Genomic DNA, 57,671 nt, shown 5'->3' on the forward strand with positions numbered 1-57,671 from the left:
AGTTCTTTATTTGCCTCTACAAGAGCCATTTCTGCCTGCTTTTTTTCGGTAATATCTTCACCGGAACTGATGGTACCCATGATTCCCCCCTGATCGTCTTTGAGTACAACATCATGCCAGAACACCAATCGTTCCTCGCCTGTACGTGTAAGAATAGGTTTTTCAGAGAATTCGGGAGGTTCAATTTCCCCTTCCAGGACCATATTATAACCGGTCTTTATCATATCCCTTATCCTTTCCGGCAAAAAGACATCGAACCATTTCTGTCCTATTATTTCTTCCTGTGGATATCCCAGAACTTCAGAAGATTTTTTATTGGCAAGTACGACTTTCAGGTCCCTGTCAACTACGCCTATCAGTGTTTGGGCAACATCGATGTAGGTCTGTGCCTGGTCTCTTTCTTTTGCAAGTTTATCATAAAGGGTCTTTATCTGTAGCAGGGAATTGATTCGTGTGAGAATTTCCAGGTCGTCAGATTTGTCGGTTATAAAATCATCTGCATCCTCTTTCAGAGCTGCTCTTATACATTCCCTGTCTGTTTTGGTGAACATAATTATGGGAAGATATCGATCACCTGTATTTTGCTTGATCTCCCTACAAATGCGGTAGTTGACCTCTTCAGTCTCAGTATTGTCAATTATAACTATGCTCGGTGCATTATTTTCGATAAAAGAAATAGTATCTTCTTTGGGTTCTGCTTGTAGCACCCTGTATGATGCAAGATATTCCAGCAAATGTTCATTATTTTTGCTGCTTAAAAGGACAATTGAAGGGATTTTTTCATCAAGCATGTCACCGCATCCATATGTCAGTTAAATATTAAATATTCATACTTATATATTAATTCATCCTTTAAAAATCCCTATATTATCCTTGTTTAAGACATTATCATAATTTTTATATCCCAGGATATCTGCTATCATATTCGTATGTTTTCCCTTTATTTTCTGTAATTCATCTGAGGTATAATCCGTAATTCCTTTCCCGAATACCTGCCCGTTGCACTCGAGTTTTACTATATCTCCACGATCAAAATCACCATTTACACCAATCACACCTGAAGGCAGGAGACTCATCCGGTTTCTTACTGCATCCCTGGCTCCTTCATCTACCATGATTGTTCCCGAGGAATGGGCAAGTAAAATCCATCGAATCCGGTTCTTATGGACTTCTCCTTCAGCTAAAAACAGGGTGCCTATTTCTTCTCCTTCCATTATTTTCAGGATTGCATTTTGGATAGAGCTGTTTGCAATTACCATATGACAGCCTGCTATGTTGCATATCTTGGCAGCATCGATCTTTGTTCTCATGCCCCCGGTACCTTTTGTACTTGAAGGGCTCCCGCCATAACTTTCGATAGTTGGTGTAATCTCAGACACAGTTTTCAGTAATACAGCATCCTTGTGCCTTTTAGGATTTTTATCGTATAAACCATCAATATCCGATAGGAGTATCAGCAGGTCTGCTTCCATTTTGCTGGCAACCATGGCCGAAAGCCTGTCATTATCTCCGAGCGTGGCTTCTATCTCGTGAACACATGTACTGTCATTCTCATTGATAATCGGGATAACCCCATATGCCAGCAAGGTGGATATACTGTTTCTCAGGTTGAGATAGGTTAACCTGCTGGTAAAGGAGTCATAGGTCAAAAGAATCTGGGCTACATTCAGGTCGTAAGTACTAAAAGCCTCCATCCATTTTTGCATCAAAACATTTTGACCAACAGCTGCTGCTGCCTGTCGAACAGGAATTTCCCGCGGCTTACAGCCAAGTTGCATCAGATCAATTCCCACTCCAATAGAACCAGAGCTGACAAGAATGACTTCTTTTTCCAGGCTGTGGAGGTATGCGATCTGTGAGGCCACATGTTTCATGAATTCCTCATTCAATCCTCCACAATCATTACTTATGGAAGTTGTTCCTATTTTGATGACAACTTTTTTAGCGTTGTCAAGGATGACTTTTCTCTTGCTCAAAATCATGATCCCCGGATGTTATTTCAAATGATGTCACTAATCTGTTTATCCAGTTTCCTGTGGGTAAATTGTTTTGCATTATTCCCTGCATAATCAGATACCCTGTCTCCATTACCAAGAAGAATATACTTGTATATCAAAAGGCCTTCCATTCCTACGGGTCCACGTGCATGTATTTTGTTTGTGCTGATGCCAACCTCTGCACCTTTGCCATACCTGAAACCATCGGCAAATCTTGTAGAGGCATTGACCATGACGCTTGAGGAATCCACAAGCTCGGTAAATATGCGGCGCTTTTCCTTGTTTTCAGTAACAATACAATCTGTATGATGGGAACCGTACCTGTTAATATGATACATTGCTTCATTTATTGAATCAACCATTTTCACAGAAAGTATCAAATCATTATATTCGGTGCTCCAGTCTTCCTCGGATGCTTTTTTCAAGCCCTGGATGCCGGTATTTTCTGCAATAGTGTATGTTTTCTCATCCAGTCGGACCTCGACACCTGCTTTGACGAATTTTTCTATCATGCCGGGCAGGAACCTGTTTGCAATATCACTGTTTACAAGCAATGTTTCCATCGCGTTGCATACTGCCGGATACTGTACTTTTGAATCATAGCAGACACCAATCGCTTTTTCTATGTCTGCTTCACTGTCCACATAGACATGGCATATCCCGTCTGCATGACCGAGTACGGGTATCCTGGTATTATCCTGTATGAACTTCACGAAAGCGTTCGAACCACGGGGTATGAGCAGGTCTATATAGGAATCAAGTGCCAGGATATCCATTACCTCTTCCCGGGTTTCCATCAGTTGAAAGGCCTTTGCAGGAATATCCCCGGTTTCTTCCAGGGCGTTTTTAAGTATGTTGAAAATAGTACGATTTGAATTTAAGGCTTCACTTCCGCCCTTAAAGATCGTTGCATTTCCGCTTTTCAGGCAGAGGGACATGATCTGTGGAACAACATCAGGACGTGACTCGAAAATAACCCCTATAAGGCCGATCGGACAACTTACCTGATACAGTTCCAGTCCTTCATCAAGCTCTAAGCAGCTGAGGGTTTTGCCTGTTGGGTCTTCAAGTTCCATGACGTCTCTTATACCTGCAATCATTCCATCGATTTTGTTATCAGTTACTTTCAGCCTGTCCACAAGAGCCTGTGAGATTTTCCCTTGCTCTTTTAACTTCTCAGCAGATTCGAGGTCTTTGCGGTTTGCCTTAATTATTGAATTTTTATTTTTTTCAAGGGCCTGTGCCATTGCTTCAAGCCCTCTATTTTTCAGGAGTGTATTTATGCTGGCAAGTTTGATGGAGGCATCTTTTGCTGGTATGACTTTTTTCTCTGTATTATTGGTCATGGGAACACCTGATTATATGGTTGTAACTATGGCAAGAGCAAATAAGATCATCATATAAAAAAGCTTTAGCTATTTAACTGGGTCTAAAAAAATAGTAGGTGAAGTAGGCAATAAGCCTACTTCGTATTGTGCTTATTTGGCCGGGATGATGAGGGATCTCTCACCAGCAGGCTCGAACTCACGAAGCGCACCGCGTCCGAACTCCTTCCTTGGCTGAGAGAAGTCGAATGGGAGCATTTCGTCGGCGAAACAGACCTTGATCAGTGGGTTGAGTGCGTATGCATCTCCACGACCGGCGTGTGCTCCTGCTGCGATTGCAGCGTAGCCACCCTGGTGACCGACGTTCATTGCGTAGTTCGGGTAGTTTGGACCACGGAGTTCGTGGGGCAGACCTTCGTCGGATTGGTAGGAGAAGGTGTTGGTTGCACCACACTGGTCCTGCAAGTCGAATCCGAAGAATCCCAGACGTCCGTGACCTTCCTTGTGCAGGTACATACAGAGATACCATGCGGAGAGACCAGCGTTTGCGTTACCGGTTGCAAGGGATCCTGCGCTACCAGCAGCTGCAGACAGGACGGTTGCTCTCTGAGATCCACCAAAGTGGTCTTCAAGGGCAACTGGGTATTTCTCGTAGTTCTCGAGACCGTAGAGTGTGGACTCTGTTGCGATGTCCTTGATAACATCCATGCTTGGGGCGACCTTGTTGTCGATACCCTTCTCAGCTGCACCATCGTACTTGTCGTTGATGTATTCAACGTCATAGTACAGGTTGTCATCCAGAATATTGTTGGTGTATGCAGCAGTGGAGTACTGGGTAAAACCGACACCACCGGACATGTAGGATCCGAGCCAGATCTGGTCGTAGAGCATACATCCTGCACCGACTACCTCAAGGGTTACGTTTGCAGGATCATCTGGGTTTACACGGCTGGTCTGGACAATATCTGAGAGGTTACCAAAGGTGACACCACCAGGTTCGTTTGGTGCACGTGCACGTCTTGCAGGGAGCATGTCACCCATGTTGACAACACCTGCGTGCTTTGCTGCATAGGAAAGGTCTGCTACAGCTGCTTCACCGGCACACATTCCGTAGGCTGCAATGTAGGACATACCGATCTGCATTGCAGTCCACCTTGTGGTCTGACCACCGTCTGTTGTTCTGGATACGATGGTTGGGATGTGGGCAGCCTGCCAGGTAGTATTGCCGATTGAGGCTTTGAGCTGTTCTGCCTGTTCTGCAGGGAACTGTTTGTCGATGTCGATGAGGAACTGGTCATCGATCTCGTCTGCAAGTTCATCGTCACCTGTGAATATTTTCACATAACAGTCATCGACGAGTGCAGGGTGGCTCTCTACCATGTGTTCCTGAACAACTGCACCGCCAGGGAGTGCGTGGTTGAGCACTTCGAGGTAGTGGTTGATTGTTTCAGGGGTTACCTCGATACTCAGTCTTTTTTCGAGGGTTTCGTGGGCCATATCCATACCGACAATACATGTTCTGCGTATGTCGTCCCACATCTGCTGCATTGCAGCGTTGTTGACATAGTGAAGGTCATCATTTTCGACCATCATGTCATCATTACCGGATATGAAGGATGGTGTCAGAGCTCTCTGACCGAGAGGGATACCACCGCAGTGCATCATTGGGTTGTATCCTGCAAGACCCCTCTTTTCTGCAATATCCTTACCGACTTTCTTCATTTCCAGTTTCCTGGGGTTCTGGTCGACACCGAGGCGGTAATATGGAATTCTCATATCTGTAATATCGCCGCCTTCCATCTTGTTGGTGCCGTGCTCCTTTGTGAATTTAACTTCTAAATCTTTCTGGAACATTCTCTTTCTGTCGTCTGCCATTTTACTCACTCCTGTACAGCTGGCTTGTATCCATACATAGTTCTCTGTTCAAAGACCCTGTGTACCCATTCGAGGACTTCCTTGTCCTCCCTGTATGGGACATTGTCTACACGGTAGATTGTGGTCCTTTTTGCAGCTTCCTCATCGGACATTGGTTTTCCGAGGTCGACCTTCTTGTCGATTGGTCTTCCTACCTGGTCCTTCTGGACAATGATGGTTCCGTTTTCCAGACGTACCCTTTCGAGCATGTCAAACATTACGCCATCTTCCTGAAGACGGAGGGAGTGACCGTGTACACTGGCACCACGCAGGCATGCAAGTGCAGGGCAGGTCATTTCGGTTTCAAGCTGGAATTTTGCAAGTTCTTCCATGTCCCTCTCACGCGCTTCAACGACCTGACGGCCGGAAAGTGTACCTGGGTCTACGCCTCTGAAGTTAATTGCAGTGTTGTAGGACCTGAAGTATGGGGTGGAAGGTGCATTGTACATTGAGTCTACAAACTGTACGTACCTGATTCTGTCACCTGCTTTTGCACCATCTGTAGGTTCGACCATTTCACGGATGGAACATTCTGGTTCGCCCATTTCCGCCAGTGGTGGGTGGGTGCTTGGGTAATCTGTACCGGGAACACGGTGTCCGAGAATAATGGTTAAGTCATCATCAGAGATTTCCCTGAGTTTTTCGACTTTACCGGACATGTGTTTCCTTCTATTTTCCGCAACACTTGTTGCTCCGGGATAAAACTGTGCTTCATATGTCATATGATTACACTCCTTTGTTATCAATTGATTTCATTGTGAATTTCACTGCTTTGACGAGTTCGTTTAACTTGTCTCTAGAACAAGTTTCTCCTCGCGTCACTCCAGTCACAATCTCCATTACTTTTCCCTTTGTCTGGATATTTTTATCTTGAGGTTTTACCAATCTAGTATGGATACCGGCCTTTGCAAAATCTTCAAAGTCCACGATTGTCTGACAGACAACCACTGCCGGCACTTCTGCATAGACCAATATTTCCCTTACTTTCCTGACAACATGATCACGAATGTTTCCTGTATGAATGACTGCCATCTTGTGTCGATTTATCTGTCTGATCTCCTCCGGGTTTATACCGAAGGAACCGGATTTCATCTGTTCATCGGGAACTCCTGATCCCGAATTGAGCACAAGCACACTCACCTGTATGTCTTCTTTGCGCATTCCGTAAGTAAGTTCACAAACAGGCTTGGTGATATGGCGTCTTCCGGGACTCATAGCGACTGCGACTACGTCGGTCCTGCCGGCTTCGGAAAGCGTGCCTCTCTGGGCCAGTCCGCCTCCTTTGCCAAGGCCCATTCCGTGTCTGCAATCTACAACCTGTGTTTCCCGGTCAAACATCTGGAATCATTCCTTTTCATTTGTTCTCAGGAGGTTTACCTGTGATTCGACCTTGCTTTTCGGGTCATAAAGACCGTATAGTGCAGGATCGGCTGTAGGGCCTCTTTTTGCATAATCTGAAACAGTTTGCCTTGTCTGGATGAAACGCCCTTCCCTAATGTCATAACCGCAGGGAAGTGTGTCTTCACAAATTGCATTTATTTCTTCCATGATTTCCTTTCCGGCAAGTTCCAGTGTAATCCTTCCCACAAGTACTTCCAGACCCATTTCGGTCTTACCAAAATGTACATTTGTCCTTGATGGATGATGTACGGGTGTTCCGACAGCAGGTCCGAAGGGTACTTTTGTAGGCAGGCGCGGCCCCTGTATGAATGCCCTTTGTATACCTTCAAGACTGCAAAGTTTATTGAGCAGCCCCTCTACGGTATCGGGTTTAATCATACGTTTTGGGAATATCTCGATCTGTATGGGCTTTTTTGTGTCTGAAGCAGAAGTTTCCATTATTGGTACCTTCAATCTTTGTGACTCATTTAGAGTGATTCAGCGACTGCTTTTATTGGTTCTCTGAATTCTTTGATTGAACCGAATACATCACCTATGAGGCCGGATGTTTTCTCGATGGAGAACATCTGGGTACCTGCATCAAGTGATACACCAGCGGATACACATGGAATTGCGAATCCTCTTGAGTGTCTGGTTACAATGTGGTTACCGTTGAATACACCGGGACCACCGCCACCATAGATAGAGTGGCTAAAGAATGAGAATCCTACAGCAGTACCCTGTGCCCTACCCATGTCACAGCCAGGCAGGCCAGTTTCTTTCTCAATGATATCGTTGTAATACAGAATTGTGGATGACACATTCTGGGCAGCCCTGCCTGCAGCACAGTTGACCATTGTAGCGGCAAGCTGGCCTGCTGCAGCATAAGCATTCCACATGGATACATCCTGTGCCTTGTAGAAGTTGTAACCTGAAGGAGCTGTCTTGTCAACTTCGATTACATTGTCCTCAATTGCTCTTTCAACAACAGACTGTACTACGGTACCGACAGTTCCGTCTTTACCATTGTCTTTTACGAGATCGTATACTACGTTGTTGGCGTTAAGGCCCTGGCATGCAAATCCAAGAAGCTGATGTCTCTCGAATTCTCCGACTGCATTACCCATTTCGAACATACCTGCCTGTTCGAAGATGGAAGACAGTGCGGCTGCATTCATTGCTTTTTTCTCTGTAATTGCAGCAATGTGGTTGGTCATGATGTTTCTCAGGGAGTAACCCAGACCTTCATTCTTCTGTGGAATGTTCAGGATTGAAGCGATGTTTCCGCCGGCCATATCCATTGTCTGTGGGTAGTTACCCCATACTGCTCCTTTGACCACAGGTGCGTTGAACATGTCAATGTTGAACATATCAACAATGGTCTGGACGGTTGCTGCTGCACTTACTGTGAGTGCGGAAGAGTAGTCAGCACCGGCAGTGAGCCTTGCGGTTGGAAGCTGAACAAGAAGTTGTTTGCCGCCACCAAGAGTCTCGATGTTGGTGTCATCGTCACTGTCTACCTGTACAAATTCTTTTACGGAGTCTGCAATTGCACCAGCGTTTTCCACAATATCGAGTTCCATTTCACGTCCCGGCATGTGACGAGCCTTTCCGCCCATCTTACCGGTTGCGAGAGATTTTTGAATACCTCCCAGGTTGACTGCTACAGTCCTCTTTGTGTCTCCGATGATACGCTGAATTGCCGCGTTCCTTGTAGGAGCGAGCTCTTCAATTGCAACGCCGCTTTCTAAGAGTTTTCCTCTATCGTCGTAGATGTCTATTTTGTCAGACACGTATTTTCCTCCTTTAATTTTTTTGTAATGGAAAGAAAATCCCCATTTGGAAAGCAACCACGCTTGAGCGAGGATATGCTGTAAGCACTTTCAGGGTGAGAATGCCTTCCAGTCGGTTTTCTTTAATTTATTCATGTCAGCAATGGAGTTTTTGCCTTTAAAACTTTTGCATTCGTTTTTTTGGTCTGAACGATATACAATGATTATTCATGATGTATAATTAATTGCATTTGATTTTTTATGTAATTAACCACAAAGATTTAGTAATATCTTTTTCTACCACTTGGTCACATGGAGATAGTCGCTGATATCGGAGGCAGTCCTGGAATTGATTGCCGCGGGTTTTGTTCATATTGTTATTTTAAGAAGGTACAGGAAGTACCACCTTTTGGTTGCAAGAACTGTTTTCCTTTTGCAAAGGGTTGTGATTACTGTACACGTAGTATAAGGGAGTCCTATCCCGGCTTTAAACCTCTGCAGATAGTAATGAGGGATGTATCCCAGAATTTACGTTTTTCATCTTCTGAACCGGATAAATTTACCATCAGTGGGGGTGGCGATATCAGTTGCTATCCCGAGATTAAGGAACTTGTCAGCTCGCTTTCTCGTTTTAAAAAGCCCATCCATCTGGGATACACAAGCGGGAAAGGATTTGATGATGCTTCTGACGCTTCCTTTTATATTGAACACGGTGTCAGTGAGGTTTCGTTTACGGTTTTTGCCACCGACCCTCAACTCAGGGCCAAATACATGAATGATCCTGAGCCGGAAGCTTCAATTGAAATTCTTCGCCGCTTTTGTGATAAATGTGAAGTATATGCCGCTATTGTCCTTATTCCCGGTGTAAATGATGGTAATATCCTGGAAAGAACTCTTTCAGATCTTCAGGAAATGGGTGCAAAGGGAGCAATATTGATGCGTTTTGCCAACAGTCGCGAAGAAGGTTTGATCCTGCGCAATTCCCCTGTTCTGGAAAATATCACTACACATTCGATAGAGGAATTTAAGGCCATAGTAATAAATGCGGCAGATAAATTTGATCTGCGTATCACCGGCACACCTCTTGAAGACCCTCTTATTGGCTGTCCTTTTGCCATAAGAAAGGACAAAGCAGCACTATCCAAACTCCCGGAAGTTACAAAGACTGCGACTATTGTTACCAGTAAAGCTGCCCGGCCGAGATTACAGGAAGTTTTCGAGGCTCTGGATGCACCTGTAAATGTTGTGGCGGCAGACAAAGATATTGGATGTCTGATCACAATTGAGGATTTCCAGGCACTTGACCTTTCGCAGATAAAGGAAACTGTAATGATTCCGGGGCGCACGCTTGCTCATGACCCTGAGATAAAATCAATCCTATCAAATGACGGTGTGGAGAGACTTATCAGACGAGGTCCGGACCAGCTCACCTATGACGGCGAAATGTCCATTGGTCTGGGTAGGGATGAAGTGCTTTCTTTTGAAATCGAGAATCTCAGCGAGCTTATCCAGCACATAAACGTCGTTGGACTTCCTGTGGAATAATTACATATAATCCGCAAGTCCCATCTGTTTTGATTTATCATTCTTGAACAACGATTCGATATCGTATCCGATAAGTTCGATGCGTTGCTGAGTATAACTTGAAACATTATACTTTTTTGCGACCTTCAGTGACACTTCTAGATATTTCTTGACCGCCCCTTCATGAACAGTCAGTATGACTCTCCCACCACAATGTGGGCATGTGCCTGTAAGTGGTGCTCTCCTGAACTTCCCACCACATTTGACACACCGGGTTCCCTGCCTGGAAAATGCCCTGAGATTGCCAAAAAGGTCTGGGAGAAAGTGTGATATGAGGACTCTTTCAGCCACATCTGCCACATCAACTGCACGTATTTTTTCTGCCAGGGATAGTTGGGCATCCATTTTTTCCACCATAGAACCAAGTGTCTTGTATGCACTTTTGACTGGTCCGCCGGCAATATCCGAAGTGTCGTGTGTAAACATGAATCCGTCAAACTGTGCCCGGGTTCCTAACCTGCCGCTGACCAGATCAATAATGTCTTCCAGTTCCTTGGGATTTGTATAATTCAATGTATTTTCATAAAATTCCAGAGGATAAGAGGAACAAACGTCAATGTTGTGTGCTTCCTTATCAACTTCACTGGGATCAATCCTGGTTGTGAGTACAAGGGGTGCATCCATCTTTCCTCCTCTTTTGTCAGGGAGGTATTCATGTGAAAAATTAATCAGGCCATCCATAAGCAACATGACGCAATCCTCATCACCATCGCAATTACGCCTTTTTGCTGCATGGAAGAAAGGATGTGCATATCCCACGGATGCTTTTGTGAATCCTACCAACCTGCCCAGGACTCCTGCGGATGTGTGTGGTGCCAGGCCGATTAGCATCACTCCGATAATGTCCTCTATAGTTTCTGCTTTGTAATAGGGTTCAAGTCCATAATACTTCACCAGCAGGTCATCGATGTATTTTGTAGTTTGAAGTATGTACTCTGCCGCACCCAGGGACACCACCAGGTCCTGTACGTTAAGGGTTACGACCTGATCATTACTCTCCAGTTTATTGCCGTGAATATCTGTCTCATATCCCAGCTCACGAAGTTTTTCAGCCGTGGTTCCAAGTTCATCGGCCCGGATGTGTGTCAGGGGAAGATCCGACATGTCGTACCTTACAGTTCCATCCTTGAATGTGAAAAGGTCATGTTTTGCTCGAAGTATTCCTTTTTCGAGAGGCTCAGGGGTCATGTGCTTTGACATCATCCTTTTTACCCCTTTGAAGGATTCCAGTTTATTTCGTTCTCCCAGCCTCTCAAATGCCCTGTCGTATATCGTTTTAAAATTTATATTGTGGGCGGTTACACAGGATGTGGTGGCCTTACATTTTGGACAGATATCCTTATTGACAGCCCTGCCACAACGGGGGCAGAAAAGTTTTGGGATTGTATGGGTGCCACATTCACATCTGAATTCATGGGTTTCCATTCCACAGGAGGGGCAAATCCGGTTTCCTATCTCTATATTTATTTCACCCACTTTGCTGTTGTTGTTGGCCTTATAGGATGCGGCACTTGAGAGCATGCGGGTATTTCCTCCGCTTTCACCTATCGGAAACAATACATGAGGAGCGGGGGACATCTTACGCCTGTTTGCTTTTTCCGGCCTTCCCATCCTTGCTCCGATGCGCATTGGTGCTTTCTCTCTGACAGTCCACCCTGAGAGTTTGTTGACACATTCAAGGACATCTTCACAGGGCAATTCTTCCCACTGTTTTTTTAGGTTCTCCTCAAATCCCAGGCACTGTATAAAAGGTAAAGGATTCTCTATTGTTATTTTTTCGTCGTAAATCCGGTGTAATACGAGAAGTTTTTCCAGAATCGTTTTTATTCCCTGCTCCTTTGCTTTTTCTTCAGGTAGCAACAGTTTATTTCCCCGCTCTTTTGTTATGCCATTTTGAGCAATGAATTCTGCAAGTTTTACGAATTCATCTCTGTCAATGTCATGCCAGGTACAGATGTAATCAGGGTGGAGGGGCAGATTGTAAGTGTTACAAATATCCATTACTTCATGCTGGTTTGGATTTTCAGGGGCATTCTGGCCAGTTTTATTTGCATATTCCTGCGCCCACCATTCCACACAGTAGGATGCAGGTATAAGTGGATGGTTGTTTTCCAGGAAATCCCCGTAATTGATAAGTATTTCACCAATGTCAATAATGGTTTCTACCTGTGAATGTAGCTCGATTGCAGTTTTTTCATCATCTATTCGAAGCACATCTCCGTTGTAGAGGCGCACGGTCGGTCCTTCGATAGAGTCCACAGGTGCCATTCCAGCAGCTTTTCCGGGTCTTTCTATTTTCAGCTGGGTCCCTGCAACGATGAAATTATCCATTATGACCATGCCTGCGGGATTTATGCCGGATGCCGCAAACGATGTATTGCGTGACCTGCCATAGCGGAGCCTGAATCCACCAGGCCTGGATGGGTGAGAAAATACAGGTCTGCCTGCAATAAGATCCCGCATATATTTATCCTTGGGCTTGACCTTGTTTTTCTCATCTTTGTCTTCCTCATCAGAACTCCCTCCTGAAATGAACGTGTCCAGCCATTCCCATCCGTCGATTTTGAGTTTGTTCACATGTTTTTGTACCTTTGGGGCTTTAAGGGCCAGTCCTTCGGCAAGTACGAGTGCCATTCCCCCGCGAACCCGGTTAGTTTCAATCCTTTCGAGGTTTCTGTAGCCTTCGACCTCTTCCTGTTCAGTGGGCTCTCCGTCTATGCAGATGGGACAATTTTCAACGATCAGGCGTATTTCATCTTCAGAGGGCATGTACTGGAGAGTGGCAATTCGTCTGTATAGCAATATTTCTTCTACATATCTTTCCACTTCCTCCTTACGGGGTTTGTACCTGTCAACACCTATTCCTCTTCTGACATAATCTCCCACAAGTACAGAAAGAGCCTGTGCCGTACCACCGGCACTGCGTATGGGTCCTGCGTAGTATATCTTGATATATTCCGTACCATCATCATTTTTGCCCAGGCCTACACTGTCGATTCCCTCTATTGGGGCGGCAACTACGCCTTCGGTAAGCATTGCAACCGCCACCCGTATGGCGCTCTCAATTGCCTCACGTTTTGTATCAAAGTTTCCCACATTGCCGGCAGCGATGTCTTTTCCAAGGGCCAGGGCTGCTTCTTCCCGCGACAGATCGGTTTCCAGTTCCCGGATTCGCCCGGCTACCCCTTCAACCCCGATAAGATTTTCTACCCGGTCTGCAAGGTCTTTTGCCAGGGGAATTTCTGTTTCGGGTTTTGGATCCTTTCCCTGTGAACGTGCACGGTTTGCTATTTCAATTTCATTATGCAGAACCTCTTCCATCAGGTCGAAGTATTTCTGCATGGTTTCGCTTACTTCAATGTCTCCCATTATGATCTGCCTTTCACAAACAATATGTGGTATAGTAAAAAAAGTCTGTCATAGGATAATTCAGGCATACATCCCTGCCGACTCAGGAGACATGACAAGTGTATTTATCTCCTTTTTGTATTTTTCAATGCTTTTGAGGACCTCGTCGGTTGTCAGGGTTTCGGTTTCTATATCATTTAAGTCCGAGCGGGTTATGACATCAGGCATCTGTTTGCGCAATTTGACGATTTTGTTAAATACGCAGGCATTGACTATCCCTTTAACGTCAGCACCGGTTAGTCCTTTGCTGGCCTTTGCCAGTTTTTCATAATCCATTCCTTCCTCAAGGTTGCGTCCCTTTAAGTGTATATGGTAGATATCCTGCAGGGCTTTTTCATCGGGGAGAGGCACTTCCATTTTCAAATCAAATCTCCCCGGGCGCAGGAATGCCGGATCTATATGGTTTGGCCGGTTTGTAGCACCCATTATAATCACTCCTTTTGTACTTTCGATTCCATCCATTTCCTGCAAAAGAAGGGATACTATCCTTACTGTAACCTCATGTGAAGTGTCTCTCTGGGGCATTAATGCATCAATCTCGTCAATAAAAATCACCGATGGACTGCTAGCCTTTGCTTTTTCGAAAAGGGTATTCAAGTTTTTCTCTGATTCCCCATACCATTTGGAAAGTATGTCTGAACCATTTATGGAATAGAAGTTTGCATCCAGCTCTTTTGCAGCAGCTTTTGAAAGCATGGTCTTCCCGGTACCCGGCGGGCCGTATAACAGAATTCCACGAGGTAACTCTGCCTTGTAAACCTCATATATTTTAGGAAAACGTATTCCCAGATCGATTAGCATGAGTTGCTCTTTTGCTTCATCGCATCCTCCTACATCTTCAAAATCAATATCCAAAAATTCACGGGGTATGACTTCGAATTTTCCCTTTTCTCCTGTTTTATCTCCTTCTTTTTCTTCAAAAGAATGGGGTTTATACTCGGGTTCTCTCAGGGGCATTGGCACAAGGGATAGATCACTTTCTCCCTCGCCGGCTTCATATCCACAGTTTACAAGTATCTCGAGTATTTTCAGGAAAACAGGAATATTTTCTTTTAATTCGGCAGGGTCCAGAATAGAGGTTGAGGACATTTTGAATGTCTTTTTGGTATAACTGAGTATGTAGAGATTTTTGTTTTCCGTGTTGAATATGCGTAAACTTTTTTTAGTGCCTTCTATTGAATATTTATCTCCTGAAAGTTGTCTTTTTAATAATTCGATGGTTTTTTCAGTACTAACTTCGTCGCCGAGAACCATTCTTCCGTATATATCATAAAGTTCATCGTTGAAGGAATGTGGAGACACAAGGACAGCTGAGATTTCATAAATCTCGTCCCTTGTATGCAGGGGTGAAAGTAATGAAACAACATTTTCTTCGTTGATTGAGAAGAATATGTTATTATAATCCTTCATGCTCAGAACATCACTGTTTATCTTAAAAGGCATATTTCAAAGTTTGATTCCCGTCTTTTAAAAAGATTGCGGCATTCAGATAATGGTTTTTCTGATGGTGGTTTATGATTGAGGGCAGGCCCTTGGCCCATTTAGCAGGAATAAATATAACTATCATTAAACTCAAATTTATATTAATTAATGTTTATTGAGAGGTGACTACTATGAAGAAACTTATAACCATTCTAATGGCCCTATTTATCTTTTCCATGTCTGCAGGTGCTACCATTGTTGATGATATGAAAAGTGAGGTGGATGAATACAATGCCAATTCGGATGCCATCCCCTCTTCCCTGAAAGACATGCTGGGCAACGAACGCATCCATGTTATTATAGATATGAATAACGGATCTGCCTTAAATCTCACAGTCGTGACAGTCGATGGTAAGATTGTTGAGTTTGCCGAAATGGAAGAAAGTGAAGAATTTGAACCCACTCTTGTGGTAAGCACTGATGAGGGTACTGCAAGGTCTATAATGGATTCTGCTTCTCCAGCTCAGGTTTTTCTGGATGCTTATGACAGAGGGGATATTGAGATAACTTCTCCAAGTTTTACAAAAAAAGTATCTCTCACAGTAGGTAAATTTGTATTGAAAGTATCCCAGTGGCTGGGGTTCTACTGATATAATTCCCTGTCTATTTTTCTTTTTTATTTTTACTGTCTGGTTTTTCTACCAGAAACTACATAAAAGTTCATGCATAATTAGTTACAATTCTACTTATTGCATGTATGCTATTACTGGCATATTTTTGACCCGTATGGCCAATCAGACTTATCAATAAGAGGACATGAAGAGGTATTCTATGAAAGTTAAAATAACGGAAACAATTCTGAGGGATGCGCATCAGTCGCTTCTTGCAACCAGGATGCGTACGAGGAGTATGTTACCTATTATTGAAGAACTGGATGAGGTTGGGTATTATTCCCTTGAGATGTGGGGAGGAGCAACCTTTGATTCCTGTATCAGGTACCTCAATGAAGACCCCTGGGAAAGGCTGCATGAACTTAAAAAACATATGAACAACACATATGCCCAGATGCTTCTGAGAGGACAGAATCTTGTCGGATACAGGCATTATTCCGATGATGTGGTTGAAAAGTTCGTGACCAAGGCCTATGAAAACGGTATTGATATCTTCCGTATATTCGATGCTGTCAATGATATACGTAACATGGAAAAGTCAATTACCGTTGCAAAAGGATTGGGAGCCCATGTACAGGGTACAATCTGTTACACCACAAGCCCTGTTCACACTGTTGAAAAATATGTGGATTTTGCCAGTGAACTGGCTGCAATGGAATGTGATTCTATTTGTATCAAGGATATGGCAGGGCTTCTGGCACCAAATGAGGCCAAAGAACTGGTAAGTTCTCTAAAAAAGGAAGTTGGTCTGCCTATAGATCTGCACTGTCACTGTACATCAGGCATGGCTCCTATGACATACATGGCTGCCTGTGATGCAGGTGTAGATATATTGGACACTGCCCTGTCTCCCTTTGCCTGGGGTACATCCCAGCCACCCACCGAATCCGTGGTAGCTGCACTTAAAGGAACACCTTATGATACAGGTCTGGATCTTGGAAAACTTGCCGAAGTAAGCCGTTATTTCAAGGATATCAAATCCAAATACAGCGGAGTACTCAATCCGATATCCGAGCAGATTGATACCAATGTGCTTTTGTATCAGATCCCAGGAGGTATGCTTTCCAACCTTGTATCCCAGTTAAAGGAACAGAATGCTCTTGACAGGTATGATGAAGTACTGGAAGAGATGCCAAAAGTCAGGGCTGAACTTGGATATCCGCCTCTTGTAACACCTACAAGTCAGATAGTGGGTTCCCAGGCTGTCCTTAACGTTCTCATGGGTGAGCGGTACAAAGTCATTCCCAAGGAAGTCAAGGACTACGTGCGAGGCCTCTATGGTCGCCCACCATCACCAATCAGTGATGATATCATTGCTAGGATCATTGGTGAAGAAAGTCCAATCGATGTAAGACCGGCTGACCTGCTTGAACCGGAGTACGATAAAAGGAAAAAAGAAGCCGAAGAAATGGGTCTTGTCAAAAAGGAAGAAGACATATTGACCTATATCCTGTATCCGTCCATCGCTCCGAAATTCCTGCTTGGTGAGTCCAAGGAAGAAAAACTTGCACCTGCCAAACAAACCGCATCACCACCCCTGCCTCAGGTTTCCATACCTACCAGGTTCAAAGTGGAAGTGGATAATGAGGTGTTTGATGTACAGGTAGAGCCAATGGATGGTAGTGTTGTTGCAGTCGAGGAAAGCAGTTCAAAGACTCCTTCTGCCTCAGCATCTTCTCCTGGTGCTGTAACCTGTCATATGCAGGGTATGGTTCTCTCCGTTGACGTCAACATTGGAGATAATGTTGAAGAAGGAGATAAGATTGGTGTCATTGAAGCAATGAAAATGGAAAATGCCATTAATTCATCACATGGTGGTGTGGTCAAGGAAATCCTTGTTGCGGAAGGTGATTCCGTGTCAACGGATGATGTGATTATGATCATTGAGTGATTTAGCCGGAGGTTTTTCGATGTTTAAGAAAATACTGATTGCAAACCGAGGTGAGATCGCAATCAGGGTAATGAGGGCCTGCAAAGAGCTTGGTGTGTCCACGGTTGCGGTGTATTCCGAGGCCGACAGCAATGCCCTTTTTGCCAAATATGCGGACGAGGCATACTGTATAGGTCCACCTCCTTCATCCAGAAGTTATCTGAATATAGATTCAATTATCGATGTGGCCAGAAAGACAGGGGCAGAAGCAATTCATCCGGGATATGGTTTCCTTTCGGAGAATGCAAAATTCGCCAGCGCCTGTGAAAAAGCAGGTATTATTTTTATAGGCCCCTCGAGTGAAGTTATTGAAAAGATGGGTAGCAAGATTACTGCCCGCTCGGCAATGATCGAGGCCGGTGTACCGGTGGTTCCGGGTGATGGCAGGGCTATTGAGGACGATGCCACGGCAATTGAAATAGGTGAATCCATCGGATATCCTTTGATGGTGAAAGCTTCTGCCGGTGGTGGTGGTATAGGCATGAAAGTTGTTTATACTCCAGAAGAGCTGACCAGGGCACTTTCATCCATACGTAATGTTGCAGCTTCAACATTTGGTGACTCTACCGTCTTCATCGAAAAATATCTTGAAGAACCACGCCACATAGAGATACAGATATTGGCTGACTCTCAGGGCAATTGTCTCTATCTAGGTGACCGTGAATGTTCCATTCAGAGAAGACACCAGAAATTGATTGAAGAGGCTCCCTCTCCTATAATGACTCCTGAACTTCGCAGGGACATGGGTGAGGCTGCTGTCAAAGCTGCCAAAAAAATAGGATATGTAAATGCCGGTACTGTTGAATTCCTGTATTCAAAGGGTGATTATTATTTCCTTGAAGTAAACACACGTTTGCAGGTAGAACATGGAGTTACCGAACTTGTTACAGGCATCGATATAGTAAAACAGCAGTTGCGTGTTGCCTGTGGTGAAAAATTACCATTTACCCAGGATGATATTGAAATCAGAGGCTCGGCTATCGAATGTCGTATCAATGCCGAAGATCCGCTGAATGATTTCGCCCCGTCACCCGGTAAGATACGCAGGTATCGTTCAGCAGGTGGCCCCGGCGTGAGGGTTGACAGTGGTGTCCATATGGGTTATGTAATTCCTCCTTTTTATGATTCAATGATCTCCAAACTCTGTGTATGGGGGAGTGATCGTGAGGAAGCCATTGCGCGTATGAAAAGAGCCCTCTACGAATATGTGGTTGTAGGTGTTAAAACCAACATTCCTTTCCACAGAACGGTTTTGTCCATTGATGCATTCGCCAAAGGGGATCTGACAACACATTTTATTGATGACCACGATGTGCTTTCAGCTTTAGAGAAGGTCGCTGTATCTGATAGTGAAAGATGTGCAACTCTTTCTTCTGCTCTTGAGGATCGCAACAAGAAGATTGCTGCGATCAGCACTGCAGTTGGCTCATATATGAATGCTGCAAAAAGGCATGATATGAAAGGCTCAGATGAATGACGACAGATAACTTTTTTTATCTGTCCCTCTTTCTTTATTGCGGGGAGTTTTGTGGAGAATAAAAAGATTGAATTGATACGTCTTCTTTCTCAGGCAGATGGCAAGCCTATTTCCGGGGAACAGATTGGCAGGAAACTGGAAATTTCCAGGACCATGGTCTGGAAATACATTCAGTCGCTTCAAAGCCAGGGTTATTCGATTATCTCATCCCCTGGTAAAGGTTATATCTTAAACTCAGTTCCGGATTTTCTTTTGCCAGAACTTGTGCAAGCAGGCCTTGAAACAGATATTTTGGGCAAGGACATCCGGCATTTTATGGAACTTGAGTCCACCAACGATTATGCAAAAACAATTGCAAAAGATACAACCGAAGGCACGGTTGTAGTTGCGGAAGTCCAGAAAAAGGGACGTGGGAGAAGGGGGTTTGATTGGGTATCTCCTCACGGCGGGGTATGGATATCCATTGTCCTTAAGCCATCGATAGTTTCTGCGGATGCTTCAAGATTGACTCTTGTGGGTGGACTTGCTGTAGTTGATTCTCTGAAATCAATTGGTCTTACCCCGTCTCTGAAATGGCCAAACGATGTGCTTGTCAACGGCAAAAAGATTTGTGGGATTCTTACAGAAATGGAAGCTGAAATAGATCGGGTTGAATATATTGTTCTGGGTATGGGAATTAATTTAAACTTTAATACCGAGATGTTGCCGGAGGAAATCCGGGATGGTTCCACAACTATAAGTGATGAGCTTGGTACCTATGTGGATAGGCTTGAATTTGTCCGCTCATTACTTTATAATCTGGAACAGTATTATGTACATTTCAAGACACAACCCTTTGAGGAATTAATGGAAAGATGGATAGATTCTTCGGATACTATTGGTAGAAAAGTACGCATTGTTACTCCTTCTAAAATGGTGGATGGCAGGGCAATCGGGATATCCCCTTCCGGAGGTTTACTTTTGCAGAAAAACAATGGGTCAACCGAAGAAATTTTGTCTGGCCGCTGCATCTACATCTGACGGGGATTGTGATGAAGGATATTTCATCGTTTAAACTTTTTTATTATTTTATACTGCTTAATATTTTTTTATGCATTGTGGTAGCTGCCGAGGATCCGCAAGTAATCCTCAATGGGACTTCAGTTTATGTTAAAGCCGGAGAGACCTTCGATTTTGAGCAGGATTACTCTCTGCATGTCAAGTATGTCAACCCCGAAAGTGAAAGGGTATGGGTATCCCTTTCATTGAATGGTGAAAGTGTGGCGGATTCCATTCTGGGTCGGGGTGAGGTATTTACCTATTCCAGTAATTCATCACCTGTATTCAATATTACAATGGATAGGATATATTATGGTTCCAGTGGTGAGCTGGTAACTTTTGATCCAGTTTATCAATATGTAGATCAAAGGTACCCCTATAATCCGGATGATGAAAAGATGCAGAATAAAGTGCAAAATACATCTGATAATGAATCTCAAAATCAGAGAGTGCCTTTTTTAAATCCGACACTCCTGGTTTTGTTTGCCCTTCTGTTGCCCTATGTCTATGAACACAGGTAACTTTAGAGTTTGATATCTCCTTTATCCATAAGGACTCTCAGTTCATCTAGGCTGAGTTTGCCGGTCTTTTCAAATTTTTCTTTTGCGGCGACGTGCTGATCACTCTTTTTTTGTTCGTCCTTATGGGTCTGTATATCATTCAACCTATCAAGATAGATACTCAGTTCATCTCTCAAATTAGATATTTTTGTTTTGAGAGGATCTATCTTTTCACGGGTAGGAGCAATTACCTGGTAGGTTTCTTTGATCTGTGAATGGAATTTATCCGCTTCTTTACGGATCTCATCGACCTGTTTATATAGCTCTATCATATTCAAATGATGTTGCTGGGATTTTTCTGCAAGTTGCTTTATTTCCTTTGAAACATCTCTTTCCTCGTCACCAATATCCCTGGTATTTTCATAAATATTGATGACCTGGTTGTGGAAATGATTGGCAGCTTTTGCTGCTTCAAGACGCTTTTCCAGTTCGTTGAGTTTTTCAAAAAGGTCCTGCTCGTGTTTCAGGGGAATATCAGCGTTGAGGAATTTATCAAGGTCTTCTGCATAGGCTTTAGAAAGGGTTTCCAGACTCCCTTTTGATTGTTCGTTATACTGATCACGCTTTTTCTTGAGATCATTTATGTCTTTTACGACTTTATTCCTTTCACCAGCAACTTCATTCCTTCTGGATTTCAAATCAGCTATCTTCTTGTTGATATCATCACGTTGCGTTTTCTCTTCCCGTGCCTCTTTTGCAAGTTCCCTGACTTTTGCATTGAGCTCATTCCTTTTCTCTTTGAGTTCATCGATATTAGTTTTATGAAGTTTGAGCTCTTTGAAAACTCCTTTTAAACTCTTTTCATGCTGGGATATCTCTTTCCTGTAATTATTTACAGTATCTTTAAGTTCACGTTCTGTCATTGAAGATACATCTTTCATGCAACATCCCCCGCAATTGCTTCTTTTTGGTTTTTCCAGTACTCAAGTGCTTCTTTGTGGCTTTTGATCCTTCTTTCCAACCAATTATGCCTGGGTTTTTTTTCACCAAGTTCTTTATGGATTTGGTCCAGGTTTTCTTCGTTTTCCATAGATCTTTTCAGGGATTCTATTTCGGAGGAAGCGTTTGAGGCTTCTTGTATGCGAGCTTTTATCTGGCTGGTGTATTCACGGGTGTTATCGTTTTCAAGTTCGTCTATTTTTTCCAGGACATCTTGAATAGTTTTTTCTTCATTTTCCAGCTGCCTTGTCCTTTTTAACTCCTCTATGTCATCATTTGTGGAGTGCATAATCCGATTATCAAGTTTTTCGGGACAGGCCGTGAACATTTCTCCCAGCAGATTATTTGCCTGGTGATACAATTGCTGTTTTTTTTCTTTGAGCACTTCTAAGCGGTTTTTCTCTTCTTCTCTTTTCTTTTTAGAGTTGCTTATTGTATCCTCGAGTTTTTTTACTTCATTCTCAAGTTTACTGTACTCAGCATTGTACTCATTCAGAAACTTCTGGTGTTTTTCAATTACACCTTTCACCAATCCTTCTTTTCCAGGGAAGGGTGAATTTTCTTCAACTGCACTCTCATTCATCTTTAAAACCTTTCGTAGTCTTATATCCTGTATAATTGCGCATGTGGCACGCCATTAATAGTAATTATTGATTCAGGATCAATCATCCTGCATTCAAGGGCACATTCAATTGTTCTCTTGCCAAACAGATTAGCACTGGTTGCCCTTCCAAGTGCAGATTGCAATTGTTTTTCAGATACTATTTCCCCTTTATAGAAACTTTCTGTTATTTCGACAACAACATCCCCCTGATTCAATTTTTGCCCGATTAATTCCTGGTCACAGGCAGCAACGATCAGTCTGTCTCCGGTTCGGTGTTCTTTGAGGTACATATATATTTCCTCATACAAATCTTATATGTTTTTTATCAGGTGCCAGCAAATCACCTGTTCTTTTCATTTTTTGAATAAGTTCCTCTGCATGTTCCCTATCTATATTTTCAGCTGAGGCTTCTTCATAGACTTCATCTAAAGGTGCTTTACTGCCGGCATGTTTCTGACTTACATGCTTTATAATGTCCTGAAGAATGTGTATTCTGTCACGTTGGCTTTTACTCGTACCGGATGCTATAACATCCACATCAAGAGCTCCAGTGTCAGGGTCAACTCCAACCTGTTTCATACAGGCAAGGGCAATTTTTGTGGTCTGTTTTGCATCTTCGAGAGTCACAGTGTTGCTAAGCCTTATTCGGGCGCTGGATTCAGCAAGTCTGACCAGTGCTTCCAGCTGCCTTGCAGTGACAGGTACAGGAGAATCTTTGTTTTCCCCCATCTTACGTAGATCGAGATAGAAATTGACCAGATGTTGCCTAGCATCTTCTTCCATAATGGGGTAGACCATTCTGCGTGCATAGGCAACGTATTTGCGTAATAATTCCGTCTCGATTTCAGGTAGGATAACTTTTTGGTGAGAATTAACCTTTTCCTGCGTTATTGTAGAGGTGGATAATTTGTCCCATTGTTCATAAAGTTCTCCGGCATAATGGGATTTTAGAATATGGTTGGCTATATTTGTATCCATTTTTGTATCAGGTACATCAAGCAGGATGAAAATCAGATCAAATCTGGATATTAGAGCAGGGGGCATATTGATCTGTTCTGCAAGTCCTTCGTATCTGTCAAAACGCCCGTATTTGGGGTTTGCCGCTCCTAACAAGGCACAACGGGATTTCAGTGTTGCTAGGATTCCAGCTTTTGCTACTGAGATTGTCTGTTGTTCCATTGCCTCATGGAGCGCACTTTTGTCTTCCCTGCTCATCTTATCCATTTCGTCCACTGCGGCAATTCCCATATCTGCCATAACCAGGGCACCGGCTTCAAGTGTCCAGCGGCCGTCTCCCAGATCATCCTTAACCGCTGCTGCGGTCAACCCACTTGATGAGGCACTTTTACCCGAGGCAAACACGCCTCTTGGGGATAATTTCACCATGTATCTGAGTAACTGACTTTTCGCAATACCGGGGTCTCCTACAAGCAACAGATGAATATCTCCTCTAACACGTCCACCGTCAGGCAGGGACTTTGGGACTCCTGAGAATAACTGTAAAGTGAGTGCTTCTTTGATATTCTCATAACCATAGATTGAAGGAGCTATGGATTTTATAATTTTATTATATATCTGTGGATCATTGCTAAGTTCTATTATTTCGTCTTCTTCTTCTGGAGATATATCCAGTTCATCATATTCCTGATCCAGATATTCTATTGAATTGCAGTGTAAGACAAGATCGTAAAATGTGGATTTACCTTCACGTGTGGTTCGCTGATGGGATCTGAGGATACCGTTTACTACTACACGATCACCTGGTTTTACAATGCCAGCCAGTTCATCTTCAGCATCGCCATCAATACTCTGGGGCTGGCTCCCTCCTTTGAGACTTTCGGGTGATTCCTGTATCTGGAGCTTCTGGGCATCGATGAAATTGGATTTATCAATGAGAAGTTTGAATGGCCCTCTTTTGCCGCAACTCTCTTCTTCACATTCACCGGGTTCCACGAATTTAGGCCCGCTCTGGGGTACATAATTTACATTTTCACATCGCATACAGTAAAATGCCGCATTGGTGATCTTTGGACGTACTTCGGTTGCCTTGCGGATCATTCCTTCAACTGCAATGAACTTGAGAAGATGATTGCTTCTGAGATCACGTATCGTGACCTTGTTTGGAATACTGGTAAACTGGATGTGTGCATCATGCAGTTGTTTTTCAACAGGGATCTCAATTTGTTTAAGAGCTTCTTCAGCCGAGGGGATAACCTCATCCGGCGTTTGTAATAATTCTTCGGAAAGTTCCCTGTCGAATTGTTCCAGATCTGTAAAATTTACTTCTATACTTCGTAATTCCGGGTACTCGTTGGCAAGTTTAAGTATATCATGCCAGCAATATCGTTTAAGAAAATCCCGGAACTTATTTTCCCATTTCTCTTCCGTCATTAATATCAGTGCATACCAGATTTGAGTTCGGATTATAAAATCTTACAAGCTTTATCTATCTTTCGTATGTATCATTTCTTTGATCGTTGTATATCCCTGAGTACACCTCTTAATGTCTGTACTTCCCGTGGTGTCAATTCTGCGCGTCCGAATATCCTTTTCAACATAAGGGCCGTTTTTTCCATCTTATGTGTTGGGTGTTTTACATCTGCAAGCACCTGTTCAAAATGATCATATAACAATTGAAGATCAAAACCTTCAGCAATTGGTCTCTCGCCGATGGGGAGATTGCTCATCTCATACATTGCAATGGTTGCTGCATGGGAGATGTTCATTACGGGGTATTTTTCCGATGTAGGAATAGTCATTATCATATCGCATCTTTTGAGTTCTTCCCGGGTGAATCCATTATCTTCTCTTCCGAAAAGGAAGGCGATCTTTCCATTTGTTTCCCTGAATTTATCCCGGATCTCGGCGGGAGTGTATGCCGGCATGCGTATGTGCTGGTCGGTTTTTATACCCGCAATTCCCGATGTACCAATTACTATATCTGTATCTTCAATAGCCTCTTCCAATGTGTCTACTTTAGGGGTACTTTCCAGTAAATCACGTGCATGGCATGACATTGCTCTTGCCTGTCCTTCGAGCTTACAAGGATTTACAAGAACCAGGTCATCAAATCCGAAGTTTTCCATTGAGCGTGTAACCGAACCTACATTTCCCTGATATAGAGGTTCTACAAGTACGATTCTGATCTGCGGTGACATATCTTGCTTTTTGAATACGCTCTTTACTATAATATCTTGCGAATGGTTGCCTGTTTATTATCGATATTGATGCAATATTTCGTGTCAAAAAATGTTATATACTATACGAACAATCTACATTCTACTGCTTCAGCAGCATTATCATGGAGTGATTTTATGAGTATTGATAAAATATTGAAAGATACTTTCAAAGGGGAAACGACAGAAGTTGGATGGTACTTTGCCATGTCTAAACTGGCAGAGAGGGAAGGCTATCCGGAAGTTGCAGTTTACTTGCGCCAGATTGCAATGGATGAGGCCTGGCATGCTGCAGAAACTGCTGAGATTCTCGGATTGATCAAAGATTCTACAATTGAGAACATCAGGATGATGCTTGAAGGCGAAACCGCGGCAGAAGGCGAAAAGGGTGATGCTGCTAAAATTGCCAGGGATGAAGGCAATGAACGGGCAGCTCTTTTCTTCGAGAAAGCTTCCTTTGATGAGGCAAGACATAAAGAAGGCCTTAAAGGGCTGCTGAAAAGACTGGAAAAAGAGTGTTAATGGAGGGATTATTAATGTCAAAAGATATTCTTGAAAAGGGTGCCATTCTCCAGAGGGACCGTGAAACATTCGCTATTGCTCCCCAAACACCGGGAGGCATTGTATCGCCTGATATCTTACGTAAGATTGCTGACACTGCAGATAAATATGGTGCAGCTGCCATTAAACTGACATCTGCTCAGCGTGTCTGTATTGTAGGCCTCAAGGAAGAAGATATAGACAATGCCTGGGATGACCTGGGTATGAAACCGGGTGCTGCAATAGGTCTATGTGTGAGAAGTATTAAGATATGTCCGGGTACCACTTTCTGTAAACGTGGTCAGCAGGATGCTGTAACTCTCGGCCTTGAACTGGATGAGATATATCACGGAATGCAACTTCCTTCCAAATTCAAAATTGCGGTTTCCGGCTGCATGAATTCGTGTTCCGAACCGGCTGTCAGGGACATAGGTATCATGGGTACCCCGAAAGGCTATACTGTGATGGTTGGCGGTAATGCAGGAATTCGTCCAAGACTTGGTGATGTGATAGCTGATGAACTTAATGATGACGAAGTCAAAGAACTCGTTGATAAGATTGTCAGCTTTTACAAGACCCACACAAAAAAACATAGAATCGGACGCGTGATCGATGATATGGGTCTTGAAAATTTCAAAAGGGAAATAGGCCTGTAATTAAAAAGATTATATCCTTTCCTTTCCCTTCCTTTTTTCTAATTCTCCTCTCCTGTTTTGTTTTTTGCATAATGAAAATATTTAAATACAATTGTTACCACCAATAAACCATCTTATATTACTACTGCTAATAATTTTTGTAAAATAACTTTTAAAATGGTATCAGGAGATAGAATTTATGGCTATGGAATATTATTCTGGCATATCCGATGCTATGAGGATCACATTCGTGCAGGTCATGATACTGGCCACGATCGCGATTGTGATATTCCTCTATGGAATGTATATAAATTTGAAAAAATGGGGATTAGGTGCTGAAGGTTACGGGCAAAAGCCTTCCAAAGGCAGCATCTTTACTTTCCCGAAAACACTGGCCTATCAGCTGAGTGAGGATGGGCATGGTCATAAGCAGAATATCATTGTAACGCTTGTGCTTGATATTCTATTGCAACGTCGTATAATGCGCCGCAGTCCCCTTCGATGGTTCATGCACATTACCATTTTTGTAGGCTGGATGACCCTGTTCTTATTGTCTCTTCTCATGTTCCTTGTGGAATTACTCCACATGGCACACCTGGGAATCGGGCCTGAACCTGCAGTCTTCAGAGAATTCCTCGGTCCAATTAATGACCTGTTCAGCTACATTCTGCTTACAGGTATAATAATTGCAATCGCAAGAAGGCTCTTTATCCCGAGAATGCGTGAAGCTACCATTGCATATGACTCCATACTGCTTGGTGGACTGACCCTCATTACTGTTACAGGATTTATTGCTGATGGTATCAGGAACGGCACTTTCTGGGGCTTTGGTATCGAATATCCCTATGCTCCACCCGCGGCACTGTTCCATGTGATTATTTCCCTGCTATTCTGTATTGCTTACATCCCGTACAGCAAATATATCCACATGATTGCAACACCTCTTACTATCCTGGCCAACAAGGGAGGCGAATAAAATGGTACGTGATAATCCGTCTATTACAACGGAAAACCTTACAGCTGTCCAGCTTATGGAAATCGATTCCTGTACACGCTGTGGAGAGTGTGTAGAGTGGTGTCCTACCTATGATGCATCAGGTAAGGATCCAGGACTTGCACCAAGGGACAAGATTCTGCGCTGGCAGGAATATATGAAAAAATCCTATGGTCTGCGTGCCAGGCTCTTTGGGCCTAAGCAGGTTCCGGAGGAAGAAATTGACCAGTTCAAGGAAGATGTCTACGGATGTACAACATGTGCAATGTGTGCTACAGTTTGTGAATCCGGTATCAATACCGTTGAACTGTGGGAAGCAATGCGTGCCAATCTCGTAAAACGTGGCAATGGTCCTGTTGGAAAGCAGCCCATGTTTGTCAAACTCATTGGAGAATATGGCAATCCATACATGGCAGATCCCAAGGAACGTCTAAGCTGGGTCCCTGACGATGTAAAAATAGAAGATAAAGCAGACATTCTCTATTTCGGTGGTTGTACTGCAGAATTGAGACAGAAAAAACTTGCTTTTGCAACCGCACGTGTACTGAATCATCTGGATATTCCTTTCACCATGCTCGGTGAGGATGAACAGTGCTGTAATTCCGCTCTTGTAAGGACCGGTCAGTACGAAATAGAAGACATTTCCAGAAAGTCTGCCCGTAAAAATGTAGACGGTATCAAGGCAAAGGGTGCCACCAAAGTACTTTTCGCCTGTGCGGGTTGTTACAGGACTGCTCTTGTGGATTGGCCAAGGTTACTTGGTGAAGAACTTCCATTCGAGGTTATTCACATAACTGAGTACCTTGACAAACTCATCGATGAAGGTAAGATCAACTGGAAACAGCCCTTTGATAACCAAACTGTTACTTACCACGATCCATGCCACCTGGGACGTCACGTTGGGGTCTTCGAACCACCACGTAAGGTATTGCGCAGTATCCCCGGTCTGAACTTTGTTGAAATGGATCGTATAAAGGATAACCAGCGATGTTGTGGAGCAGGCGGTGGTGTCAAAGCAGGTATTCCGGATCTTGCGCTTGGTGTTGCCGAGACAAGAGTTGAAGATGCTCTTGCCAAGAATCCGGATATTCTTTCCAGTGCCTGTCCATTCTGTAAGAGAAACCTTTCTGATGGAAGAGACTCTGTCAAGGCAGAAGATCTGGAAGTCGAAGATGTCATTGTTTTGACCGCTGAGGCTCTTGGTATCGATCTTTCTGATTGTGAAGATCAGGCAAGATAAGCAACTCAAGGGGTTATACCCCTTTTATTTTCTCTTTTTAGAAACCTACATAAATTATCAGTTACGTCTTGTTGCTGCTATGCAAATTCCCTATGAGTTTTTAGGCAGGATATTCATATACCTGATAATTCTGGCTTTGGCAGGGATATTGTTGGCACTTATAGTAGGTGCTTACAGTTTCAGGAAAAGGCACATTATTTTCCCAAAATTTGTCCTTTTCATTCTCTATATGTTCTATGCTCCGGCCAAATGGATATGCAGAATGTTCCATATCAGGGATACTCTGGTTGATGAGATTCTGATCGAAATTCGCAATGCTGTAATGCTTGATGAATTTAGTAACAGTTCCGGTTTACGTGTTGTATTCCTGCCACAATGTCTCAGGAATGCCCGTTGTCCTGCACGTTGTGATCCAATTCATGGTTATGAATGTCGGCGATGTGGCCTTTGTTCCATTGGTTATATCAGTTCAGAAGCTGAAAAACGTGGCTTCCGCGTTTTTGTAATTCCCGGGGGAAGTTTCATTAAGAAGATCATAAAAAACTATCATCCTACTTCATGCATCGGAGTGGCCTGTTATAATGAGCTTACAGAGGCTATGGAAGAAGTTTCATTTATGCCTGTGCAGGGAATCTGCCTCTTAAAAGATGGTTGTTTTGAAACAGAAGTGGACGCCGAGGCTGTAATTGAAAAAATGGAGGCATGTAATGTACGATCTGATAGGTAAAGTGCTGCTAGGAGTCGTGGCAATATCTGTCTTTTTGAGTAGCCTTGCTCTTTTTGTCAGTCGTATCAGCCTTAATAGGCATGTACGTCTTGCAGGTATTTTTGCATGGATACTTGATTTATTCTACCTGCCTATCAAGTATTTCTTTTGCAAATTCTCTGATCCCCGTATCCTGGACAGCTGGATGGTTTCCCTGAAGAACATTGCTCATTATCAGGCTTTCAGTAGGACTCGTAACAGGATTATGCTGTTGCCACATTGCATGCGTTTTCTTGATTGCCCCGCCCATGCTTCACGATATGGTATACAATGCAAGGAATGTGGCAGGTGTATAGTTGGACAGCTAAAAAGGGATGCGCAAAGGTATGGTTATCATTTCTATATTATAACCGGTTCCTCATTTGTGAAGCATGTATTGAAAGAAAAGCCTGCAGATGGCATCCTTGTTGTTGGTTGTAATTATGAGATCAACAAGGGGATGCGTTTTCTACGAGGTAAAAATGTTATTGCTTATGGTGTTCCTCTTGAAAGTGATGGTTGTTATAATACCTCCATAAGTTACGAAAAAATTGCAGGCATTCTTGAAGAATTCGGTCCGGCTGGCAATAGTGTGTGAGTGAGGGGAGTAAGCTCCCTTCTGTTGATGCAAAGATGCATTGGCAGTATTCGGCTAAGCGTCACACCAAACGGGGGTTGTCCGAACAACACCATTGATCCCATTTCGACTTGCACCCGCGAGGATTCGCCGTTCCATCCGTACCCTGCGCGACCTCAATTTTCCATATCATTGCTTTAACGCAGGCCGGTATCGTTTCTGTGCCATCATGCGGTAATACCGCAAGAGCCGGTTTCCCGGCTGCCCGGGCTCTCGCCCGATACCCTTTACAGGTATTCGCGTGTTCGGAAGGTGGGGAGACTTTCCTCAGACCAGAAGGCCCGGAAACTGCCCTCCCTCTCTCACAGGGCCCTTAATTCATCGGATATATAGAAATACTTATCGCAATGATTTTTATTATATTCTTATTCAGGATTGAAATCCAGGGAAATGGAATCTATACAAAAGTGCTCTCCGGTGGGGGCCGGTCCATCATCAAAAACATGGCCTAGATGCCCGCCACAGCGGCTGCATATTACTTCGATACGTTTCATTCCCAGGGAATAGTCCGGTATTCTTTCAATGTTGTCTTCGGATATTGCTTCCCAGAAGCTTGGCCAGCCGGTGCCTGCGTCGTACTTTGAGGAGGAAGAAAACATTTCTTGGCCACACCCGGCACAGGTGTATATACCATTTTCATAAAAATCATTATATTTGCCACTGAAAGGTGCTTCAGTTCCTTTTTTCCTGAGGACACGAAACTGTTCTGCAGACAATCGTTTTTTCCATTCCTCTTCTGAAATTTGTTTCCATTCCTCGGGCATATTAAACCTCATAAAGACATTGCAAACGGCTGGATGAAGAATGTTTGGTAGGGCGATACAGCCGTTCGCAATAATACTAACATTGTGTTTGGGTTATATAACCGTTTGCCTGATGCACTACATGCCTCAGGGTACGACCAAGACTTGTGTTTTGGAATGCCTTACCACATTTTCTGCCACACTGCCAAGTAAAAGATGACTGATACCGGTTCTGCCAAGTGTCCCCATCACAATGAGGTCTATCTCGTTTTCCGTGGCAAATTTGACAATGCCATCTGCTGGACTTCCCTCAATTATTATGGGTTCTACCTCGACATCTGCTTTCTTTCCGGCGTCAACAACGTATTCAGTTGCACTTTTCCCTTCATCTTTAAGGTGATTGCGCAATGAATCGGCCCACCTTTCTCCGCGGGTTGCGATGGATACACTTACAGGCGGTAAAACGTAGACTGCCTTGACCTCTGCACCGGTTGCTTTTGCAAGTTCGATACCCCAATCGACAGCATTCTTTACATTCTCAGACCCATCGGTAGATATCATTATCTTTTCAATTTTCGTACTCATCAAAATACCCCTTTAAAATATTGTGACTATAATGCTATATGTCTTTTGGTTGCATTTTAATATATCACAATCTTAATTTATAGCTACTATCATTTATTCCCTGATGGGCGAAACGATTCTTGTTGCAGAGGATATTTTCCAGGATTATGGCTGCCTACATGCTCTAAATGGAATTAACCTGCGTGTGAAAGAAGGTGAATTTATTGCAATTATCGGTCCCAATGGAGCAGGCAAATCGACCCTTTTGAAAATGTTTGCCTCTCTGCTCTCTCCTACCAAAGGTACACTGCAAATCTTTGGAACAAAAGATCACGACAGAGAAGATGTAAGGGACAGAATGGGAATGCTTTCCCACGAAACTTTCCTGTATGACAACCTGACAGCTCGTGAAAACCTTCTATTTTTTGGAAAACTGTATGGCATGGAACCGGTTGCTCTTGCTCAGAGATGTGACTATCTTATCAGAAAAATTGGTCTGTGGAAAAGGGCCGAAGATCCTGTTAAGAACTTCTCAAGAGGAATGAAACAACGTCTGTCCTTTGCAAGGGCCATTATCCATGATCCTTCCCTTTTATTACTTGATGAACCTTATACTGGTCTTGACATGAATGCAGCTTTACTTATGGAAAACCTCCTTCTGGAAAAATCGGTTATGACGAAGATAATGGTAACTCATGATATGGACAAGGCATTTCATATGTGCAGTCGCCTGTTAATTATGGAGGCCGGGAATATTGTTCATGATGTGGGGGGCAACGACCCAAATGCACGTAAATTTGCCGAAGCCATCTGTTTTTCTGATGGAGGGCAATTTAAATGCTAAAAGGATTGAATATAGCCTTTAAGGATTTGAAAATTGAAACCAGGGCCAGGGAGATATTTATTTCGATGGTTGTTTTTTCGTTATTAATCCTTATTATCTTTAGTATTGCTTTTTCTGACCTGTTGTCTTCTGCCAGCAAAACTGCAACGGTGGCTTCGGGTGTGCTATGGATATGTTTCATATTCGCAGGGACACTGGGTTTAAACCGCACTTTTGCTACAGAGGTCCAGAACGGTTGTATGGACGGACTGAAAATGTGTCCCATTCCCCGCAATTCAATTTACCTCTCCAAGGTCATTTTTGTGTTCCTGCTGATGTTGCTGGTAGAGATAATTACTATCCCAATGTTTTCTGTCCTCTTTAATTACCAGTTTACTGGAATTATCTGGGTGGGGATAGTCATATTACTGGGATCCTTTGGCTTTGTTGTGGTGGGATGCCTGATATCTGCTCTTGTCGTACGTGCCCGTGCCGGGGAAATGCTGCTTCCTGTCCTGCTTTTACCTCTGTCCCTACCGGTGATCATCCCGGCGGTATCGGCTACATCGGGTCTGTTGAGAGGTGAGGACATACTGTCTTTAATATCATCTATCCGACTGCTGGTGGTCTATGACTTTGTCTTCTTTGCAGTTTCAATGCTGGTTTTTGAGTATGTCGTAGAGGATTAATATACAGTGAGTTCCATAGTCATGCAGACATCTGAAATAACCCTTACAAACCGGTGATGCTAGTTGCAGTGGGAAAAATATTCCAAACCATTTTACATGTTCACAGCCCTGATGCTTCTTGTAGCATTTTGGGCCATTTTTTTCTATCTGCCTGTCATGAAAGATCCGGCGGGTAATGTACTGGATACCAGTTTCAATATATTCTATTTCCACTTGCCGATTGCAATTGTTGCCTACCTGGCCTTTTTTGTGGTTTTTGTTTCGAGTATCCTTTACCTGCGTGAAAATGATTCAAAATGGGATATGGTATCTCTTTCTGCTGCAGAAGTAGGTGTCATATTTGCATTCCTTGTGCTCGCCACCGGCTCCATCTGGGCAAAAGCTATATGGGGTTGGTACTGGGTGTGGGAGCCCCGGTTAACTACCTCCCTTGTGCTTTTTCTTGTATATGTAGGCTATCTCATGCTCAGGACAGCCCTGGATGACCCTCTAAAAAGGGCCCGGTTATCTGCTGTTTTCGGGATTGTGGCCTTTGTATCGGTGCCTTTGAGTTTTCTTTCCATTCGTATCTGGAGAAGTGCCCATCCCCTGATGTTTGGAGGTTCTCTTTATGGTCAGGACGGAGGCGGGCTTGAAGGCAATTCTCTGCTCCTTGTGCTGCTTCTCAATATGCTGGCATTTGTGCTGCTGTTTATAAGCCTCACTTCCTTTAAGTTCCAAAATGAAAAGCTTGGAAGAGAACTGGAAATTGTTAAAGGCCGTTGAGTAAAGCATATATGCCCCTGGGAGCATGAATATTGAACTATGCTATTCGATCCGATCAATATTGAAGGTTTATCCATCCCGAACAGATTTGTACGCTCAGCAACCCATGAATGGCTGGCAGAGGAAGACGGTACACCCACAGCATCCATAGGGGATATCTATGAAGAGCTGGCCAAAAACGAGGTTGGACTTATTGTAACGGGATATTCCTACGTAAATCCTGCTGGGAAAAGCGATGATCTGCAGCAGGGTATCTATGATGACCGATTCATAGGACCGTACAGGAAGATTGTTGAGAGGGTCCATTCCTCTGGGAGTAAAATCGTACTCCAGATTGTACATGGAGGACGACAATCAATGGCACAGCACGGTTATCCTCTGCTTGCTCCTTCTGAGGTTGAAGACAGTTCCACAGGTAAACTCCCAAGGGCAATGACTGAAGAAGAGATCTTGGAAACCATTGATGATTTTGTTAATGCTACCCGCAGGGCAAAAGAGGCAGGTTTTGATGGAGTACAACTGCACTGTGCCCATGGTTTTTTGCTGAGCAGTTTTATTTCACCCTATACCAACAGGCGTGAGGATAAATGGGGGGGCTCTGTTAAAAACCGTACACGTATAATCACCGAGATAGTGCGCCGTATCCGGGAGGATGTCTCCGCCGATTATCCTGTAATGGTCAAACTGAATGCAACCGATGGTTTCGATATATATTCTGGTCATATTAGCCTGGATGCACCTGAATGCGTGGAAATTGCTGCCCTTCTTGAAAAAGCAGGGGTATGTGCCATAGAGGTAAGTGGTGGAATTGTTGAGGCTGGTTCTGTAATGTCCCAGCCCGGGGTTGATACAGAGGAAAAGGAAGCCTACTTCAGACGCTATGCCAAAATGATAAAGGACACTGTAAGTATACCTGTAATACTGGTAGGAGGTATCCGCACAAGAGCCGTTATGGATGAAGTCTTAAGGGTTTATGCGGATATGGTCTCCATGAGTCGTCCGTTCATCAGTGAACCAGACCTTGTGAAAAAACTGGAAAAAGGAGCAGATGGGGCACGTTGTGTTTCATGTAACCGTTGTTTTGATAAAGGTGGCATTAGGTGCAATTATGATTTCGACTCTTAAAAACAGCATCATTTTAATAATAAGCAAGAAATACCTGCCGTCATAAACATTCTTAATTTCTCTGCAGGTCAACTTACCCTATATATAGGGCGTTGTACATCTTGTAACTCATGCGACTTGATGTATATCTTATAGAAACCGGCTTTTTCAGTTCCCGGGGAAGGGCCAAGAAGGCAATAAGTGAAGGCCATGTGAAAGTTGATGGGAACGTTATAACGAAATCTTCCCGTGAAGTGTCCGAGTTCAATGAAATAGAAGTGGATGAAGGGCTCGATAAACCCCGGGGATATTTTAAACTTCGTAACATACAGGAAAAATTCGATTTGATCAAAGAAGGTGATAGCGTATTGGATCTGGGTTCCAGTGCCGGAGGTTTCCTGATGTTTGCATGTGAACTCGGTGCAAATGCTGTAGGGATTGAATACAGCCGCCATTTTCGCTCAGAACTTGGAAGATTGGCTTATGAAAATCCAAATATAACCATAATCCTTGATGATGTATTTACGATGCCTACTTCGAAAATACCGGGAAGTCCCTTTGACGTATTGCTTACCGATATGACTCTTGAGCCAGAGGCTTCAATAGAGGCTCTCGGTAAGGTGCTTCCTCTTCTCAAGGAAGGTGGAATGATTTTTCAGGTAATTAAGCTGGGCAGAGGAAGGAATAAAAACCGCCTGGTTGAAAATATAAAATCGCTGGGTATCGAAGTCCTGGAAGTCCTGGATTCTGCCCAGAGGGAATTTTACGTAGTGGCAAAAAAGACATGAGGAAGTTATGCTGCTCAAATTTTATGGCAAGGGCAGGCCTTACAGGCTTTTTGCTGCAGGGATGCATGGTGGGGAGTGGAAAGACACTTCCAGCCTCCTGATGAAGTTGCAGCCTCCACTATCAGGTTCTCTTTTTCTGTTTCCTCTTGTTGATCGGGGCAGGTACCTCTCAACTCTTCAGGAAGGCTATTACAAAGGTCCCGGTTCTAAAATTCCTGTTTTTGTGAACAATTGTGCGCCTGAGATATATATTGAGATTCATTCCTATTCAAAGCAGAATTTCCATAAACTTGCCGGAAGGGATCGTATTTCCAGGACAGGGGTTCCTCCTTACAGTGTGCTGGAAGAAGGCCTGCTGCTTGGTTCGGTGTCTCCTCATATCAGACTACATTTCCCCAAAGAGGCCCTCTGCCTATCTCTGGAGGTCCAAAGGGATAATCCTGCATCATATGAACTTGCACTTCATATGCTTGCCAGGATGAAAGAGTGTAAGGGTCGGGATGATTTTATTGCCTTTTTGAAAAAAAAGTATCCATCTGCGGCTCTTAAGGCAATTGAAGATTACAAAAAGTTTTATGGCCTGTGAATATGTCACAGGCCAGATGGCCATTTAGAACGGCCTGTTGTAGTTATGGATGTTATGTTCGGGGTTGACATCCATCATATCTTTTTTCTGTGCCCTCATCATATCGTCGATCCTGAGAATCATGGTTGCAACTTCTGAAGCAGATCTTATAGTTTGGGTCTTAACCCGAAGGGGATCAACGATTCCTTTCTCAACCATGTCAAGATAGTCGCCGCTGTAGATGTCCAATCCAATATTGGGATTTTCGACATGTGCATTACGCAGTTTCAGGATTACGGATGTCGCGTCCATTCCACCGTTTTCGGCAATAGCCATGGGTATGGATTCTACGGCATCGGCAAATGCAGTGATTGCCAGTTGCTCCCTTCCACCTATGGTTGAAGCATAGTGGCGCAGTCTCTGGGCAATTTCCACTTCTGCTGCACCGCCCCCTGCCACGATCTTACCATCCTCGAAGACTGAGTTGATAACATGGAGTGCGTCATCAAAGGCCCTTTCCAGATTGTCCGTGACATGCTCGGTACTTCCACGAAGCAGAATGGTAATTACCTTTGTATTTTCACATTTCTTTATGAATATCTTGGCAACGGTGGACTCTCCCTCTTCTCCGACTTCACCTGCATGTCCCAGATCCTCTTCACTGAGGTCGAAGACCCTTTTCACGATTTTTGCCCCGGTTGCATAGGACAGGTTCTTTATATCATCATCACTGACCCTGCGGATACCCATAACACCGCTCTTTTGCAAGTAATGTGCTACCTTGTCACCGATATTCTTGGAGCATATTACGACGTTTGCCCCGCTCTGGATGATGTGGTCAGCCATCTGCTTGAAATCATCCTCTTCACGGGCGAGGAAATCTTGCATTTCATCAGCATTGCTAATTTGTAATTTGGATGTGTTTGATGTTTTCTGGGTTTCAAGAGGTGTGTCTATAATAGCGATCTTTGCATCCTTTACAGTTTTTGGCATACCAGGGTGTACCCTGTACTTGTTGAGCATTATGCCATCGAGGATCTCTGTTTCACTGACACTTTTTCCAGGTTCCTGTCTGAGGATTATGTCGTTGTCTACATTGACACTACCCTTTTTGCTAATCTGCAGGATTGCATCCACACAAAGTGCTGCAAGTATCTCCTTGTTGGTTTCGGAAGCCTTTCCTGACATAGAAGTGCTGGCTATCTTTTCAAGAGCTTCCCTGTTTCCTTCGGTTACATCTATGGAAAATTCATTGAGAATTTCCAGAGCTTTTTCAGCTGCATTTTCGAATCCTCTTACAAGAACGCGTGCATGTACACCTTCTTCTATAAGATCGGATGCTTTGTCAAGTAATGTACCTGCAGTTACAACTGCACTGGTTGTACCATCACCTGCAATCTCTTCCTGGGTACGGGCAACCTCTACGATCATTTTGGCAGTTGGATGCTCGATATCCATTCCCTTGAGGATCATGGCTCCGTCGTTGGTGAGGACTATGTCTCCAATGGAGTTTACCATCATTTTGTCCATACCTTTGGGCCCAAGGGTAGTCCTAACAATGTTTGCTACTGCCTTTGCTGCGGCGATGTTTACGGATAAAGCATCTCTTCCCTGCTTGTGTTCGGTGCGGGGATCCATGATGTAGGCGGGTTGTCCGCCGTAATGTCCTGGCATTGATGTTGAACCTCCTGATGAATAATCTGTATATAAAGAAATCTAACTGTCTGTGGTTCTATAAATACATTTCGTAGTAACTCTTTGCGATTGCTAGCCTTTTCAAAACCTTTAATATATAGAGCGGGCTCTTATAAAGCCTATGCTTTATTTTGTCGGACTTGGGTTATTTGATGAAAAGGATGTTTCTGTAAAGGGGCTTGAAGTTATAAAAAATGCTAATAAGGTGTATGTGGAATTTTACACTTCCCGATTGATGGGTGCGGATAAAGAAAAGATGGAAGACATGTATGGCAGGGAAATACACGTTCTTGACAGACCGCAGGTAGAACAAGATCCTTGGTGGCTGGAAGAAGCAAAAGAGATTGATATAGCTTTTCTAACAGGCGGGGACACGATGGTATCCACTACTCATGTAGATATCCGTCTCAGAGCAATGGAGAAGGGCATTGAAACCCGTTTGATCCACGGCTCTTCCATAGTCTCTGCCATATGCGGTCTGACCGGCCTTCAGAATTACAGGTTTGGTAAAGCCGCAACCATTCCTCATCCATACACGAGCACCCGGGGAAATACCATTATTTCTGAAACTCCCTATGATACTATTCTACGCAACAGGCAGATGGGTCTGCATACGGCTGTATTTCTTGATATTGATATGAATAAGGGGTATATGACGGTTAATCAGGGAATTGACCTTTTGCTTCAGGTAGATGAAAAAAGAGGTGAAAATCTCATAAAAGGCTCAATAGCTGTAGGGATTGCAAACGCAGGTTCTGAAAAACCTATTGTAAAGGCAGATTTTGCTGAAAATCTCAAAATTTACGATTTTGGTTCTCCCCTGCATATTGTAGCGATCCCGGCAGATCTGCATTTTGTCGAGGCTGAATCCCTTGTTAAACTTGCGGGTGCACCCGGATCTATCCTTGAAGTAGAGGACAAAAATTAATTTGAAGTATTTTGAGTAAAAATCATTTACTTAGTGAGAGTATAATATGGTACGTGGTTCAGTAGGAGTCATATTCGGTGAAACAGGAACTCTTAATTTCAAGTTCCTGATATCAGACAGTACGGCAGTTCTGAGAGGGCATTATGTCAAAATATGGCATGAGACAGATGGCTGGATACTTGCACAGGTGTTGTCAATTGTGCGCTCCAGTGAAAAATATTCTCTGGAAGAAGCTAAAAAAGGGCAGAGAAAAGATCGAAATGATGACCGTATAGTGGCCTCTGCCACAATAATAGGAAGCAGGGATGATCGTGGTCTTTTAAGAGCGCCTATGAGTCCTTTCAGTCCCGGGGATCAGGTCTATCTGGCAGATGATACACTTATTAGAGATACACTGGGTCTTGTGGGAGATGACATGTATATCGGATTGCTTGAAGGTACCGGTATTCCTGTACACCTTAATGTAAACAGTCTTGTGCAGAAACACTGTAGCATCCTTGCAAAAACCGGTAGTGGTAAGTCTTATACTGCCGGAGTAATCCTTGAAGAATTACTTGATCATAATGTACCCATGTTGATAATTGATCCTCACAGTGAGTATTCTTCGATTAAAGAATCGGCCAGTGGAAATGCCGGTGACCTTAAAAAATACGGTATAAAACCCAAAGGGTACGGTTCCAGAATACAGGTTTATACTCCTGCCGATAAATCAATTAATCCAAATGCAGATCATCTTTTCAGGTTAAACGGGGTTAATCTTACTCCCAGTGAACTGATGACTTTATTTCCTGATAATTTTAACAGTACTCATTCAGGCATTCTCTATGAAGCTGTACACAGGTTGCGTGCTGACGTGGAAACCTATTTCCTTGATGATATAATAAGGGAAGTCAGCAATAATGAAAGCAAAGCCCGCTGGAATGTAATTAATTTACTTGAAGATATTAATCAGCTGGATATACTTTCACCTCAACCCACTCCGGTTGAAGAATTAATGCAGGATGGAAAGGCTTCGATTATTGACCTGAAGGGGGTTCCCCCGCATATACAGACAATGATTGTTGCACAACTCTGCGATGCTCTTTTTGAAGCTCGCAAACTTGGCACGATTCCTCCGGGAATGCTGGTTGTGGAAGAAGCCCATAATTTTGCTCCTGAAAGAGGATATAGCAAGAGTTCCAGTTCCGAAATTCTCCGAACAATAGCCTCTGAAGGGCGAAAGTTTGGTTTGGGGATGCTGGTAATTTCCCAGAGGCCTGCAAGGGTCGATAAAAATGTACTTTCACAGTGTGGAAGCCAGATTATATTGAAAGTTACCAATCCCAATGACCTTAAATCTATCAGTAAAGGTCTGGAGGGTGTAAATTCCTATGTAGAGGAAGAATTGTTACGCCTGCCACCCGGGATTGCAATGCTGGTGAGCAATGATATTGAACGCCCGATACTTGTGGATATACGTGTGAGGAAATCCAGGCATGGTGGGGAATCTGTGGAAATTCTCAATAAATCCTCCTCGAAAGTGTCTCCGGGTGTCAAAAAAGAGTCCAAAGCAGAGCCCTTAACCAAACCTGTGGAAGAAAAAAAATCCCAATCTCCGCCACCTAAAAGGCAACCAAGCCGCAATCCCAAGAAAGAGAGTGGTGGTCTTTTCAATAAGCTGTTTGGCTCTGAAAGTAAATAAGGTGTTATAAATGGCAGCGGATTTGAATGAGAAAGTTGGAAGATATGAAAAATTGCTTAAAAAAGCCCTGAAGCTTGCACGACCTGCTCCAAGGGCCAATTCTCATTTTATGAAAGTAGCAGATGATTATCTAAATATGGCCCAATCCTATTACAATGATGGTCTTCATTTCATTAAGATTGAGGATCCTGTAAATGCCCTTGTATGTTTCAGCTATGGGCATGCTTGGCTGGATGCCGGTGCAAGGCTTGGGATTTTTGATGTAGATGATGATGTGTTATTTACAATATGATCTGCCATTCCTTATCCAAATTCGGTTTAAGCAGAGAATTAATATAAGTGAAACGAATATGACTGAGTTTATTGCTTAATATGCTATTTGTGCTTATTAGTTTTGATGGCGATGTTTAAATTTGAGAGAATGTAGAAGTTTTAAACCTGGAGACGAAAAGTATGCCGAGTTATCATGTAACCCTTGAAGCTGCCTGGTTGGTAAGGGATGTTAAAAGCGCAGATGATGCCATTGGTGTAGCAATTGCTGAAGCCGGAAAGAGGCTAAATCCCCAACTTGATTTTGTTGAAGTTGATGTGGGTTCTACTTTCTGTCCTGCCTGTAATGAACCTTTTAGTAGTGTTTTCATAGCAGCAAATACCGCTATCGTCGGCCTTATCCTGGAAATGAAAGTTTTTGATGCTGAAAGTGACGAACATGCTTCCCGTATTGCCAAATCGGTCATCGGAAGAACCTTGAGGGATGTACCTCTTACTGTAATAGATGTCGAAGAATTTGTCAGATGAAGCTGGAGGTCTAATGTCCTCTCCTATAGATGTTGTAGGACATGCGGCATTGGATTATCTTTTTGAAGTAGAACATATTGCTTCACCAAACGAATCCTATCCGATAACAAGCTATGAAGTACTTTTCGGAGGGGGTGCTGCAAATATTGCCGCAGCAATGGCGCAGTTGGGCGGTAAATCCCGTTTGGTTGCTGCTGTAGGAGATGATTTTTCTACAAGTGGCTATGAAAAACATCTGAATAGTCTGGGTGTTGATCTTTCTCTCCTTTACCATATAGAAGGTGAGGAAAGTACCAAAGCTTTTGTCTATACTGACCCAAATCATAACCAATCATCCTACTTTTACTGGGGTTCATCTTCAAAGTTGCCTGATATGGAAGCTCCGGCGCTGGATTTTGTCCATCTGGCACCCTCTGAGGCAAGTTTCAGTGCCCGGGTGGCCCAGAAATCAAAGTTTGTTTCTTTTGATCCGGGCCAGGACCTCGTTACTTACTCAAAAGAGCATCTGGTTACTATACTGGATAATACGGATCTTCTATTTGCCAATATACATGAGGTCAAGCGTGTAAAAGAGATGACGGGGAAGTCTTTAAATGACCTGAAGAAATCCATATCAACAGTTGTAGTCACCTGTGATTCCAGTGGAAGTAAGATATATAGCAAAAATGAAAAAATCGATATTCCTATCGTGGCCGTAAAAGCTGTGGATCCCACCGGGGCGGGGGATGGTTATAGAGCGGGATTTCTTTTGGCTTTCAGGGAAGGTTTCCCTGTTGAAGTATGTGGCAAAATAGGAGCAACTGTTGCTTCATTTGAAGTAGAATGTGTTGGATGCCAAACCAATCTTCCATCATGGAATGATATGAAAAAAAGATATGAAGAGAACTTTGGAGTATTGCCCCTCTGATCTCTTCTTTTTTGTTTTATTTATTTTTATTCTCGATCACGGCCTGGGCTGCTGCCAGTCTTGCAATGGGCACGCGGAATGGTGAACAACTTACATAGTTGAGTCCTACGTTATGGCCATATTTTACAGAAGCAGGCTCTCCGCCGTGTTCTCCACAAATACCGATCTTGAGTTTGCTATTTGTGTCTCTACCCTTTTCAATACCTATTTTGACAAGTTCTCCGACTCCTTCTTGGTCAAGTACTGCGAATGGGTCCTGCTCCAGTATATTGTTCTCTATATAGGACGGGAGGAACTTACCTGCATCATCCCTGCTGAAACCGAAGGTTGTCTGGGTCAGGTCATTGGTACCAAAGGAGAAGAATTCAGCCTCTTCAGCGATACGGTCTGCAGTCAGGGCTGCTCTTGGTAGTTCTATCATGGTTCCCACGAGATAATCGATGGTTGAACCGTTACAATCCATTACTTCCTGTGCAGCGGATTTCACTGTTTCCTTGATTACCTTGAGTTCATTGACATGACTGACCAGTGGGATCATTATTTCCGGTACAATTTCGACCCCTTCCTTTTTCAGGTCACATGCTGCTTCAATAATAGCTTTGACCTGCATCTCGTACACTTCCGGATAAGTAATGCCAAGGCGGCATCCACGGTGGCCAAGCATCGGATTGACTTCTTTGAGTGATTCTACTCCACCTATCAGTCTGTTTACTTCAGCGATCTCTGACTGTTTGGCACCCTTACTTTTCAGTTCGCGTAGTTTTTCCGTGAGTTCTTCATGGTTGGGCAGGAATTCGTGAAGTGGCGGGTCAAGTAATCTGATTGTGACAGGATAGCCTTCCATTGCACGGAATATTCCGGTAAAATCTTCCTTTTGCATGGGGAGCAATTTTTCAAGTGCCTGTTTCCTTTCCAGGCTGCTTTCTGCCATTATCATTTCACGAACAACAGGGATTCTTTCCTCGCCAAAGAACATATGCTCTGTACGGCAAAGGCCTATACCTTCAGCTCCGAATTCCCTTGCTACTGCTGCATCTTGGGGGGTATCGGCATTGGATCTGACATTTATTGACCTGATATTGTCCGCCCACCCCAGGATGGTATCAAGTTCATCACTCAGTTCGGGGGAAATGAGTTTGACTTCTCCCAGTATGACTTCTCCTGTACTGCCATCGATAGTTACATAGTCTCCTTCTTTTACAGTAACATTTCCATTGGTGAATTCTTTTTTGTCGATGTCGATTGTAATTCCGCCACAACCGGCAACACATGGTTTACCCATTCCTCTGGCAACAACTGCTGCATGGGATGTCATTCCACCGCGAACAGTGAGTACACCTTCAGAAGCTGCCATTCCTCCGATATCCTCCGGTGATGTTTCAGTACGTACAAGGATAGTCTGTTTTCCTTCCTTGGATTTCTCTTCGGCATCCTCTGCTGTGAATACAACCTTTCCGACTGCTGCACCTGGTGATGCTGGTAATCCTGTAGCAATTACATCGAGTTTTGCACCGGGATCTATCATTGGATGGAGGACTTTATCTATCTGTGAGGCTTCGATACGTGATACTGCAGTTTCTTTATCAATGAGACCTTCTTTTTCCATTTCCACGGCTATTCTGAGAGCTGCTTTTGCAGTCCGCTTACCGGTTCTTGTCTGAAGCATGTAAAGAGTACCTTCCTGGATGGTAAACTCTATGTCCTGCATGTCCTGGAAGTGATTTTCCAGTTTCCTGTAGATGTCTACCAGTTCATCATAGACCTCAGGCATGCTATCCTGGAGTGCTTCGATGGGTTGTGGGGTGCGGATCCCTGCAACTACGTCTTCTCCCTGGGCATTTGTGAGGAATTCGCCGAAGAAGCATTTTTCACCGGTAGCAGGGTCACGCGTGAAAGCAACACCTGTTCCGGACTTTTCACCCATGTTTCCATAAACCATGCTCTGTACGTTTACAGCAGTACCCCAATTGTCAGGTATATTATTCAGGCGGCGGTATTTTATTGCTCTCTGGTTGTTCCAGGAATTGAATACAGCATCGATTGCCATCTGGAGTTGTTTTCTGGGATCCTGTGGAAACTCTTCCCCTGTATTGTCCTTTATTATTGATTTGAATTTTTCGACAAGGTATTTGAGAGAATCCGTGTCCAGTTCGGTATCCAGTTCTACACCAAGTTCTTCTTTCCTTGCTTCAATTAGTTTTTCAAAATTTTCAGTAGGTATTCCAAGTACAACATCTGAGAACATTGTCAGGAATCTTCTGTAACTGTCATAAGCAAAACGTTCGTTAGATGTCTTTTTTGCAAGTCCTGTGACAGTTTTGTCATTTAGGCCGAGGTTGAGAACAGTATCCATCATTCCAGGCATTGAAACCCCTGCTCCGGAGCGAACAGAAAGGAGAAGGGGATTGTCCGGATCCCCAAACTGTTTGTTATTTGCTTTTTCGAGCTTTTGTAAAGCCCGATTCACTTCATCAAGCACTCCGGGTGGATATTGATTGTTTTTTGTATAGAGCACACACACTTCGGTGGTAATTGTAAAGCCTGGAGGTACCGGAATACCCAGGTTTGCCATTTCGGCGAGGTTTGCACCTTTACCACCCAGCAAATCTTTCATGCTGTTTTTTCCTTCGGTTTTATTATTTCCAAAAAGATAAACGAATTTTTTATTTGCCACTAACTTTCCTCCCATGGAAATGTAGATTCCTGATTATATGTAGGATCCTGTTTGTTAGTTGATGACACAATAGTTCATTTTATATTAAGGTTTAACGATGCATTATGTTTTGAAGCAAGAATGAAATAATTTGCAGGGAATTAATTTTGTTTTAATCATTCCTTTTGTGCCCGGGAATGGCATAGGTTTCTATTAAAGGTGTTGCGATACATTTATATACAATTAATTCAATCTATTTATACTTCCAAATTACCTTATATAATGGAAAAATGCATATGAAAAGACTTGGAGTAGTGTCCCACCTGATAGGTGGCAGGAAACTTATAGTTAAAGGCTCCGAAAGCATGGCTTTCTGTAATATAAAGGATTTGCCCAGGAAAGGGTCGGCAGTTCTGGACAAGAAGGTTGCAAGAATTGGCAAAGTTTCCGATATAATAGGTCCGACCGCCCAGCCTTATATTGTAGTCAAAATTTTTAGTGACGTACCGGATTCGAAGATAAAAAGCTGGATCCGAGAAAAAGTGTATGTCAAATAATAAAAGTTTCCATTTTTATTCCGTGATTTTAAGCAGAGGTCCAATACATGGTAGAAGTTGAAAGGGTAAGGTATTCAGACACTTCCGAACGAGAAAAAATGCGTGCTATGATAAAGGCACGTCGTGAGAAGGAAAAGAATACTGATGTAGAGAATAAGGCACTTGAGTGCCCTGAGTGTGGTAGCCGCAATCTTGAACAGGATTATGAACGTGCAGAACTTGTATGTGCGGATTGTGGTTTAGTAGTTGATGCTGATTTTGTAGATGAAGGACCTGAATGGCGGGCTTTTGATCATGACCAGAGGATGAAGCGCTCCCGTGTGGGTGCACCGATGACCTACACGATACATGATAAGGGTCTTTCCACAATGATCGATTGGAGGAACCGTGATTCCTATGGAAAGTCCATATCATCCAAGAATCGTGCCCAACTGTATCGTTTGAGGAAATGGCAGAGACGTATCCGTGTCAGTAATGCAACTGAACGAAACCTGGCGTTTGCTCTTTCAGAACTTGACAGGATGGCCTCAGCCCTTGGTCTTCCCAGGACGGTTCGTGAAACAGCCGCTGTTGTTTACAGAAAAGCGGTTGACAAGAACCTGATTCGTGGTCGCAGTATTGAAGGTGTTGCCGCAGCTGCTCTGTATGCGGCATGCAGGCAGTGCAGTGTTCCAAGGACACTGGACGAGATTGGAGAAGTATCCAGGGTCAGCAGGAAAGAAATTGGTAGGACATACCGTTTCATTTCAAGGGAATTGTCCCTCAAACTAATGCCAACTTCCCCGATAGATTACGTGCCCAGGTTCTGTTCGGGCCTCACCCTGAAAGGCGAGGTGCAATCCCGCGGTGTAGAAATCCTGAGGCAGGCATCGGAGAAAGAACTAACAAGCGGACGTGGGCCTACAGGTGTTGCTGCTGCGGCTATCTATATCGCCTCTATCCTGTGTGGGGAACGCCGTACACAGCGTGAGGTCGCAGATGTGGCAGGTGTGACAGAGGTTACTATCCGTAATCGGTATAAGGAACTTGCAGAGGAACTCGATATCGAGATAATCCTCTGATTATGGAAGGATAATTTTAATATCCTTCAACTTCTTTTCTCCCCTATCCATGTTTGCAATACTGGACATGCTGTTTGTGGGATTTGCAGTAGGTCTTACAGGAGCGCTTGTACCAGGTCCGATGCTTTTTGCCACCATTGAGGGTTCTTTGAAAAAAGGATGGAGGGCAGGGCCTGAAGTTGTCCTTGGTCATGCTTTGATTGAACTTTTAATTTGTATTCTTATTGTGCTGGGCCTTACATCTCTTATTGGGGACGGGGAAATGTCCGTTATATCTTTTGTAGGGGGTCTGGTACTTGTTGTATTTGGTTTACTTACGATAATACAGTCCCGGAATACATCTATTGATTCAGGGTTATCCGGTGGAGTTCTGGCAAACCCTGTTTCTGCAGGTATACTAACTTCGGCTTCCAATCCTTATTTCTGGGTATGGTGGCTGGCTGCAGGGAGTGCACTTGTGCTCAGGGGTTTGGAGATAGGTATATTTGCTGCTGTGATGTTTATTATCGGTCACTGGCTGGCTGATCTTGGATGGTTTACCTTTGTTTCCACATCTCTTAGCAAGACGAGAAGTTTCTTTTCGGGAACTTTATACAGGGGTGTCCTTGCATGTTGCGGGGTTTTTCTGATGGGATTTGGTACCTGGTTTGCTCTTGGGTGATTTGATGGAATGCTTGTGTGTGAAAGTGAAAAAACGGTTTGGAGAGCCTGTCAGGCAGGCATTGGCAGAGATGGATTTACTGGATAATTCATACAGGCTGTCCGCGGATGATGCCTGTCTGTATGTACCTGTTATTGACGATTGTCCGGAGGAGGTCTGCTTAAATCTTCCCTATGCGGCAGAACTGGTAAAACATGACCTGCAACCCAATAAGAAACAGGTCACTCCTGAAAGTTTGCTTGGTTTTTCTCCCTCTTTTGAAATAGTGGGGGATATTGCAATTCTTGACGGCGATGAAGAGGAACCTGAAAAGGTTGCCCGGGCCCTGCTGGAATTTAGAAAGAGTCTGCGTGTGGTTTTACAGGAGGAATCCGGGATCACAGGGGAATTTCGGGTACGCAGGTTCAGGCTGGTTGCCGGGGAAGACAGGACTGAAACGATGCACCGGGATCATGGGTACAGGTATCTGGTGGATGTCGCGAAGGTTTATTTTACTCCCAGGCTTTCCACGGAACGCCAACGGGTGGTTTTGCAGTTGAAACCGGATGATGTAGTTGTGGATATGTTTGCAGGGGTGGGTCCATACAGTATCCCGGCGGCCAAAAAATGTAGTTATGTGTATGCGATTGATAAAAATCCGCACGCAGTTGAGTACCTGCAAAAAAACATCGAAATCAACCGGCTGGATAATGTTGAAGCCTTTGTGGCAGACGCCCGTGACCTTCCGGGGATGCTGGGTCAGGTAGCAGACCATGTTATCATGAACCTGCCTCACAATGCCTGTGATTTTGTTGATGAGGCCGTGGCCCTGACAAAACCCGGAGGTCTTATCCATTATTACGCAATGGCGCATGATGATGATCTTTTTGGTCCCTCTCTTTGCCTGATCGAGGAGACTGCAAAAAAAGCAGGCAGGGAATTTGAAGTACTGGTTACCCGCTCGGTCCGTTCGTATGCCCCGCATCAGTATAACATATGTATCGATATGCGGATCTATTGATATTATGCAGGCAAAATAGCGAAATGGTTAAATCCTAATATCCGTATCTGGATACGCATCTATGTGCCGTCGTGGCTTAGTGGTATAGCGGCTGATTCGTAATCAGCAGGCCGGGGGTTCGAATCCCCCCGACGGCTTATATTCTCTCGGAAAACGGGTATACATTTGAATATTCGTGCAATATTTGCATAGAGAATGTATGTAATTGTAGTACCCATTTTTTTCCAGTCTTCGTACAATATATTATTTCCTGATTTTCTGCTCCTGTAATTGAATTTCATTTTATCCAAATCCCTTTCCCTTCTGGATAAATTACGAAACAAGGGATTGATCTGCCTGTGTGAAGAGCAAGCTGAATATCAAACCAGTTTACAGGGTTATAACATCCTCTATTATATGCTAGAACTTGTGAAAAACATTAGATGTTGATGGTGATGAGGTCCGATATGCAGAATCTACAAACCCGAGTTTACTTATCCTATTTTAGAATAATATTTTTTATCAGAAAAATTCAAAGGTAACTATTAATGTTAAGTTTTTTTATTTAAATATACAAATAATTCCTATGAGCTTATTATAAGCCCCCTAGCCACCTTGTTAGAATAATAGTATAGAGAACAAGTAGAATAAGTCCTGCTGCAAGTTTTATATTTACATGTTTTACTGCCCATGCTGTTGACAAAAAATCGTCCGGAATGTATTTTTCAATATTATAGTTTTCAATTCCCATTTCGAAGTCCCCCCTACAAAAATGGGAATTCATTTTATATCTGCTTTTTTCACGATAGTTAAATTAATAACCAATTCAAAACAGACTTGAAATAAGTATCAAAGGGATAGAGGATCTGGAAGTGTGGTGGATTTTTTACAAGATTTAAGTCCGGTAGTACAAGCTCTACTTGCAGGACTTTTCACATGGAGTTTTACTGCACTTGGAGCTGCAAGTGTATTTCTGACCAAAGAAATTAATAGAAAGTTTCTTGATACCATGCTTGGCTTCGCAGCAGGTGTGATGATAGCCGCAAGTTATTGGTCACTACTTTCTCCTGCTATTGAAATGTCATCAATGAGACAAGTTCCTGTTTGGCTTCCAGCTGCTGTTGGATTTCTTCTAGGAGGACTTTTCTTAAAGGGAATGGATGAATTATTCCCTCATATTCAATATGGTCGCCCATCAAAAGATGCAGAAGGTATCAAAACGTCTTGGCAGCGAAGTACTTTGCTCGTTCTTGCAGTGACATTACACAATATTCCTGAAGGACTAGCTATAGGCGTTGCATTCGGAGCAGTGGCAGTTGGTCATGCATCTGCTAACCTGGCAGGTGCTTTGGCTCTTACTATAGGAATTGGAATTCAGAATTTCCCAGAAGGACTTGTGATTTCTCTACCTTTAAGGCGTGAAGGTATGACTTGTTTGAAGAGTTTCTTTTATGGGCAAGCATCTGCAATAGTAGAACCAATAGCCGCTGTTGTTGGAGCCGGGTCTGTTATTTTAGTCGAATCTATATTGCCATATGCTTTATCTTTTGCAGCGGGTGCTATGATTTTCGTTGTGATTGAAGAAATCATTCCTGAGTCACAACGAGGTGGCAATGCATCTTTAGCAACTATGGGTGCAATGATAGGTTTTGTTGTAATGATGATTCTTGATGTATCTTTTGGCTAACAAGAAGTTGTTTTGCATAATATGCAAGTAGAATACAAATATAAAATTTCAACCATCAAGTCTACTTAATTTATGTTTTAAATTTGCTATTTTTCACTCAATAAATAGATAATTCTTTTCTTTTCCAAATTGACAGTTCTGTATGTTACTATTTTTATTTTTTATAGCCTATCTGATACGAAATAAGTAAGTAAGTAAGTTGGTTATTTGTTTTCACTTATTCACACATTTTAAAAAATATAGAATAGGTTTTTAAGCTAATAGATTAAAATATTAAATATAGTTTTTAGGAGGAATTAGGAATGACTTCAAGAATGACACCACCTGAACGCATGGCAGCTGTCATGTCCGGACAAAAACCGGACCGCATACCAGTGGTACCTTTTATTCTCGGGTATGCATCAAAAATTACTGGAATATCTCTGGGTGATTTCTATGCAGATGGGGACAAATGCTTTGATGCACAGTTTGCATCAATGCGTCTTCACGGCTATGAGCAAACACCAATGTATGGATATGCATCATTGGGGCCCTGGGAATTCGGAGGTAAGATTGGTTTTCCTTATGGAAAAGGCCAGGGTGCACCGTATGTCATAGAGCATCCTGTAAATACAATTGATGATATTGAGAATATAAAAGTTCCTGACTTTAAGGAAGAACTTCCCGGTGGGTACAAGCAGGCTGATATTGTGGCTTCCAGATGTGCAGAACACGGGATGCCCATCACTGTACAGATAGGTAGTACATTCACTGCCGCATCGGTGGTAGCTGAGACATCTGAATTTTTCTCATGGATACTTACTGACCCTGATAAGGTGCACCAGTTACTTGAAAAAGTGAGTGATATGTTCATAAACGCACTCGACTACTTTGCGGATAAATACGGTCCACAATCCCTTCTTCCCTTTGACGGAGGTCCGTCTGAATCAAATACCATGATTTCACCCCAGATGTTTGGGGAGTTTGCTTATCCATACATGCAAAAGATTCATAACCACGTCAAGGAACTAGGTATACATGCTGTACTTATGCATCCCTGTGCAAATCAGAATGGCAACGTTCCCTACTATACCAAAATGAGGGAGGAAAATGATTGGGCAGGTAAATATGTATGGCTTTTTGGCCCGGAAACTCCTATCAAGAACCAGATTGATGCATTTGGTGACTATGATGTTATATGTGGTAATATCAATCCGCCATTGTTCCTGAACAGTACTTACGAGGAAGTTGTGGAACTCTGCCGGGAAAATATCGAAGAAGGTATTGATTCACCGGGTGGTTATATATTGGCTCCGGGTTGTGAATTCCCGCTGGATGCTTCTCCCATCAAGGTTATGGCAATGATGGATGCTGCACAGATGTATGGAAGTTACAGATAATTTCCTTCTTTTTTCTTATTCGTTTTTTTCTTATTTTCAATAAGGCCTTTATACTTGTCAAGGTTATTGTTTAGCAGATACTATTAGTTGTGGAGCAAAAACATGATTCCTGCTGAATTCCTCGTTGTATTTTTTGGGCTGATTTCTGCTGCTTCCTGGGGAGCTGGTGACTTTAGCGGAGGTTTTGCCTCTAAGAAGGCAAATGTCTATGCTGTGGTTTTGATTACTCAGGCTATTGGCGTATTTCTCCTAGCAGGTTCTGCATACATAATTGGGGAGAAGTTTCCGCCTCTTGACGGTATGGTTTGGGGAGTTCTTGCGGGTATTTTCATCAGTATCGCTCTTTTATCCCTTTACAAAGGTCTCTCCCTTGGCAAAATGGGATTTGTGGCACCTGTGTCAGCAGTTGTGGCTGCAGGTGTGCCGGTAATATATGCTGCCCTTTTTGAGGGTTTGCCGGAAGTCCACAAACTGCTGGGTTTTGTGGTTGCCCTGATTGCTGTATGGCTGATAGCCGCAGACAGTGAAGGGATCACTGTACAGAAAAAAGACCTGTACCTGCCTCTTGCAGCAGGTATGGGTTTTGGCCTTTTCTTTATTACAATAGATATGGTAAGTGAAACTGCGGTTCTATGGCCTCTTACTGCTGCCAGGATTGCGGCTGTAGGTGTCTTACTTGTGTTCATCGCCTTGTCCGGCCCAGTGGAGATGCCCGGTCGCAGTGTGCTGCCTGTGATTCTTGTAGCAGGAATATTTGATACCGGGGGAAATACCTTCTATGCCCTTGCATCCCAGGCCGGCAGGCTGGATATTGCTTCGGTCACCTCGTCCCTTTATCCTGCAGGCACAGTGCTGTTGGCCTGGCTTATACTGAAGGAAAAACTTGCTCAGAAACAATGGATGGGAGTGGCGGCTGCATTGGTGGCTATTGTGTTGATTTCGATTTGAGGCCCGGGTCCTGTGAAATAATTGGATAGGTTTATATCTGTATTAGTATATTTATTATTACTGTTTAATTATAAAGGATGGAGTAGTGATCGTATGGGTCTTTCGGGTATTTTTGGTAATGCAGGTGTCGTTGAACCTGATAAATTGGAATCGGATTATGGACAATTTATGTGTGACGGGGAAACAATAGAAATTGGCTTTGTTGTTATCCGGGATACGTTTATTTTCACAAATAAGCGGTTAGTTATCGTGGATATCCAGGGCATGACGGGCAAGAAAAGGAGTTATCTGTCCATTCCCTATGGTAAAATCACAAAATATAGTATTGAGACATCAGGTCATTTCGATCTGGATGCAGAACTTAATATATGGGTTGGCAATGATCCGCAGCCAATTGAAAAGTCCTTTAACAAAAAGGTGGACATATACGATTTGCAGAAAATATTGTCCACTCATGTGCTTGGTTGATTTTTACTAAAAATCAAAATATAACTGAATAGCCAATACCGTCGGTGCAGTCAAATCAGCATATCCAAGTTAAATATACCAGAAACACCGGTGATTAAATATGGAATATACAGTTGTTCTTGAAGTCGCAGAAGAGTGTGGTTACACGGCCCGCTGTCTGGAACTGCCCGCGGCTATAAGTGAAGGTGACACAAAGACAGAAGCCCTTGAGAATATCTGGGAAGCCATCGAACTGGTGCTTGATGTAATAGGGGATACCAAGGTTCTCGGGGAATTTACAAAGGTTGATGTTGCAAGTGACAGAACAGCCAACCATTTCCATTTTTATGATTCTTAAGACAATATCCTCTAATCCTAGAAAATCTCATTGAACTTCTTCTATTGGCTGATTATCATTATTTTTTGGTAAATTTATATTAAAACCTTGAATTTGGATTCATGTTTTTCCCATAGAAGGGGGTCCTTCCTTTTACCTTTAAAACCTGTAATCTGTTTGAATTACCAAAAACTACCAATTTGTACCGAATTGGTAGTAATCCGTCAGAATGCTACCATTGACTGGACCCTGCGCAAAAACGTGCAGGCTAAAATGCGGGTAAGTATAAAGAGACTGCTCAAAAAATACGGTTATCCACTATACAAACAAAAGATAGCAACCCGTAATATACTGGAACAGGCAGAGGTCGTATGTCGGGATGTTGCAGTTTCTGCCACCTAAATTGCAAATAAAACTTCATAAAAAAGAGTTCAGGCTGATTGCTGAACTCTTTCGAACTCTTCCTGTATCTCCGAGGCAGGTTCACGGTCCATTTTTGTGATCAACAGGATCACAATGCTGGAAAGGATAAATCCCGGAACGATCTCGTAAAGATCAAATATTCCTCCGGATAGCTGTTTCCACAGGATTACCATGACACCGCCTGAGATCATCCCTCCAAGGACTGCATTTCTTGTAACCTTCCTGGAGAACAGGGAGAAAATAATGGCTGGCCCAAATGCCGCACCGAACCCTGCCCAGGCATAAGCCACCAGGTCAAGGACAGAGCTTGCCGGGTCCAGGGCAAAATAATAGGCAAGAAGAGATATTCCGATTACTGTGATACGTCCCATCCATACGAGTTCTTTCTGGGTGGCATCTGACTTGAAGACCAGCCTGTATATATCCTCTGTAAATGCGGATGCCGCCACAAGTAACTGGGAATCAGCGGTACTCATTATAGCCGCAAGGATGGCTGCCAGCATAATTCCGGCAATTATCGGGTGGAACAGGCTGTTTACCATTACCATGAACACGGTTTCACTTGATGCGCCTGCCAGGAATTCCGGCACATAAGCCCTTCCCACAAGACCAACAATAACTGCGAAAGCCAGAGAGATGGTGACCCAGGTTATGGCGATTGCTCGGGATTGTTTGATTTCCTCCGGGTCATTGATGGCCATGAAACGTACTAGTATATGGGGCTGGCCAAAATATCCAAAACCCCATGCCAGCAGGGATACTACACTTATCAGGGAAATCAGGCTGCCATCAGAACCTGTGAATGGGGTCAGCAGGCTCGGGTCAATGGTTCTGATTATATCAACAGTTGATGAGATGCCACCCAGACCGTTCATTGCTGCAAAAGGTACGATTGTGATGGCCAGGACCATGAGTAAGCCCTGGAAAAAGTCGGTCCAACATACAGCCATGAATCCTCCAAGGAAAGTATAGGAAATAATTACAAGTACGCCTATTGTGAGGGCAGTAAAGTACTCAACTCCAAAAACCGTGCTGAAAAGTTTACCTCCTGCAACAAACCCTGATGAAGTATAGAACAGGAAGAATATAAGGATAAACAGGGCAGAAATAGTCCTCAAAAGTTTGCTCTTATCCCTGAAACGATTTTCAAAATATACCGGCAGAGTCAGCAGGAGGGCTGTGAGGAGTATTATTGGGATAAGTTTCCTGAAATTAAATCCATTTTTCGGTATATAGTTCCTTTGCTAATAATTCAGTGGCCCACTGAATACATATCAAAAGTGATTTATGCTTACATCTCTCAATATTATATTATGATACTGCAAATATCCTTTCCCCAGCCAATTGTGCTTGTAAGCAGGTGCCTTGAATTTGAAAAAGTACGTTATGATGGGCAAGTGATTCACTGTCAGGCAGTGCGGGACCTTGAACCGTTTGTGGATTTCATTAAAGTATGTCCGGAAGTGGACATCGGTCTCGGGGTTCCAAGGGATACATTGAGGATTGTAAAGATCAAAGGTGAATATCGGCTTGTACAACCCAAAACAGGAAATGATGTAACTGAAAAAATGGATGAATTCACAGATTCTTTCCTTGGGGAACTTGTGGAGGTGGATGGTTTCATTTTTAAGTCCAAGTCTCCAACAATTGGTATTCGTGATATCAAGGTTTATGGTGGATTAAGTAATGCCGGTGTAATTGAAAGGGGCAGTGGCTTCTTTGCAGACAAGATTCTGAAACGCTATAGTGGTTATCCCCTTGAAGAGGATGACAGGTTGCGTAATGTACGTATCAGGCATGATTTTCTTACTCGTCTTTTTGCTTTTGCGGACTTCAGGGGAGCCTTGGATTCTGGTAACATGGAGCAATTGGTAGAATACAATCGCCGTTATCACCATCTTTTCATGCTTTACAGCCAACCGCTATCAAACAAAATGACTTCTCTTCTTGAGGGGGCTGAAGAGGCTGCTTTCAATGAGGTTTCAGAGGAATATTTTTCACTGCTTAAGGACATTTTTTCCAATCATCCATTTTCGGAATCCTATGTCAATGCCGCACAGAACATCTATGAGGGTTTCAAGGAACAGGCAACTGCTGAAGACGACTTTCTCTTTAACGATGTAATTGATCTCTATTCCCGCAACCTTGTGGGGGTGGAGACAGTTCTTGAAATGCTGAAATTCTTTGTCGGCAAATTTGCTTCAGATACATCCGTTTTTTCTAGGTTTTTCGAACCCTATCCTGCGGATCTGAAAATGGAAGTGGACCCTGGAAGGGATAAGGATTATTGGGAACATTTTCATTTTTAATATTATTTAAGGGATTTAAGGAAATCATCTGCATGTGTCATTATTTGCTTAAGTTCCTTTTTATTTATCCTGTCCAGGTTTTTTAAAATGAGTTTCATACGGCCTATGTCCCTAAGTTTTTCATTATTCTTGTGAAGAAATGCCCAATAAAGGTAATTAAAGGGACAGGCATCTTCACCGGTTCGATGGTTGTGGTTATAGGTGCAGTTCTGACAGTAATCACTCATTTTGTTGATATAGTTTGCAGAAGAGATATAGGGTTTTGTAGCAAGGATCCCTCCGTCTGCAAATTGTCCCATTCCTATAACATTGGGTTGCATAACCCAGTCATATGCATCTATGAAAGCTGCATGAAACCAGTTCTTTACCTTTGCAGGATTTACTTCTGCAAGCAATGCAAAGTTGCTCAGTATCATAAGTCTCTGTATATGGTGTGCATACCCTGTGTTAAGTACCTCTTCAATGACGCTGGCCATACAGTTCATTGATGTTCTTTCGGGGTACCAGTAAATGTCGGGTAATTCCCTTTCATGATCAAACCAGTTACTTTTTAGGTATTTATCCCCTGTGTATTTGTAAATGCAATGCATGTATTCGCGCCATCCAAGTATTTGCCGGATGAATCCTTCGATGCTGTTTAGGGGGAGATTTTTTTGGTAATAAGCCAGCTCGGCCTTTTTGATTACATTTAGGGGATGTAGAAGCCCGAGGTTCAGGTAGGGGGATAAAATCGAATGCCAGAGCACATTGTCACCCGTAAGCATTATGTCCTGATAGGGTCCAAAATTTGAGAGTTTTTCTTCTATAAAGAAGTCGAGTGCTTTTTGCGCATCTTCATGTGTTACAGCTAAATTGAAATCTTTTCCTTTTCCGTATGTAGGATATTCGCTTCTTTCAACTTCTGCTATAATCTCTTTAGTGATCTTATCAGGTGAAAATTTTATATGTTGGGGTGGTTTTTTCTGAAATCCATTTTTAGGTGGAAGTTTGCGATTTTCTCGATCTAGATTCCATTTTCCTCCAGAGGGTTTGCCATCTTTTTCAAGCAGGATTTCACTATTTTTGCGACCTGTTCTGTAAAAATCTTCCATGATGAGGTTTTTGCGTGAGCTGGCCCATGTGTTAAATTCCGGAATACTCCATATGAATTGTTTATTATCCACGAATACGATTTTGCAATCTATATTGAGTTTCCCAAGATATTCTTTGAGGGTTATATTCGCAGGCTCTGCAATATTAAGTTCATCTATTCCCTTCTTTTTTATCCATCTGGATAAGGATTTTTCCAGTTCTGCTGTCTTTATGTAGGTTATATCTGCTCCCCTATTCCGGAGTTTTTCGGCATAGTGGCGCATTGCAGACTATACAAGAATCAGCTTTTGTTTGTGGTATGGGCGTGCAAGAGCAAAGCCGGTATATTCTATCATTATGATAGGGGCATTTGATAGGTTTCTTATCATCGGATTTTGACTAAAAAGCTGGTCTCCTATGATCCATATGCCTTTCATGTCTACAACTTCTCTTTTAGGTTAGATGAATTTCACCGCAGTTCCGTATGCAAGGATATCGGCAGCATCGGCCATTGTCTGGGATGTTGTGAACCGCATGTTAACTATTGCATCGGCATCTAGTTTTTCTGCTTCTTCAACCATGCGTTGCATTGCTTCATCCCTGGATGTTTTGAGCATCTTTGAATAACCTTTAAGTTCCCCTCCGGCTACATTCTTCAGAGCTGCCCCTATATCGCTACCGATATGTCTCGATTGTACCGTATTTCCCATCACGATACCAAGGATTTTTTTGTTGTTTTTCATCAACGATTTCAGTAGTGGTTATTATCAAGATCGCACCTCCATGACAATATTCTTATCACCGGATTTTCTATTTAAAAATAAAAAAGGTATTATGTCCTTACTCTTTTTCAAGATGGACATCCAGTTGTGGAAATGGAATTTCGATTCCAAGTTCTCTGTAGGCTTTGAATATATTTTCTGTGAGTTCTTTCTTTACATCCCAGAAATCCCCTGTTTTTGTCCAGGCACGAAGCTGCAGGTTTACAGAGGAATCTGCAAGTTCGGTTGTCATTACGGCGGGGGCAGGGTCTGACAGTACTTTGGTGTGAGATTTCATCGTCTCAATGGCAATTTCAATGGCCCTGTCTATATTGGAACTGTAACTTATTCCTACATCAA

The 57,671-nt window shown here is 43.2% G+C and carries 57 protein-coding genes, 1 tRNA gene, 1 other RNA gene and 1 pseudogene (2 of these 60 running past the window's edge); 35 read left to right on the forward strand and 25 right to left on the reverse strand.

The window, feature by feature from the left end:
* The 8 genes from MMAH_RS03065 to mcrB all read right to left on the reverse strand — a co-directional run.
* On the reverse strand, positions 1-791 hold the 5' portion of the coding sequence (locus MMAH_RS03065) for an ATP-binding response regulator (protein WP_013037077.1). It extends 742 nt beyond the left edge of the window; only the first 791 of its 1,533 coding nucleotides appear in the window; its start codon is at positions 789-791; its stop codon lies beyond the left edge, outside the window.
* Between the two features lie 54 nt (positions 792-845).
* A complete protein-coding gene (gene proB / locus MMAH_RS03070) occupies positions 846-1,976 on the reverse strand; it encodes a glutamate 5-kinase (RefSeq protein ID WP_048902244.1) in 1,131 nt (376 codons plus the stop codon).
* A gap of 23 nt (positions 1,977-1,999) precedes the next feature.
* Complete coding sequence (locus tag MMAH_RS03075) at positions 2,000-3,343, reverse strand: glutamate-5-semialdehyde dehydrogenase (RefSeq protein ID WP_013037079.1); 1,344 nt, start codon at positions 3,341-3,343, stop codon at positions 2,000-2,002.
* 132 nt (positions 3,344-3,475) lie between these two features.
* On the reverse strand, positions 3,476-5,197 hold the full coding sequence (gene mcrA, locus MMAH_RS03080; RefSeq protein ID WP_013037080.1) for a coenzyme-B sulfoethylthiotransferase subunit alpha: 1,722 nt from the start codon (positions 5,195-5,197) through the stop codon (positions 3,476-3,478).
* A gap of 5 nt (positions 5,198-5,202) precedes the next feature.
* Positions 5,203-5,958: a coenzyme-B sulfoethylthiotransferase subunit gamma gene (mcrG, locus tag MMAH_RS03085; protein WP_013037081.1), complete on the reverse strand. Its 756-nt coding sequence runs from the start codon at positions 5,956-5,958 to the stop codon at positions 5,203-5,205.
* Between the two features lie 4 nt (positions 5,959-5,962).
* Complete coding sequence (mcrC, locus tag MMAH_RS03090; RefSeq protein ID WP_013037082.1) at positions 5,963-6,574, reverse strand: methyl-coenzyme M reductase I operon protein C; 612 nt, start codon at positions 6,572-6,574, stop codon at positions 5,963-5,965.
* A gap of 6 nt (positions 6,575-6,580) precedes the next feature.
* Positions 6,581-7,090 carry a methyl-coenzyme M reductase operon protein D gene (gene mcrD / locus MMAH_RS03095; protein WP_245526246.1) on the reverse strand — a complete coding sequence of 170 codons (510 nt, stop codon included), beginning with the start codon at positions 7,088-7,090 and terminating at the stop codon, positions 6,581-6,583.
* 14 nt (positions 7,091-7,104) lie between these two features.
* Positions 7,105-8,409, reverse strand: a complete 1,305-nt coding sequence (gene mcrB, locus MMAH_RS03100) for a coenzyme-B sulfoethylthiotransferase subunit beta (protein WP_013037084.1) — start codon at positions 8,407-8,409, stop codon at positions 7,105-7,107.
* A gap of 291 nt (positions 8,410-8,700) precedes the next feature.
* Between mcrB and mmp10 the strand changes: the two genes are divergently transcribed.
* Entirely contained in the window at positions 8,701-9,933 is a 1,233-nt protein-coding gene (mmp10, locus tag MMAH_RS03105) for a methyl coenzyme M reductase-arginine methyltransferase Mmp10 (protein WP_013037085.1), read from the forward strand.
* Here the strand turns inward: mmp10 and MMAH_RS03110 are convergent, their stop codons facing one another.
* Both MMAH_RS03110 and MMAH_RS03115 read right to left on the reverse strand, forming a co-directional pair.
* Entirely contained in the window at positions 9,934-13,341 is a 3,408-nt protein-coding gene (locus tag MMAH_RS03110; protein WP_013037086.1) for a DNA polymerase II large subunit, read from the reverse strand.
* Positions 13,342-13,401: 60 nt separating this feature from the next.
* Positions 13,402-14,823, reverse strand: coding sequence for an ATP-binding protein (locus MMAH_RS03115; protein WP_013037087.1), 1,422 nt, complete (start codon positions 14,821-14,823; stop codon positions 13,402-13,404).
* 170 nt (positions 14,824-14,993) lie between these two features.
* Between MMAH_RS03115 and MMAH_RS03120 the strand changes: the two genes are divergently transcribed.
* The 5 genes from MMAH_RS03120 (at position 14,994) to MMAH_RS03140 (ending at position 20,439) form a co-directional block, all read left to right on the forward strand.
* Positions 14,994-15,452 carry a hypothetical protein gene (locus MMAH_RS03120; RefSeq protein ID WP_013037088.1) on the forward strand — a complete coding sequence of 153 codons (459 nt, stop codon included), beginning with the start codon at positions 14,994-14,996 and terminating at the stop codon, positions 15,450-15,452.
* Between the two features lie 181 nt (positions 15,453-15,633).
* The gene (gene oadA / locus MMAH_RS03125; protein WP_013037089.1) at positions 15,634-17,364 is read left to right on the forward strand and encodes a sodium-extruding oxaloacetate decarboxylase subunit alpha; all 1,731 of its coding nucleotides are present in this window, start codon (positions 15,634-15,636) and stop codon (positions 17,362-17,364) included.
* A gap of 19 nt (positions 17,365-17,383) precedes the next feature.
* Positions 17,384-18,880 carry an acetyl-CoA carboxylase biotin carboxylase subunit gene (locus MMAH_RS03130; RefSeq protein ID WP_013037090.1) on the forward strand — a complete coding sequence of 499 codons (1,497 nt, stop codon included), beginning with the start codon at positions 17,384-17,386 and terminating at the stop codon, positions 18,878-18,880.
* A 51-nt stretch (positions 18,881-18,931) separates the two neighbouring features.
* Positions 18,932-19,900 carry a biotin--[acetyl-CoA-carboxylase] ligase gene (locus tag MMAH_RS03135; RefSeq protein ID WP_013037091.1) on the forward strand — a complete coding sequence of 323 codons (969 nt, stop codon included), beginning with the start codon at positions 18,932-18,934 and terminating at the stop codon, positions 19,898-19,900.
* 77 nt (positions 19,901-19,977) lie between these two features.
* On the forward strand, positions 19,978-20,439 hold the full coding sequence (locus tag MMAH_RS03140) for an S-layer protein domain-containing protein (protein ID WP_172632570.1): 462 nt from the start codon (positions 19,978-19,980) through the stop codon (positions 20,437-20,439).
* 2 nt (positions 20,440-20,441) lie between these two features.
* On the opposite strand, the gene MMAH_RS03145 is transcribed toward MMAH_RS03140, so the two are convergent.
* The 5 genes from MMAH_RS03145 to MMAH_RS03165 all read right to left on the reverse strand — a co-directional run bounded on the left by MMAH_RS03145 (position 20,442) and on the right by MMAH_RS03165 (position 25,179).
* Positions 20,442-21,359 carry a coiled-coil protein gene (locus tag MMAH_RS03145; protein ID WP_013037093.1) on the reverse strand — a complete coding sequence of 306 codons (918 nt, stop codon included), beginning with the start codon at positions 21,357-21,359 and terminating at the stop codon, positions 20,442-20,444.
* Positions 21,356-22,000: a V-type ATP synthase subunit I domain-containing protein gene (locus tag MMAH_RS03150; RefSeq protein WP_013037094.1), complete on the reverse strand. Its 645-nt coding sequence runs from the start codon at positions 21,998-22,000 to the stop codon at positions 21,356-21,358. Before MMAH_RS03150 ends, MMAH_RS03145 begins: the two co-directional genes overlap by 4 nt.
* 20 nt (positions 22,001-22,020) lie before the next feature.
* Positions 22,021-22,311: a DUF424 domain-containing protein gene (locus MMAH_RS03155; protein WP_013037095.1), complete on the reverse strand. Its 291-nt coding sequence runs from the start codon at positions 22,309-22,311 to the stop codon at positions 22,021-22,023.
* Positions 22,312-22,321: 10 nt separating this feature from the next.
* Positions 22,322-24,412: a minichromosome maintenance protein MCM gene (locus MMAH_RS03160; RefSeq protein WP_013037096.1), complete on the reverse strand. Its 2,091-nt coding sequence runs from the start codon at positions 24,410-24,412 to the stop codon at positions 22,322-22,324.
* Positions 24,413-24,483: 71 nt separating this feature from the next.
* On the reverse strand, positions 24,484-25,179 hold the full coding sequence (locus MMAH_RS03165) for an RNA methyltransferase (protein ID WP_013037097.1): 696 nt from the start codon (positions 25,177-25,179) through the stop codon (positions 24,484-24,486).
* Positions 25,180-25,335: 156 nt separating this feature from the next.
* On the opposite strand from MMAH_RS03165, the gene MMAH_RS03170 reads away from it, so the two are divergent.
* The 6 genes from MMAH_RS03170 to MMAH_RS03195 all read left to right on the forward strand — a co-directional run bounded on the left by MMAH_RS03170 (position 25,336) and on the right by MMAH_RS03195 (position 29,949).
* Positions 25,336-25,719, forward strand: coding sequence for a ferritin-like domain-containing protein (locus tag MMAH_RS03170; RefSeq protein ID WP_013037098.1), 384 nt, complete (start codon positions 25,336-25,338; stop codon positions 25,717-25,719).
* 14 nt (positions 25,720-25,733) lie between these two features.
* Positions 25,734-26,393, forward strand: coding sequence for a nitrite/sulfite reductase domain-containing protein (locus MMAH_RS03175; protein WP_013037099.1), 660 nt, complete (start codon positions 25,734-25,736; stop codon positions 26,391-26,393).
* Positions 26,394-26,571: 178 nt separating this feature from the next.
* Positions 26,572-27,348 carry a disulfide reductase gene (locus MMAH_RS03180; RefSeq protein ID WP_013037100.1) on the forward strand — a complete coding sequence of 259 codons (777 nt, stop codon included), beginning with the start codon at positions 26,572-26,574 and terminating at the stop codon, positions 27,346-27,348.
* 1 nt (position 27,349) lies between these two features.
* Positions 27,350-28,606 (forward strand): (Fe-S)-binding protein, encoded by a 1,257-nt coding sequence (locus MMAH_RS03185; protein WP_013037101.1) that lies wholly within the window; start codon positions 27,350-27,352, stop codon positions 28,604-28,606.
* A 79-nt stretch (positions 28,607-28,685) separates the two neighbouring features.
* Entirely contained in the window at positions 28,686-29,333 is a 648-nt protein-coding gene (locus MMAH_RS03190) for a DUF116 domain-containing protein (RefSeq protein WP_013037102.1), read from the forward strand.
* A complete protein-coding gene (locus MMAH_RS03195; protein ID WP_013037103.1) occupies positions 29,314-29,949 on the forward strand; it encodes a DUF116 domain-containing protein in 636 nt (211 codons plus the stop codon). The genes MMAH_RS03190 and MMAH_RS03195 overlap by 20 nt, the downstream gene beginning before the upstream one ends.
* Here the strand turns inward: MMAH_RS03195 and rnpB are convergent.
* From rnpB to MMAH_RS03205, 3 genes are all read right to left on the reverse strand, one after another.
* Positions 29,948-30,292: RNase P RNA component (gene rnpB, locus MMAH_RS10245), an RNA gene on the reverse strand. The two genes, MMAH_RS03195 and rnpB, sit on opposite strands and share 2 nt — an antisense overlap.
* Before the next feature lie 61 nt (positions 30,293-30,353).
* Entirely contained in the window at positions 30,354-30,752 is a 399-nt protein-coding gene (gene msrB / locus MMAH_RS03200; RefSeq protein WP_013037104.1) for a peptide-methionine (R)-S-oxide reductase MsrB, read from the reverse strand.
* Positions 30,753-30,878: 126 nt separating this feature from the next.
* Positions 30,879-31,316: a universal stress protein gene (locus MMAH_RS03205; RefSeq protein WP_013037105.1), complete on the reverse strand. Its 438-nt coding sequence runs from the start codon at positions 31,314-31,316 to the stop codon at positions 30,879-30,881.
* Between the two features lie 103 nt (positions 31,317-31,419).
* Here MMAH_RS03205 and MMAH_RS03210 point away from each other — a divergent pair, with 103 nt between their 5' ends.
* The 6 genes from MMAH_RS03210 to MMAH_RS03235 all read left to right on the forward strand — a co-directional run bounded on the left by MMAH_RS03210 (position 31,420) and on the right by MMAH_RS03235 (position 36,050).
* On the forward strand, positions 31,420-32,139 hold the full coding sequence (locus MMAH_RS03210) for an ABC transporter ATP-binding protein (RefSeq protein WP_013037106.1): 720 nt from the start codon (positions 31,420-31,422) through the stop codon (positions 32,137-32,139).
* Positions 32,133-32,807: a heme exporter protein CcmB gene (locus MMAH_RS03215; RefSeq protein ID WP_013037107.1), complete on the forward strand. Its 675-nt coding sequence runs from the start codon at positions 32,133-32,135 to the stop codon at positions 32,805-32,807. Before MMAH_RS03210 ends, MMAH_RS03215 begins: the two co-directional genes overlap by 7 nt.
* Positions 32,808-32,903: 96 nt before the next feature.
* Entirely contained in the window at positions 32,904-33,572 is a 669-nt protein-coding gene (locus tag MMAH_RS03220) for a cytochrome c biogenesis protein (protein ID WP_013037108.1), read from the forward strand.
* A gap of 39 nt (positions 33,573-33,611) precedes the next feature.
* Positions 33,612-34,697: an NADH:flavin oxidoreductase gene (locus MMAH_RS03225; protein WP_013037109.1), complete on the forward strand. Its 1,086-nt coding sequence runs from the start codon at positions 33,612-33,614 to the stop codon at positions 34,695-34,697.
* 110 nt (positions 34,698-34,807) lie between these two features.
* Entirely contained in the window at positions 34,808-35,464 is a 657-nt protein-coding gene (locus MMAH_RS03230) for a S4 domain-containing protein (RefSeq protein WP_013037110.1), read from the forward strand.
* A gap of 7 nt (positions 35,465-35,471) precedes the next feature.
* Positions 35,472-36,050 carry a DUF2119 domain-containing protein gene (locus MMAH_RS03235; protein WP_013037111.1) on the forward strand — a complete coding sequence of 193 codons (579 nt, stop codon included), beginning with the start codon at positions 35,472-35,474 and terminating at the stop codon, positions 36,048-36,050.
* Between the two features lie 24 nt (positions 36,051-36,074).
* Here MMAH_RS03235 and thsA read toward each other — a convergent pair whose 3' ends face one another.
* Positions 36,075-37,703 carry a thermosome subunit alpha gene (gene thsA / locus MMAH_RS03240; protein WP_013037112.1) on the reverse strand — a complete coding sequence of 543 codons (1,629 nt, stop codon included), beginning with the start codon at positions 37,701-37,703 and terminating at the stop codon, positions 36,075-36,077.
* A 142-nt stretch (positions 37,704-37,845) separates the two neighbouring features.
* On the opposite strand from thsA, the gene dph5 reads away from it, so the two are divergent.
* The 5 genes from dph5 to MMAH_RS03265 all read left to right on the forward strand — a co-directional run bounded on the left by dph5 (position 37,846) and on the right by MMAH_RS03265 (position 42,038).
* Complete coding sequence (gene dph5 / locus MMAH_RS03245; protein WP_013037113.1) at positions 37,846-38,652, forward strand: diphthine synthase; 807 nt, start codon at positions 37,846-37,848, stop codon at positions 38,650-38,652.
* Positions 38,653-38,698: 46 nt separating this feature from the next.
* A complete protein-coding gene (locus tag MMAH_RS03250) occupies positions 38,699-40,333 on the forward strand; it encodes a helicase HerA domain-containing protein (RefSeq protein WP_013037114.1) in 1,635 nt (544 codons plus the stop codon).
* 10 nt (positions 40,334-40,343) lie between these two features.
* Positions 40,344-40,625: a DUF357 domain-containing protein gene (locus MMAH_RS03255; protein WP_013037115.1), complete on the forward strand. Its 282-nt coding sequence runs from the start codon at positions 40,344-40,346 to the stop codon at positions 40,623-40,625.
* A 161-nt stretch (positions 40,626-40,786) separates the two neighbouring features.
* Positions 40,787-41,131, forward strand: coding sequence for a DUF555 domain-containing protein (locus MMAH_RS03260; protein WP_013037116.1), 345 nt, complete (start codon positions 40,787-40,789; stop codon positions 41,129-41,131).
* A gap of 13 nt (positions 41,132-41,144) precedes the next feature.
* Positions 41,145-42,038 (forward strand): carbohydrate kinase family protein, encoded by an 894-nt coding sequence (locus tag MMAH_RS03265; RefSeq protein WP_013037117.1) that lies wholly within the window; start codon positions 41,145-41,147, stop codon positions 42,036-42,038.
* Between the two features lie 16 nt (positions 42,039-42,054).
* Here the strand turns inward: MMAH_RS03265 and ppdK are convergent, their stop codons facing one another.
* A complete protein-coding gene (ppdK, locus tag MMAH_RS03270; RefSeq protein WP_013037118.1) occupies positions 42,055-44,712 on the reverse strand; it encodes a pyruvate, phosphate dikinase in 2,658 nt (885 codons plus the stop codon).
* A gap of 275 nt (positions 44,713-44,987) precedes the next feature.
* Here ppdK and MMAH_RS03275 point away from each other — a divergent pair, with 275 nt between their 5' ends.
* The 5 genes from MMAH_RS03275 to MMAH_RS03295 all read left to right on the forward strand — a co-directional run bounded on the left by MMAH_RS03275 (position 44,988) and on the right by MMAH_RS03295 (position 48,107).
* Positions 44,988-45,248, forward strand: a complete 261-nt coding sequence (locus MMAH_RS03275) for an H/ACA ribonucleoprotein complex subunit GAR1 (protein ID WP_013037119.1) — start codon at positions 44,988-44,990, stop codon at positions 45,246-45,248.
* A gap of 47 nt (positions 45,249-45,295) precedes the next feature.
* Entirely contained in the window at positions 45,296-46,309 is a 1,014-nt protein-coding gene (locus MMAH_RS03280; RefSeq protein WP_013037120.1) for a transcription initiation factor IIB, read from the forward strand.
* 49 nt (positions 46,310-46,358) lie between these two features.
* Entirely contained in the window at positions 46,359-46,970 is a 612-nt protein-coding gene (locus MMAH_RS03285; RefSeq protein WP_013037121.1) for a LysE family transporter, read from the forward strand.
* A 4-nt stretch (positions 46,971-46,974) separates the two neighbouring features.
* A complete protein-coding gene (locus MMAH_RS03290) occupies positions 46,975-47,970 on the forward strand; it encodes a class I SAM-dependent methyltransferase (RefSeq protein ID WP_013037122.1) in 996 nt (331 codons plus the stop codon).
* 65 nt (positions 47,971-48,035) lie between these two features.
* Positions 48,036-48,107 (forward strand) — tRNA-Thr (locus tag MMAH_RS03295).
* A 437-nt stretch (positions 48,108-48,544) separates the two neighbouring features.
* Here the strand turns inward: MMAH_RS03295 and MMAH_RS03300 are convergent.
* Positions 48,545-48,700 (reverse strand): hypothetical protein, encoded by a 156-nt coding sequence (locus tag MMAH_RS03300; protein WP_013037123.1) that lies wholly within the window; start codon positions 48,698-48,700, stop codon positions 48,545-48,547.
* A gap of 126 nt (positions 48,701-48,826) precedes the next feature.
* Between MMAH_RS03300 and MMAH_RS03305 the strand changes: the two genes are divergently transcribed.
* The 6 genes from MMAH_RS03305 to MMAH_RS03330 all read left to right on the forward strand — a co-directional run bounded on the left by MMAH_RS03305 (position 48,827) and on the right by MMAH_RS03330 (position 53,149).
* Positions 48,827-49,636 carry a ZIP family metal transporter gene (locus MMAH_RS03305; protein ID WP_048902247.1) on the forward strand — a complete coding sequence of 270 codons (810 nt, stop codon included), beginning with the start codon at positions 48,827-48,829 and terminating at the stop codon, positions 49,634-49,636.
* A gap of 302 nt (positions 49,637-49,938) precedes the next feature.
* On the forward strand, positions 49,939-51,015 hold the full coding sequence (locus MMAH_RS03310) for a uroporphyrinogen decarboxylase family protein (RefSeq protein WP_013037125.1): 1,077 nt from the start codon (positions 49,939-49,941) through the stop codon (positions 51,013-51,015).
* A gap of 102 nt (positions 51,016-51,117) precedes the next feature.
* Entirely contained in the window at positions 51,118-51,963 is an 846-nt protein-coding gene (locus MMAH_RS03315) for a DMT family transporter (protein ID WP_013037126.1), read from the forward strand.
* Between the two features lie 93 nt (positions 51,964-52,056).
* Positions 52,057-52,431, forward strand: a complete 375-nt coding sequence (locus MMAH_RS03320; RefSeq protein ID WP_013037127.1) for a PH domain-containing protein — start codon at positions 52,057-52,059, stop codon at positions 52,429-52,431.
* A 100-nt stretch (positions 52,432-52,531) separates the two neighbouring features.
* Entirely contained in the window at positions 52,532-52,768 is a 237-nt protein-coding gene (locus tag MMAH_RS03325) for a type II toxin-antitoxin system HicB family antitoxin (RefSeq protein WP_013037128.1), read from the forward strand.
* A gap of 189 nt (positions 52,769-52,957) precedes the next feature.
* Positions 52,958-53,149: a type I restriction enzyme endonuclease domain-containing protein gene (locus MMAH_RS03330; RefSeq protein ID WP_245526247.1), complete on the forward strand. Its 192-nt coding sequence runs from the start codon at positions 52,958-52,960 to the stop codon at positions 53,147-53,149.
* A 29-nt stretch (positions 53,150-53,178) separates the two neighbouring features.
* Here the strand turns inward: MMAH_RS03330 and MMAH_RS03335 are convergent, their stop codons facing one another.
* Entirely contained in the window at positions 53,179-54,402 is a 1,224-nt protein-coding gene (locus MMAH_RS03335; RefSeq protein WP_083774828.1) for a sodium:solute symporter family transporter, read from the reverse strand.
* 81 nt (positions 54,403-54,483) lie between these two features.
* Between MMAH_RS03335 and MMAH_RS03340 the strand changes: the two genes are divergently transcribed.
* Complete coding sequence (locus tag MMAH_RS03340) at positions 54,484-55,479, forward strand: YbgA family protein (protein ID WP_013037131.1); 996 nt, start codon at positions 54,484-54,486, stop codon at positions 55,477-55,479.
* A gap of 2 nt (positions 55,480-55,481) precedes the next feature.
* Here the strand turns inward: MMAH_RS03340 and MMAH_RS03345 are convergent.
* The 3 genes and pseudogenes from MMAH_RS03345 to MMAH_RS03355 all read right to left on the reverse strand — a co-directional run.
* Positions 55,482-56,987: pseudogene (locus MMAH_RS03345) on the reverse strand (cryptochrome/photolyase family protein).
* Positions 56,988-57,008: 21 nt separating this feature from the next.
* Positions 57,009-57,293, reverse strand: coding sequence for a YbjQ family protein (locus MMAH_RS03350; RefSeq protein WP_013037133.1), 285 nt, complete (start codon positions 57,291-57,293; stop codon positions 57,009-57,011).
* Positions 57,294-57,390: 97 nt separating this feature from the next.
* On the reverse strand, positions 57,391-57,671 hold the final stretch of the coding sequence (locus tag MMAH_RS03355) for a mechanosensitive ion channel family protein (protein WP_013037134.1). It continues 517 nt past the right edge of the window; only the last 281 of its 798 coding nucleotides appear in the window; its start codon lies off the right edge, out of view; it ends in the stop codon at positions 57,391-57,393.

Source organism: Methanohalophilus mahii DSM 5219 (assembly GCF_000025865.1).
Taxonomy (GTDB): Archaea; Halobacteriota; Methanosarcinia; order Methanosarcinales; family Methanosarcinaceae; genus Methanohalophilus; species Methanohalophilus mahii.

What these genes read in the sequence shown, in the direction of transcription:
- MMAH_RS03275 (WP_013037119.1), top strand. Translation starts at nt 44,988, where the DNA reads ATGAAAAGACTTGGAGTAGTGTCCCACCTGATAGGTGGCAGGAAACTT.
- MMAH_RS03250 (WP_013037114.1), top strand. Translation starts at nt 38,699, where the DNA reads ATGGTACGTGGTTCAGTAGGAGTCATATTCGGTGAAACAGGAACTCTT.
- MMAH_RS03350 (WP_013037133.1), bottom strand. Translation starts at nt 57,293, where the DNA reads ATGAAAAACAACAAAAAAATCCTTGGTATCGTGATGGGAAATACGGTA.
- mmp10 (WP_013037085.1), top strand. Translation starts at nt 8,701, where the DNA reads ATGGAGATAGTCGCTGATATCGGAGGCAGTCCTGGAATTGATTGCCGC.
- MMAH_RS03185 (WP_013037101.1), top strand. Translation starts at nt 27,350, where the DNA reads ATGGTACGTGATAATCCGTCTATTACAACGGAAAACCTTACAGCTGTC.
- MMAH_RS03165 (WP_013037097.1), bottom strand. Translation starts at nt 25,179, where the DNA reads ATGTCACCGCAGATCAGAATCGTACTTGTAGAACCTCTATATCAGGGA.
- MMAH_RS03315 (WP_013037126.1), top strand. Translation starts at nt 51,118, where the DNA reads ATGATTCCTGCTGAATTCCTCGTTGTATTTTTTGGGCTGATTTCTGCT.
- MMAH_RS03190 (WP_013037102.1), top strand. Translation starts at nt 28,686, where the DNA reads ATGCAAATTCCCTATGAGTTTTTAGGCAGGATATTCATATACCTGATA.
- MMAH_RS03310 (WP_013037125.1), top strand. Translation starts at nt 49,939, where the DNA reads ATGACTTCAAGAATGACACCACCTGAACGCATGGCAGCTGTCATGTCC.
- MMAH_RS03340 (WP_013037131.1), top strand. Translation starts at nt 54,484, where the DNA reads ATGATACTGCAAATATCCTTTCCCCAGCCAATTGTGCTTGTAAGCAGG.
- MMAH_RS03145 (WP_013037093.1), bottom strand. Translation starts at nt 21,359, where the DNA reads ATGAAAGATGTATCTTCAATGACAGAACGTGAACTTAAAGATACTGTA.
- MMAH_RS03160 (WP_013037096.1), bottom strand. Translation starts at nt 24,412, where the DNA reads ATGACGGAAGAGAAATGGGAAAATAAGTTCCGGGATTTTCTTAAACGA.
- mcrG (WP_013037081.1), bottom strand. Translation starts at nt 5,958, where the DNA reads ATGACATATGAAGCACAGTTTTATCCCGGAGCAACAAGTGTTGCGGAA.
- msrB (WP_013037104.1), bottom strand. Translation starts at nt 30,752, where the DNA reads ATGCCCGAGGAATGGAAACAAATTTCAGAAGAGGAATGGAAAAAACGA.
- MMAH_RS03210 (WP_013037106.1), top strand. Translation starts at nt 31,420, where the DNA reads ATGGGCGAAACGATTCTTGTTGCAGAGGATATTTTCCAGGATTATGGC.
- MMAH_RS03255 (WP_013037115.1), top strand. Translation starts at nt 40,344, where the DNA reads ATGGCAGCGGATTTGAATGAGAAAGTTGGAAGATATGAAAAATTGCTT.
- dph5 (WP_013037113.1), top strand. Translation starts at nt 37,846, where the DNA reads ATGCTTTATTTTGTCGGACTTGGGTTATTTGATGAAAAGGATGTTTCT.
- MMAH_RS03300 (WP_013037123.1), bottom strand. Translation starts at nt 48,700, where the DNA reads ATGGGAATTGAAAACTATAATATTGAAAAATACATTCCGGACGATTTT.
- MMAH_RS03320 (WP_013037127.1), top strand. Translation starts at nt 52,057, where the DNA reads ATGGGTCTTTCGGGTATTTTTGGTAATGCAGGTGTCGTTGAACCTGAT.
- MMAH_RS03180 (WP_013037100.1), top strand. Translation starts at nt 26,572, where the DNA reads ATGGCTATGGAATATTATTCTGGCATATCCGATGCTATGAGGATCACA.
- MMAH_RS03130 (WP_013037090.1), top strand. Translation starts at nt 17,384, where the DNA reads ATGTTTAAGAAAATACTGATTGCAAACCGAGGTGAGATCGCAATCAGG.
- MMAH_RS03325 (WP_013037128.1), top strand. Translation starts at nt 52,532, where the DNA reads ATGGAATATACAGTTGTTCTTGAAGTCGCAGAAGAGTGTGGTTACACG.
- MMAH_RS03195 (WP_013037103.1), top strand. Translation starts at nt 29,314, where the DNA reads ATGTACGATCTGATAGGTAAAGTGCTGCTAGGAGTCGTGGCAATATCT.
- MMAH_RS03205 (WP_013037105.1), bottom strand. Translation starts at nt 31,316, where the DNA reads ATGAGTACGAAAATTGAAAAGATAATGATATCTACCGATGGGTCTGAG.
- MMAH_RS03225 (WP_013037109.1), top strand. Translation starts at nt 33,612, where the DNA reads ATGCTATTCGATCCGATCAATATTGAAGGTTTATCCATCCCGAACAGA.
- MMAH_RS03290 (WP_013037122.1), top strand. Translation starts at nt 46,975, where the DNA reads ATGGAATGCTTGTGTGTGAAAGTGAAAAAACGGTTTGGAGAGCCTGTC.
- oadA (WP_013037089.1), top strand. Translation starts at nt 15,634, where the DNA reads ATGAAAGTTAAAATAACGGAAACAATTCTGAGGGATGCGCATCAGTCG.
- MMAH_RS03170 (WP_013037098.1), top strand. Translation starts at nt 25,336, where the DNA reads ATGAGTATTGATAAAATATTGAAAGATACTTTCAAAGGGGAAACGACA.
- thsA (WP_013037112.1), bottom strand. Translation starts at nt 37,703, where the DNA reads ATGCCAGGACATTACGGCGGACAACCCGCCTACATCATGGATCCCCGC.
- MMAH_RS03115 (WP_013037087.1), bottom strand. Translation starts at nt 14,823, where the DNA reads ATGCCTTTTAAGATAAACAGTGATGTTCTGAGCATGAAGGATTATAAT.
- MMAH_RS03150 (WP_013037094.1), bottom strand. Translation starts at nt 22,000, where the DNA reads ATGAATGAGAGTGCAGTTGAAGAAAATTCACCCTTCCCTGGAAAAGAA.
- MMAH_RS03265 (WP_013037117.1), top strand. Translation starts at nt 41,145, where the DNA reads ATGTCCTCTCCTATAGATGTTGTAGGACATGCGGCATTGGATTATCTT.
- MMAH_RS03155 (WP_013037095.1), bottom strand. Translation starts at nt 22,311, where the DNA reads ATGTACCTCAAAGAACACCGAACCGGAGACAGACTGATCGTTGCTGCC.
- MMAH_RS03285 (WP_013037121.1), top strand. Translation starts at nt 46,359, where the DNA reads ATGTTTGCAATACTGGACATGCTGTTTGTGGGATTTGCAGTAGGTCTT.
- MMAH_RS03110 (WP_013037086.1), bottom strand. Translation starts at nt 13,341, where the DNA reads ATGGGAGACATTGAAGTAAGCGAAACCATGCAGAAATACTTCGACCTG.
- MMAH_RS03220 (WP_013037108.1), top strand. Translation starts at nt 32,904, where the DNA reads ATGTTCACAGCCCTGATGCTTCTTGTAGCATTTTGGGCCATTTTTTTC.
- MMAH_RS03175 (WP_013037099.1), top strand. Translation starts at nt 25,734, where the DNA reads ATGTCAAAAGATATTCTTGAAAAGGGTGCCATTCTCCAGAGGGACCGT.
- MMAH_RS03215 (WP_013037107.1), top strand. Translation starts at nt 32,133, where the DNA reads ATGCTAAAAGGATTGAATATAGCCTTTAAGGATTTGAAAATTGAAACC.
- MMAH_RS03230 (WP_013037110.1), top strand. Translation starts at nt 34,808, where the DNA reads ATGCGACTTGATGTATATCTTATAGAAACCGGCTTTTTCAGTTCCCGG.
- MMAH_RS03075 (WP_013037079.1), bottom strand. Translation starts at nt 3,343, where the DNA reads ATGACCAATAATACAGAGAAAAAAGTCATACCAGCAAAAGATGCCTCC.
- mcrC (WP_013037082.1), bottom strand. Translation starts at nt 6,574, where the DNA reads ATGTTTGACCGGGAAACACAGGTTGTAGATTGCAGACACGGAATGGGC.
- MMAH_RS03120 (WP_013037088.1), top strand. Translation starts at nt 14,994, where the DNA reads ATGAAGAAACTTATAACCATTCTAATGGCCCTATTTATCTTTTCCATG.
- MMAH_RS03280 (WP_013037120.1), top strand. Translation starts at nt 45,296, where the DNA reads ATGGTAGAAGTTGAAAGGGTAAGGTATTCAGACACTTCCGAACGAGAA.
- MMAH_RS03260 (WP_013037116.1), top strand. Translation starts at nt 40,787, where the DNA reads ATGCCGAGTTATCATGTAACCCTTGAAGCTGCCTGGTTGGTAAGGGAT.
- mcrA (WP_013037080.1), bottom strand. Translation starts at nt 5,197, where the DNA reads ATGGCAGACGACAGAAAGAGAATGTTCCAGAAAGATTTAGAAGTTAAA.
- MMAH_RS03235 (WP_013037111.1), top strand. Translation starts at nt 35,472, where the DNA reads ATGCTGCTCAAATTTTATGGCAAGGGCAGGCCTTACAGGCTTTTTGCT.